Source organism: Microcoleus sp. BROC3 (assembly GCF_036702515.1).
Taxonomy (GTDB): domain Bacteria; phylum Cyanobacteriota; class Cyanobacteriia; order Cyanobacteriales; family Microcoleaceae; genus Microcoleus.
Map to the genome: position 1 here is coordinate 18,879 of NZ_JAUBTQ010000043.1, position 47,744 is coordinate 66,622.

Consider the following 47,744-nt stretch of genomic DNA (forward strand, 5'->3'; position numbering starts at 1 on the left):
CGACGACGATCGATCACCTCCGCTTCGGGAACGCAACAGCAAGGATCTGCTGCGGAGTCCTCGCAGGGTGGGGCGATCGGCTCAAACTCAATTTGCGATCCCAACTTTAAGCGTTTCCCCGGTTTAACCAAAGCCAGCCAGCAGTTGTGCTGCCGTTCTTCCATCAACAATATCTCCACAGCCGGGCCGTTGGGTTTGTGCCCGTAGAGCCTCGCTGGCAGCACGCGGGTGTTGTTGAGTACCAGCAAGTCTCCCGGTTCCAGCAAATCTGGCAAATCCCGGAACATCCGGTGTTGCTGGCTGCTGGGAGAATCTACAGCCAGCAAGCGAGAGCTATCCCTCGGCACTGCGGGATTTTGGGCAATGCGCGAGGGCGAAAGTTCGTAGTCGTAGGCGTCCAAAGACCAGTCCATCTCTGTCATCGAGTGAATTCCTATCAAATCAATCTGTCAACTAGGTAACAAATTGGGTAAAAACCCCCATCCAAAGTCGGGTGCTTTTCCCCTTGTGGTAGCGGGTATAGCCCGCGAGGATAGAGGTGTAGCATCAGCTTTGCTCAAAGGATAGTTATGGAATACCTCTACTACATCGCCAATACTAGCCTCACTCTGAGAGTCGTGGATTACCTGCGCGCGGCTAGTCATGTTCCCTTGCAATTTATCACTGTTATTCACCAAATTGACGGCTGGGTAGTGAAGGTGAAAATGAGCCAATATTTAACTCCAGAAATGCACGGGGATTTTCGGGCTTTTATGAACGAACTCGGGATTCCTTACGATCCTGAAATTCGCTTGCAAATGGCACTTTGGAGTTTGGAAACCGGACAGTCGCCGCTGAGCGTGATGCGCCGCTACCAGGTGGCAGTGGTTTGTCACGGCTGCCCTGACCGCAAAGAAATTGAAGCGTTTCGCCAGCAGTTTGTCAAGGGCCTGGGATATTGCCCGGAAACTCTTGCGTAGACTGCTACTGATGTAAATTAAGTGTTATGACACAGGGGGAGAGGGAGAAAAGGGGAGAGAGGGAGAAGATTGAACGCTTTTTTCACGTCGGTTAAAGATGAAGAGAGAAATGCGCGACTGTCTAGGGAAATTCACAATTAAAAACTACCTAGTGGCATTGCTTTGTGATTTTACCCTCTAATTTTTAATTATATATTTTTAATTGCTAAAAGCCGATCGAATGTATTGTTGCAGGGTAAGGCGGTAGTTTTCTGCAAGGGCGGATTGAGAGTTCGCTGCTGTTAACGGTAATATTTGCTTAGTGTTTGGTCGTGAAGGTTCGCACCTGACCAGGGCGACATCAAAGCGACAAGAATTATGTGCTAAATCTGGACGAGTGCTTAAAAATATTTCGGCTGTTTGCCAAAGTTTGGCTTGTTTTGTGGTACTAACAGCCAGCATTCCACCAGCATCCCAATTTCCCCGGCGGCGAGTTTTTACCTCGACAAATGCTAATGTTGGGGATTGGTGATTCGGAAGAACTCGGTTTTTTGCGCTTTCTTCATCTCTTCCGAGTGCGATGATGTCAATCTCTCCCCACCGACAGTGCCACTGGCGGTGCAAGATTTCCCAACCTTGCTGCTGCAACCACTCGGCGACTAAGTTTTCTCCCAATGTGCCGATATCGCGAGAGTTTGGGGATTGGGCGGAATTGGAGTGGGCCGTGGCGAGCGGCCGATCGCGCTTTCTGGTAGAATTCAATTCTGAACTGTCACGACTGCCCATTAGCTTGAACTTGTATGATGATTTCTCGAATTCGCCAACATCGCAAAAATATTTATACTTTATTGCTGAGTTTTGTTATTTTAGCAGTAATTGCCGCTGGGGCGATCGGCATTAATCCCGCACCTGCTTTCGCCCTAGATCACGACAAAGAAATCCTAGTCGGGGCTGATTTTAGTGGACAAGTTCTGACTGACGACAGTTTTAATAAAGCTAATCTTCGCAACAGCAATTTTACTAATGCAGATTTGCGGGGTGTGAGCTTTTTTGCGGCCAATATGGAAGAGGCAAATTTTGAAGGCGCTAATTTCACGGGTGCTACTTTAGATTTAGCTCGCATGATGAAAGCAAATTTAACTAATGCTATCCTTGAGGGTGCTTTCGCTTACAATACCAGACTCGAAGGAGCTGTCATTGACGGTGCTGATTTTACAGAGACACTGCTGCGAGACGACATGATAGAAAAACTTTGTCAAGTGGCAAAAGGTACTAATCCCGTGACGGGTAGAGATACTCGCGAAACTCTTTTTTGCGATTATTAAAAGGCTAGTTCAACCAAACTTACCCCGCTTGCGGGGTAAGTTCCATGTAAACTCTCTGGCCCTCGGGCAATGGGTTCTATAGGATTGCTCAAAAAAAGTCTAAAATTTTAAAGGAAATATGGTGTATCAGGATACTGCCAATTTGTTCAATACCACTCTGACCAGAGAAGCGGGAGCTTTATTGCACGAAGAGTTTGCTCTCAACTGTTATGTAAAATTGCCGCTGTTTTTCAATGATGATTCATTTGCCATTTTGAAGGCAGAGGTTCTCAGAATATTTGAGCAGCATTCTCGAAGAAGAGATTTCAACATGAAGCATGAGCAAAACACTCCTAGACATCTGAGCACAGTTTCGGGAATTACCGTTGCAGAACACTCACCAATGATTACTGCTCTGTACCGCGATTCTCAACTCATTGAGTTTCTCTGCGGTATTGCGGGAACTCAAGTGTACTTAGTACCCGATCCTTTCGATCGGCATGTCATTCATAGACTTGACAAAGTAGGGGATGTTCATGGAGGACATCTCGATACCTATGCTTTTGCTTTCGCTATTTTTATTGAAACTCCACCTGAAGAGGCTGGAGGATGCCTGGAGTTTGTTCCTCACAGCATGGAAATTAGCGATCTTGATAAACCATTAGCCAAACGGGTTGGGCATCATGTTGGAGATTGCTACTTTATGAAAACCAACAAAGCTGTTCATCGAGTTTTACCTCTTTCCGAAGAAGTCAAACGAACTAACCTAATTTTTACCTACGCTGATGACGAAACAATCAATATTGATATTTCCTACTCTAGTCAACCTCTTTACGGTTAACTAACGGGAATTTAGTTCAATTGCTAATCGATTAGGCAGCTCAATGACTACAGAATTAAATAGTGGTTCTCAAAGATCACCAAACACTCTCCATGCTTGGGGGATAGCTGTGTTGCTTGTCGTCACCCTAATCTGGGGTACGAGCTTTCCGCTCCTCAAGGGAGTCCTCAGCAGTCTTTCTCCTTCTGCAATATTTGCAACCCGCTTCGTAATAGCGGCGTTGCCGTTTACCCCCTATTTACGCTTCCTTAATCTTTCCCTGCTACGGGATGGACTATTCTTGGGATTGGTAATTTTTACTACTCTCAACCTGCAAACATTTGCCCTTGAGACGACTACTGCCGATCGTGCTGCATTCATTGCCAGTTTCAACGTCATCCTAGTTCCTCTGCTGGGGCAACTGATGGGTCGGCAGGTGTTCCTAAAAACTTTCCTCGCCGCAGGAATTGCCATCTTTGGCATTGGAGTGATGTGTTGGGAGAGTGAACAACTCGTGCTTGGCGATTTCTTGATGTTAGGCAACGCCTTCCTCTACTCGATCTACATTCTGAAGCTTGAGTCCATCACGTTGCGGCACCCCACTTTGCCACTCGCCGCGATCCAGCTTTGGGTTATAGCGATAGTGTCTTTAATCTGGGCCGCTCCGGATCTGGTTGCACAACAGGAAGCAATTAGCGCGAACCTTGGTGTTCTCTTATATCTGGGTTTGTTTGATACTGCTGCCACGATTGTGCTCCAAGTAGTGGCTCAACGATGGGTTAATGCTTATGAGACGGCGCTAATGTATACGCTCGAGCCAATTTTTGCCGCGGTTTTCTCGTTTCTACTGTTGGGAGAGAAGCTAGGAGTACGCGGTCTGATTGGCGCAGCTCTTGTACTGGTGGCTATGGTTTTTGGTCAAAGCAACTCTCAGGATGCTGAGCAAAATGGCGAAATCCAGGTTAACGAGTCGATCGACCCAGCGCTGTCAGATTCGGATACTGAGCCAATTAATGTTCCAGTTTCGCTTCCTAGCGCTAACCTCGTGGAATTAGAATTAGATTTGTAATTTGTATTAAGAGTGAGGAAAATGGGTTTCGATATTTTCATCCAGCAAACAGACAAAGGTAGAGGCGTTTTTGCCAGCCGAGGCTTCCGCAAAGGTGAGACTGTGGTGGTGGGACGCCCAGTCGAGATTCTACCAGAAAGAACTACTCACTCTTTTCAGATGGACTTTGACCTGCATATAGAATTAGATGAACCGGGACAATTGATCAATCATTCTTGTAGCCCAAACACAGGGGTGAGGAATAATCAATTCGGAGCCTACGATTTCGTGGCATTGGTTGATATTCCTTCTGGCAGCGAACTTACCTGGGACTACGAGACAACGGAGTATATTTCTATTGCCATTCCAGAATGTTGTTGTGGCTCTCCTGAATGTCGATTGAAGACTCTTGGATTCAAATTTCTGCCTGTCGAAATCCGGAAAAAGTATGGTGAGTTTATCGCCGATTACCTCAAGGTAACTGTGCCTGAAACGGAACTTCCCCCGCGCGATCTTAAAGTTCCTAGTATTGCCCCCATCAGTCGGGCGATCGGGCTTTAGCCCCCGCCGGATACATGACTGGAATGTCAGTGAAACCCCCAGCAAATCGAAGGCTTTATGCTGTAAAGGAGTTGGGGTCGTCAGGTCGAAACTAACTGAAACACCCGTTAGTTTAGGCTGCACTCGATTTTAAAATATTTAAATTTCCTCCTTTTGTCAACCTCTTTACGGTTAACTAACGGAATTTAGTTCTATTGCTAATCGATTAGCCTACTCAATGACTACAGAATTAAATAGTGGTTCTCGAAGATCGCCAAACACTCTCCATGCTTGGGGTATAGCAGTGTTGCTTGTCGTCACCCTAATCTGGGGTACAAGCTATCCGGTTATCAAGGGAGCTCTCAGCAGTCTTTCTCCTTCTGCAATCTTTGCAACCCGCTACGTCATAGCAGCGTTGCCGTTTACCCCCTATTTGCGCTTCCTGAATTTTTCCCTGCTACGGGATGGAGTCTTCTTATCACTGATACTGTTTCCTGCATCAGTCCTCCAAACCGTTGCCCTTGAGACGACTTCTGCCGATCGTGCTGCATTCATTGCCAGTTTCAACGTCATCCTAGTTCCTCTGCTAGGGCAACTGCTAGGTCGGCAGGTGTTTCCAAAAACTTTCCTCGCCGCAGGACTTGCCATCTTTGGCATTGGAGTGATGTGTTGGGAGAGTGAACAGCTCGCGATCGGCGATTTGTTGATCTTGGGCAACGCCTTCCTCTACTCGATCTACACTCTTAAGCTTGAGTCCACCACATTGCGCCACCCCATTTTGCCACTCGCGGCGATCCAGCTTTGGGTGATAACAATATTTTCTTTAATTTGGGCCGCTCCAGATCTGCTTGCACAACATGAGGCAATTGGCGCGAATCTTGGTATTCTTTTATATATTGGCTTATTTGATACTGCTGCTACGATTGTGCTTCAAGTATTAGCTCAACGATGGGTTAACGCTTACCAGACGGCGCTAATTTATACGCTCGATCCGATTTTCGCAGCGGTTTTCTCGTTTCTACTACTCGGAGAGAAACTTGGAATACGCGGTCTGATTGGCGCAGCTCTTGTAGTGGTGGCAATGGTTTTTGGTCAAAGCCAATCTCAGGACGCCGAGCACAATGGCGAAATCCAGGTTAACGAGTCGATTGTCTCCGCGCTGTCAGATTCGGATACTGAGCTAATTAATGTTCCAGTGTCGCTTCAGAGTAACCTCGTGCAATTAGAATTAGATTTGTAATTTGTATTAAGAGTGAGGAAAATGGGTTTCGATATTTTCATCCAGCAAACAGACAAAGGTAGAGGCGTTTTTGCCAGCCGAGGCTTCTGTAAAGGTGAGACTGTGGTGGTTGGACGCCGAGTCGATATCTTGCCCGAAAGAACTACTCACTCGATTCAGATGGACTTTGACCTGCATATAGAAATAGATGAACCGGGATTATTGATCAATCATTCTTGTAGCCCAAACACAGGGGTGAGGAATAATCAATTCGGAGCCTACGATTTCGTGGCATTGGTTGATATTCCTTCTGGCAGCGAAATTACCTGGGATTACTCTACAACAGAGTACGCTTTTATTGACATTCCCAAATGTTGTTGTGGCTCCACCGAATGTCGATCGAAGATCCTTGGATATAAAGTTCTCCCTGACGAAATCAGGAAAAAGTATGGTGAGTTTATCGCCGATTACCTCAGAGTAACCGCACCTGAAACGGAACTTCCCCCGCGCGATCTTAAAGTTCCTAGTATTGCCCCCATCAGTAGGGCGATCGGGCTTTAGCCCCGCCGGATACATGACTGGAATGTCCGCGAAACCCCCAGCAAATCGAAGGCTTTCTGCTGTAAAGGAGTTGGTGTCGTCAGGTCGAAACTAACTCAAACACCCGCTAGTTTAGGCTGCACTCAATTTTTAACGATCGTCGATAAATTAGTCAGGAACGTCCGAAAACTTTGAACGGGAAACTTCTCCAAAGTACGCTTTTTTGAAGCTTTCCGTTTCGCCGGAGTGGCAGACAAAACCTTGACAACCACCGAACCCGACTCAGAAGCATCTAATATCAAATCCGCGCTTCATCATCGGGCGTAAAATCGAGTCAACATTCAACACTCAACCATCATTCAGTTTTTAGACCCCTAGTTAACTCAAATCCGGTTGCATCGGAATCATAAAATTGAGTCAACAGTTAACACTCAACAATCATATTAATTCCGGTGCAACCGGAAACAATATCAAGTCCTAGATTTTTGATTGTTCCTAACAAGGACTAAAGTCCTGAAATTCTAGAAATTTCCCCCCCAAGGTACGGATGTTAAATCGTAAAAATTAACTTGACGCAGCCGCTCTAATTCCTTGAGCCATTCTTGTTCGGCACAGAATAGTTGGTGATATTCTATAGCCTCTTCGCCACTGCTAGCAGCCTTGGCTTTTTCCCACATATTGAGTGCAATCCGGCGACGCTTCATGCTAATTATTTGCTCGATACAGGCGAGGGCAGATCTAATTACTAGAGGGGCGCGATAAACATTTCTTTCGGAGAACTCGTTTAAGTGAAATAAATGAGAAATTTGATGGAGTTGATTGGGATATTCAATGAAGCTATCTTGCAATTTTAATATTAACTCAGAAGGCGCTACTTGTAAAGACATTTTGTGCAATATTTCTGCATTCACAATCTGGTGCCACAAAAATCTGTGGTGAGAAAGGCTAAACTGCACGTCTCTAGCTTCTATTGCTTCTCTGACATCTTGGCGGTGTTCTGGACAGTGCAAGTAAATCTGCAATAATTGCGCTTCTGCTTCTTCTAAAAGACTGCGGGCTACTGCCGACAAGCTTGATTGTGAGCTTTTGTTTTCGCTGCTTGCACGCTGCTTTTTATATTGTTTGTTCGGCTTCAGCTTGTTTCTTATTAACAGGGGCATTGTCAAAGATTCGTCTTGACTCTGCCGCTTTGCCCAATCGCTGCCTACTTGATTTAGCAAGTTTTCGGCGAGCATTTTTGTGAGTCTAAAATCTCCTTTGCTGAGAATTTCGGCGCACTTTTGCAGGTAATGTGCTAGCTGATTGTCGTCAGTGATGTTAGTTAATAAATTAATAATTTTTTTGGTAACTTGCTGGGAAGTATCGGCTTGCTTCAAATCTTGATTTACGAGCATTTGTTGCAGTTGCCAGTCGATCCACAGCGGAGCGTTTTCTAGCAATTCTCGATATTGTTCTGGGGAGTATGTTTTGAGGTATTCGTCGGCATCTTTGCCGTCGGGAATGTTGAGCACCCGCAGTTGGACTTCTCCTTGATAAGCGAGTTTTTCTATTTCTCCAATAGCGCGTTCTGCTGCTTGAGTTCCTGCTTTGTCGGCGTCGAAGTTGAGGATAATTTGTTTGGAGTCAGTGTACCGCAATAACTGCCGCACTTGGTTTAAACTTAAGGCTGTGCCGAGGGAAGCGACGGCGTTGGAGATGCCGGCGGCATGAAGTGCGATCGCATCAAAGTAGCCTTCTACCACCACTGCGCGATCGGCTTTGCTAATGGCTGTTTTTGCTGTATCTAAGGCGAATAAAGTTTTGCCTTTGTCGAACAGTTCTGTTTCGGGAGAATTGAGGTATTTCGGCTGTTCGTCGCCGAGAGCTCTGCCGCCGAAACCGATGACTCTGCCTTGGGTATCGCGTATGGGAATCATAATCCGATTGCGGAAGCGATCGTAATAACCGCTGCCGCCATTTTTTCGGGGTACAATTAATCCAGCTTGTTCGACTAACTGCGCCGGATAGTTTTTCTGTTCTACTAAATAACTGTAAAGTGCTTCCCAACCTTGGGGTGCATAACCTAATTGAAATTGTTGGATAGTTTCTTCGCTGAGCTGGCGCTCTGATTTGAGATATGCTAAGGGTTCTTCTCCTTGGGTTTGTCGCAAAGCGTGTTCGTAAAAGTTGGCTGTTAGTGCTGAGATTTCATATAGTTGTTCACGCAGAGAAATTTGGCGCTGCAATTCTTGTCGGTGTTCCGGTTCGACTGTTTTGACCGGGACTTGATAATTTTTAGCTAATTCTAATACTACTTCGCTGAAAGGGCGTTTCTCCAATTCCATGAGGAACTTAAAAGCATTGCCGCCTGCACCGCAGCCGAAACAATAATACATTTGTTTGCCGGGACTGACAGTAAAGCTGGGAGATTTTTCGTCGTGAAAGGGACACAATCCTACGAATTCTTTGCCGCGTTTTCGCAACACGACGCGGCCGGAAATGACATCTACTATGTCGGCTCTTTGTTTGACTTCTTCGATTGTTTCTGGATGCAGCCGGGGAACTTGCATAGGTCTATTTTAGGCAAATTGAAAGTATGTTTATTTTGAGCGATCGCACATTTTTAGTAAAGCCGAAAACTGACTTTCAGGACTTGCACACAAAAACTCAAGCGTTCCGGATTTTTGTACCAGGGCCGATCGCTGTTAATATGTGTTTTCGTAAAAAAACCGGTTTCTCCGTAAGGCATAACTTTATTGTAAGATATTTACACTAACTGTAAGGAGCATCGAAAATAATGCGAATTTTAATGATGGGCGGTACTCGGTTTATCGGGGTTTATCTTACTAAGATTTTAGCAGCACAAGGACATGAAGTGGTGTTGTTTAACCGGGGCAACAAGCCTGTACCGGTTTCGGGCGTGAAACAGATTCAGGGCGATCGCACAAATGTCGAACAACTGCAAGAAAAGTTATCGACGGTCGAGTTTGACGCCGTTTTTGACAACAACGGCCGCGAACTCAGCGATACACAGCCTTTAGCTGAAATATTTAAAGGGCGGGTGCAGCACTTTGTTTACATGAGCTCTGCGGGGGTTTATTTGAAGTCGGATCAAATGCCTCATATTGAAGGGGACGCTACCGATCCTAAAAGCCGGCATTTGGGTAAATGCGAAACCGAAACGTACTTGGCCGAGTCCGGTTTGCCTTGGACTTCGATTCGCCCGACTTACATTTACGGGCCACAAAATTATAACGATTTAGAGGCTTGGTTTTTCGATCGCATTGCGCGCGATCGACCGATTCCGATTCCCGGTAACGGAATGCACTTCACGCAGTTGGGGCACTGTCAGGATTTGGCTAAAGCAATGGCGGCGGTTTTGGGGAACTCTAGGGCGATCGGGCAAATTTACAACGTTTCGGGCGATCGATTTGTCACCTTTGACGGTTTAGCCCGCGCCTGCATTCAAGCGGCAGGCAAATCCCCTGATGCTATTAAGATTGTACACTACGATCCGAAACAATTTGATTTTGGCAAAAAGAAAGCTTTCCCGATGCGATTGCAGCACTTTTTCGCCTCAGTTAATAAAGCTGTAAACGAACTTAACTGGAAGCCGGAATTTGACTTACTTTCGGGATTGAAAAATTCTTTTCACAATGATTATCTCGTTTCAGGACGTGACAAAGCTGAGATAGATTTTTCTGTCGATGATGAGATTTTGAAATCCGTTTAAAGTAAAATTAAAGTAAGGTGCAGACTACGCACCTTACGAAGGTGAAGGGATAAAAATAGCAAAAATAGCAATGCAATTAATGATTTGAAGTTACAGATATCGATCTAACCGCCCCAACAGATAATGATCGATCGCCAATTGACTAATGACTTCTTTGCCGTTGAGCTTCGTACAAGATGAGGGCTCCGGCGATCGACACATTTAAAGATTCTACGCCACGACTCAGAGGAATTTTGATTTGCCGATCGGCCAAACTTCTCAATTCTTCCGACAACCCAGAACCTTCGTTCCCCAAAACTATCAGAGTCGGCACTCGCAAATCTACTTCCCAATAACTTAAACTGGCCCCGGCGACGGTTGCTAAAATTTGCATTCCTCGATTTTTATAGGCGGAGACTTCGGCGGTTAAATCTGGACTGACTGCCATTGGCAGCTTAAACCAAGCTCCTGCCGAGGCGCGCAGCACTTTGGGATGGTCTAAATCGGCGCTGTCTGCGCTCAGCAGCAAACCGTCGGCATTAGCAGCCGCAGCCGTGCGGACGATCGCCCCCAAGTTGCCGGGATCTTGGATTGTTTCTAGGGCTATTCCTAAAGTTGATAATTTTGCGGGCTCTGTTGCAGTGCGGGGTGCGGTGGCGACAATGCCGTCGGGTTGGACTGTAGTGGCGATCGACTCTAACACTTTTGCACTTACTAATTCTGTGCGATCGGCTAAATTACCAACTTGCTCCCAAAGTTCCCCGTGCCGATCCAGCCATTCGGGAGTGCAGCAAACAGTTGCTAGCGGGTATTTTGCCGCGCAAGCTTCTTCGAGCAAGTGCGTCCCTTCGAGTAAAAATAATTGTTGTTCCCTGCGTCCCTTCGAGCTGTGCAGCTTGCGGATTTCTTTAACTAGGGGGTTTTGAATACTTGTCAGCATTGTTTAATTCAGCAGAGCGAATGGGGTTATTGCCTGTATCGGGTTAACCCCAAACTTCCTTCTGCCTTGGGAATGCGGAACCCGGGACTTGAACCCGGAAGGCTTGCACCACATGAACCTGAATCATGCGCGTCTACCAATTCCGCCAGTTCCGCATCGGTCACGAATTACTACTGTGCCATAAGTTCGCCAGTTTGTCAAGTGTTTTGGGGAATTTCTTTTTTTTATGGGCGGCGACTAATAGGGAGAACTTTAAGATCCCCCCTATCCACCCTGTTTAATTAAGGGGGGGCTAGGGGAGTCTCCAAATTAATATTACACCTTTTTTGCCGCCCTTGTCTTCCACCACAAACCCATTCCAGCAGCCACAAACGTACCAACAGCAGTCATCGGTTCCGGTACAGGTTCATACTCATAAATTGCACTAAATGTAGTGTTAACCGCAACCTTACCGTCGAAACTTCCCCTAACAGGATTCCCGATAACTTGAGTAAAACCATTAGTCATAAAACCTGCGATAAAAGTATCACCATCACATCCACTTAACGCACTCAGAGACTGCTGGGAATCATAACTCTTTGACACAGTACCGGAAGCCGAACCGCTAACACTTCCTGTAGCGCCATTAGCAATCCTCGTTTCCGGCGGACTGGCTAACACACTTAAAGTCAAATTAGGGTCAACTTTTAACAGCGGAATATTCACAGCAATACTTGCATTACTCGCCGCCGTCCCCATAAAATCTCCAGTCAAAGGAGTAATGCTAACAGTGTTATTAACAGTAGATTTAACCGTAACATAAGCCCTTAATAGCGTTCCTAACAGCGAATTAAACTTGGGCAAAACCACATTCGTGCTACTATTTAACGGCTGTGAACCCATATCCACAGTATAAGTTTGCGTGAGAGTAGCAGCTTGTACAGAAAAACATTGACTGACAACTGCCAAACTCAAACTTCCGCCCACAAGTCCCAACTTTTGACAAACATTCATTTCAGTAAACCTACAATAATAAAGTTGCATTTCGTGGCACGGGCGTCCCGCCCGTTAGGTTAATCGTGGCCCGGGCGTCCCTGTGATTAATCTGCGATTAAAAACTCCAAACCTGCATAACCCAATTACCCAGCAAGGACGCTAAATAACTCACAACCCAAACAGTATAAAGTATACTCAAAGGCGCGTAAGCAGCCAAAACCCATTGCGTTTCCGCTGCTTCCTCAATCTCCTCCCTCCGCAACAAATCCCCATAAAAATCAAACGACCTTTGTCGCAGATTGTTAATCCCTGTTGCAGCAACTAACAAATAATAACCGTCAAATCTATTCAACGGATTCAAGTTAATTGCAACTGTCAGCAATGCCGCCACCATCAACAAATAACTACTTTGATGCCAAAGCGGATTGGACTGAGAAAGCAGCCACATCCAAACAGCAAATGCCCAAATTGTTACTTGGATTAATACTCCCGCCGCTACTACTAAAACTCGCTGTTTCCGCCTGACTAAACTGTATTGGTCAGTTGTATCTGTATAGCATCCGGGGATGAGACACATAAACAACAATCCAATTTCTTTAACTATGCCGCCGTAGTGTTTGAGCGTGAAAGCATGACCTAGTTCGTGCAAAGCTATTACTAGCATTGTCAGCAAGACAACTTTGAGCGCATTCTCAATTTTTCCGGCTGTCAATAACTGCTGGTGCGAAGCGGCGACTTCGGCAGAGGAAGCCAACCACACTGCTACGGATGAAGAGATGAAAGCGCACAGAAAAAAGCCAAATTCCCACGTCCAAATCCAGCGGAATTTCTCGATGTGCCGCGATAACCAAACATCGGGATTGACTAGGGGAATTGTGAAGGATAGCAGGTTGAATTTGGCTTTAGGTGGCTTGGTTCCTTCTAGCATTCCTGCTTGTGCTAAGTCTCTCAAGAGATCTTGCACATCTTCTAAATCGAGGTCGTATTCAGCGAGAATATTAGTTACTGGCTGTTGACTTAGTTGCAAAATTACCTGTTTGTCAAAGTCGTCAACTTGAATACAGGTAATGTCTTCGGGATTGCGAAGTATCCAATAACCGTCGGGATGAGGTATCCACTGCACCGCTGATTTTAGTTGCATGGTTTGGCAGAAGGAAGAAGGAAGTTCGGCAACGAGCAATGTACGGGATGTAACACATGGACTGAAGTTGGAAGAAGGAAGAAGTCATCTCCCCTAGCCCCAATTTAGGAATTACGCATTTTAGGCCGAAACTCGATCCCCCCTAGCCCCCCTTAAGAAGGGGGGACAAGAGTTTTCACTCAAAGTGGATGTTTTTATTGAATTGTGTTGAATCGATCGCCCAATTGTCTTTGTATGTTTTCTCCGCTGGGTTTTTGATCTTTTCGAGTCGCCCTAAGTCTTCCTGAAAACGGAAAGTTTCAAGGCTAAGTTTGCTCCTGTTTTAAGGAAGCAGGGAAGTATTTAAGTTGTTTGTGAAGAAGCTTTAGTGATATTTGTTTGGGCTTTAGACTTTAATCCAAATTTCACCTTGGTGTTCATATTATCAGAAATCATAAAAAAAGCAAGTGTAAATTCTAACTATTCTAGGAATTACGCCTTGTCCACTGTCATTGTGTGGGAAACGAGCGTGTAGCGGATGTTTTGCTTGAGGCGGGGATTGCTATCCCAAAAAGTTTACCGAAACTTTACGAACGCAAACAGAATTAGGGTGTATGATAACGGTGTGAAGAAGCAAAAAATCCTATAAATTACGCATTAATAAAGTGTTTGTCCGATCGCCCGCCTGACCGTTAGCTAAGCGCGGCAGATGTAAAGTGTTCGCCTATGCAGAAAATTTGTTAAGTTTGCGTAAATTCTCAAATAAACAGAAATTTTTGACGATTATTGAAAAATCCTTGGCAAGGAAGGGTTTTGGTTGGATGTCTGAAGGCATTTAATTAAGTTCGTGCGATCGAATTCATATTAATCAGGGTGCAAAAGTTATGGGCTGGCTAAATTTTGGTGGCAAAAAACGCAAACAGGCTCAAGGTTTTGGGGATTCCCAGCCCGGGAAAAGGCGGAAACCGCGCCCACGTTTATTAGAAAAAATTGTGACTCCGAGTGTGGGTATTGGGGATTGGCAGCACGAGTTTGACTACTTGCATCAGTTATTGGGTTCTTTGTCGCTGTCTGATTTACATTTCCCTAATTTCTTTGCTGATAGCGGTGTTTGCCCGATCGACCCGAATGGTGCACCAACTAACAATTTACCGCCGCTGATTGATTTTGACCCGCTGGGTCTGTACCATGATGGGATTGCCACTCAAACTCCTTACAATCCGGGCGGTGCGTTTGAGACTTTGCCGATTGCTTTAATTCCTGTCGATCCGCATTCGCCGAATCCTAACAATCCGAATGCAATCCGTCAATTGCTAAATTTTCCGTTGGCGTCTCAGCCGTTGGTGGGGAGTATTGATACTGGTGTGAGTGCGGATAGTCCTTATTTGAATTACGCGAATATCAAGAAGGGCCGCGATTATGTGGGCGGGGATGACAATCCGTTGCTGAAGCCTGGGGAAGGTAGCGAGCACGGTACTTTTATGTTGGGGATTATTGATGCGATTAATAAGACAGCGCCGAAGTGGGTGGGAAGGGCGATCGATTCTGGGAGATGGGCTGATTCTTTGGTAGAGTTTGTGGATGCTGCGAAGGCTTCTGGACAGAAAAATGCGATCGCGAATCTCAGTTTGGATTTGACTCAGAAGAATCCCGACGGGAGTGTGACAACGCGCTATGAGTTGACTCCGCCAGAAAGAAGCGCGATCGAATATGCGCGGCAAAATGGGGTAATGCTGGTAGTGGCGGCGGGTAATGATGGCGGTGTGATGTCGGTTTTGGGTCAAGCTTCTCAGGAATTTGACAATATTTTTACTGTTGGGGCTGGGGATATTAACGGGCGATCGATCTATTCTAGTTATGGTCGGGGTTTGGATATTGTGGCCGATGGCGGCACGACTGAACACCCCGGTTTATCGACTGTGGGAAATGATTTGGGGACGATGGCGGGGACTTCGGTAGCGACTGCAAAAGTTGCGGGGGCGGCTTCTTTGGTTTGGGCGGCCAATCCTGCTTTGAACTATCGTCAAGTGATGGAGATTTTGAAGTCTACGGCGAGGGATTTGGGGCCGTCTGGGTGGGATGATGAGACGGGTTTTGGGTTTTTGAATACGTTGGCGGCGGTGGATTTGGCGAAGAAAACTGTGGCGGAAGTTTATAATCCGACTCCGTGGGTGACGCCGGATACTTGGAGTGGGGAAGGGAAAGTAACGCCGGAGGAACGGGCGGCGCAAGGTGGAAATTCGATCGCGACTGCAACTGTACAAGTATCAACTAATTTCTCGGATATCGATCGGATTGACGCGAATCAGCCTCAAAAATATTATCAGTTTACGGTAAATGAGCCTGGTTATGTAACGTGGAATTTCACCAGTCTCAACCCTGTTTCAGGAGTTCCCGGTCCCCCGAACGTAACTATCATCAAAGCTGACGGTAGTTCTGCGTCTCATCGCTTCCATAAAGGGGCTTCTGTTAGTATGTTTGTAGGAACGGAGGGACAGACTTCTTTTTCAGGCGGCGATTTCTACGATCCGGGGACGTACTATCTCAAGGTCGGCGGCGTTGGGTCTACTTTAAAAGATTACAATATATCAACTCAGTTTACTGCCGATAGAGTTGCGAGTTTTAGTGGGAATATACAGTACAGAACTCAGCCCTATAAGTCGTTTGACGACAGCCAAACTGCGGTGTTCTCAGGGCCGACTGTCTCTGAGTTAAAGAATTTATCAGGTCAGGTCACTTATAACAATACAGATTTCAACAGCCGGGTTGCTAACTATGGGTTTGAAGTGAATGAGTCGGGAAAATTCAGGATAAATTTGAATTCTCCCAACGGTAAAATGGATCTGAACATTAATAAATTTATCGGTTCTGAAGATAGACCAGTACAAATTGGTGGCTTTAGTGGGGTTCCTGCTAATTCCGATGAATGGGTGGAACTCGATCTGAATAAAGGGCGCTATGAGATTGAAGTGAAAACTCCCACGGATTACTGGCAATTTGATGGGAATTCAGCTCAGCAGACGCTGGTACGACCTTATACGCTGAATGCCATTTTTACTCCCAATGCGCCACAACCCGGACAAGGGAAAGTTCCTTCGTCCGCAGGGGTATTTGATAAGACTGTAGTGAGTAATGGGGTTGTTACTCACTATTACGCAAATGGGTATTTGACTGTGCAGCCTTCGGGTCAAGCAAGTTGGTATGGTTATCCCTCTGGAGTTGTATCAGTTTCAGCACAAGTAATTAGCGAACCAGTTCCTCTCACCGATCCTGATGGTAATGATACTGAAGCAAGAGCTAAAGAGCTGATATCTCCGAATTATTCTGGAGGTAGTATTCTCAATTCCCTTGGTGGAAACGATCGGATAGACTATTACAAGTTCACTTTGCAAGAAAAACGCTTCGTCAATTTTTTCGTAGATTATCTTAGTGCTGGTGTAAATTTGCTGGTGCGAGATCCTCAAAAAAATCAGGGTGATTCGATAGATAGTTCAGGTACTAATCCGATAAATTGGAATCGAATTCTCGATCCGGGAACTTACTATGTAGCGGTTTCTTTAAGTCAAGATGCTATAAGTAATGGTCTGAAAACTGACTATGGAATGAACGTCAATCTCAATCGACCTGAAGGGCAATTTTTTCAAGGAAGTAGTAGCGGTTCAGTATACCTGATTCAAAATAATCAACGCCACCAAATTCTCAATCCAGGAGTAGATTTAGCGGCAATGGGCATCAATTGGGATCGGGTTTGGAAAGTTCCCGATCAAGACCTAAATGGAATTCCTTTGGGCGATTCTGATGGCAATTACTCAATCCAGACTGCCAAAGATTTATTTTATTCGGGTGCTGACTTGGGTGATGGCATAGACCACAAGGCGATTGGCAGCAGCATTGGTGGAAATCTCGATCGTGAGGATTATTATCGGTTTACTCTGGATAAAATATCGGATGTTGACATCATTTTGAGCGGAGATAATGCAAGTGCAAAATTCTCTTTAGCTAAAGATGTTAACGGTAATGGAAAAATAGATTATGGTGAGGGTTTACAGTGGGCGAATCAGGATACGAATACCAAAAAGATTTCTCGCTCTTTAGATCCTGGTACTTATTATGTTGTTGTGAATTCAGACGATCGCGTCAATCAGACTAAGTACAATCTTAATGTCGATACTAAGCCGGAAACAGCAGGAAATTCTCCGTCAGAGGCTCAAGATATTGGTCTTTTGAATAGCAGTCAAACTGTCAAAGGATTAGTTGATACCAAAGCCGATGTCTACGATTACTATCGGTTTAAGTTAGACGAAACTAGCAACGTCAGCTTGAAATTAGATAAGTTGATAGCCGAATCATCAAGCCAGACTCAGGGTATAAATCCAATCGTGACTGTCGAATTGATGAGTGCTAACAATGAGATTTTGGCAAGTGCTCGTGGTGATTCATCTTCAGCCGCTTCTATCAACCGACTTTTGGAACCTGGATTTTATTATGTTCGGGTTAATTCTACTGAAACAAGTGGTTACGCGAGTTACGAGTTGACTCTAAATGGTGAACCTGCTTACAAGAAACCAAACGAATCTCCAAGTTTAGACAAAACAGTTGGTTACGACGGTACTAAAACCCATCCAACTTATGTCGATACTTTCAAGCGAAATGGCGACTCATCGGCTTTGGGTTCTCCCACTGGTAATGTGCATCCTTCGGGAACGGAAAATGGCTATGTTCAAGAATTTTCTGGGGGTTCTGAAGGTTCAGGGGCAATCATGAAGTCTGGTGCCAACGATAATTCGTATTGGGTTGGTGGAGGTTTTTGGAGTGCGTACCAGAAGATTATGGAACAGAAAGACCTCGGATATCCGACTTCCGATCGATTTGTGGATCAGAATGGATTGCTAACACAGAACTTTCAAAAGGGCAAAATTGTTCAGGATGGGGATGTATATAAATTCTCTCTTAGCAGCGGTGATTCAGGAGGCAGCAATAGTAAGTTACCCCGCAGTGCTGCCGAAGCTCAAGTATTCTTTAAAAATCAATTTCACAAAGATCCTGGACTTCCTGCTCCTCCAAACAATAATTGTGGGCCAGCCAGCCTTGCAATCGTTTTGAAAGCTTTAGGACTAGAACCCAGTGGAATTGGTGAACAAGCAAGTATCAATCAAGCGGCTGAATTAATGGGGTTAAACCCAACAAATCATCCTGATGCTTCTGATGTAGATATTGAACGGGGCATTCAAAATGCAGGAGGAACTTGGATTAATGTAGGTATTAGCAACAGTACAGAACAGCGTTGGAACGCTCTAAATGAAGCACTAGCTAATCAAAATCCAGTTATTGCCTTTGGCGAGGCAAATTCTGACTGGTGGTCACAGATCGGTTATACAAATCCCGGCTCGGTAAAGCATGTCATCGCTATTCTTGGCAGAACTAGCAATGGGAATTATATAGTGGCTGATCCGCTATCTAGTGGAGTGGTTGAGGTTTCTCAGCCAACGCTTTCAAAATTCTTTAGTATCTATAAAAATGCACCTGCTGGTCGTGCTTTTGTTTTGCCTAAATCTACTGATAAAAGTGGAAACAACTCTTCCCAAACTGCTTTATTTACCACTGACATCGTTTTTCAAATGTTTCCTAATTTAGGCTACGTCAAGACCAATATAGAAACTTATCTTCCTTTAATTCTCAGTGAGCTAGAAAAAGTGGGGTTAGGAGACCGAGATATGGTTCTGATGGCACTGGCAACTATCCGCGCTGAAACAGAAGGTTTTGAGCCAATTGACGAGGGTATCTCTCAATATAACACCTCGCCCGGTGGTCGTCCTTTCAACAAATACGACTTTCGTAGTGATTTAGGTAATAATGGTGTTGGAGAGGGAGACAGGTATAAAGGGCGTGGTTTTATTCAGTTGACTGGTAAATATAATTATCAACAACTTGGTCCACAACTTGGACTTGGGAATCAGCTAGTTAATAATCCAGAATTAGCCAATGATCCAAGGATTGCCGCACAACTTTTAGCCCGCTTTATCAAGAATAAAGAAAATGCTATCAGACAGGCTCTAGTTCCACCTCCTGACTATGCCACAGCAAGACGTTTAGTAAACGGTGGCTCACATGGGTTAGCTCAATTCACAGATGCTTTCACAAAGGGAGCAAGCCTTACAGCATGAGGCTCAAAGAAACACTTGAATAAAGGTTAGGAAAGGGTTCTCACTTTGTTGAGAGTTTTTTGGCAAGATCGATCGCCTTTTATTGTTTTTTCTCAACCAAGGACGATCACTCTTTCTGTTTTCGTCAATAATACAATCCCATTACCTGGCTTTGCATCAGCAACTAGCACAACGACTGAATTATGCCGCCTAATATTTTATCCGATCGCCTCGATCGCATCCAGCCACCCATTCAACTCCCCTCCCTTCATGTCCCCCCCTTCTTAAGGGGGGCTAGGGGTGATCTAGCCTCAAAAATCACCCTCAATCAAACCCAACAACTCCCCACAAACCCCCTCAAAACTCTGCAACACCTCAACATTCGTAAACCTGACAACCTTCAATCCATACCCCTGTAAAATCCCGGTTCTTTCTGCATCATATAGTTTCCCTTCTTCCGTAAAATGACTCTCCCCATCAATCTCAATTACTAACAGTAAAGCCGCACAATAAAAGTCTACGATAAAATTGTCGATCGGTCGCTGTCTCAAAACTCGAAAAGGGAAATTTCTCAGAAAATCCTGCCACAGTTTTTTTTCCGCAGGAGTTGGATTTTTCCGCAGTTGTTTGGCGATGGGGATGAGTTTTCGGTTGTATGGTAGGTGGAAGTTGGAGTCGTTTAGTTTTGGCATGATCCCGGTACGATCCCCCCTAACCCCCCTTAAGAAGGGGGGGACAAGATGTTAATGGAAATTATAGTAGAAGGAGGGATCGCTTGTTTGGGATGGGGAGGGATCTCGCTCTTTTTGGCATGGAAAGGGATCTCGCTCTTTTTGGCATGGAAAGGTTGATCGCTCTTTTTGGCATGGAAAGGGCGATCGCCTTTTAATGCTTTTTCTTGATCGAGGGCTGCATCAGCAACTAGCGCAACGACTGAATTATGCCGCCTAATATTTTATCTGATAACCTCGATCGCATCCAGCAAGCCATTCAACTCTCCTCACTCAAAGTCCCCGTTCTTAAGGGGATTTAGGGGGAGCGAGACTGTGGTTCCTACCCGCACCAAAATACTATTTAGATGCGGGATAGCTTACTTTAAAAAAAATGGGAATCTAATCCGCCAAATCGGGGAAAACCTCGCGCACGGCCGGATGCACCAATCGGTGGTTCTGCACGTTCAATCCCTTCGCCAAACTCGGATTCATTTCCAAAGCTTTAATCCCGCTATTTGCCAACTGCAAAACATAAGGCAAAGTGCTGTTATTCAAAGCTTGAGTCGCAGTCCAAGGCACGGCACCGGGCATATTCGGCACGCCGTAATGCACAACTCCTTCCTCAACATAAGTAGGATTTGTGTGAGAAGTTACCCGCAAAGTTTCCACGCAGCCGCCTTGGTCAACGGCTACGTCAACAATCACAGAACCGGGGTGCATCTTCGCAACAAATTCGCGAGAAACCAGCACCGGAGCTTTTTTACCTAAGACCAAAACCGCACCGATTAACAAATCAGCATCGGGAACAACTGCTTCAATTTGCAAAGGACTGCTGTAGAGGTATTCTACTCGGGAACCGAACAGAGTTTCTAAATAGGCTAGGCGATCGACATTTACGTCTAATATCTGCACTCTCGCGCCCATTCCTACAGCAATTCTGGCTGCTTCTGTGCCGACAATTCCGCCGCCCAAAATCACAACTTTACCCGGTCTTACCCCCGGTACGCCGCCCAAAAGCACTCCTCTGCCACCTTGCTGTCGTTCCAGAAACCGAGCTCCGAACTGCACGGACAAACGCCCTGCAATAATGCTCATCGGCGTCAGCAGTGGCAATTTTCGGTCCGGGAGTTCGACGGTTTCGTAGGCGATGGCCTGGACTCCGCTGCTGATTAAATGCTCGGTTAATTTGCGATCGGCCGCCAAGTGCAAATATGTAAACAGCAACTGCTCTTTTTCAATCAGGGGATACTCAGCAGGCAGCGGTTCTTTAACTTTAACAATTAGTTCGCGCTTCCAGACATCTGAAGCCTTTAAGACAATCTTAGCCCCTGCTTCAACGTAGTCCTCGTCCGCGAAACCGGCCCCAGCGCCTGCATTCGTTTCCACGAAAACTACGTGGCCTTTGTCCGAACAAGCCCGGACACTTGTGGGACTGAGCCCGACTCGAAACTCTAAATCCTTGATTTCCTTGGGGACGCCTATTTCCATCTATAACCTCTAATCTCAGCCTTACCTCGACTCTAGCTTAGAAATAATCCGATCGGCATCATGTTTTACAATACCATTTTAGATGTTAGATTTTGAACCCCCCGTTTACAGCCCCCGACTTTTCCAATAAGTCTGGCTTTTAGAGGAATTTGGAGATACTAGATTTGGAAATTATGCTGTGCGGGCGAACATTTTTTTTATTTTCAGCCACTGCGATCGCACTTTCCCAAATAGGTCATTTCCCATAACGTCGATCGTATTTTTAGCTCGCTCTAATTCTAACATTAGTTGTTGGATCTGAAGCTGCGATATCTCTAATTCTGACAGAGCTTTTTGCAAATGAACCCGCACTTCTTTTTCGCCGGTGTTTTTCACGATCGCAATATCGCGATCGCCGAGAGACTGAAGTGCCAAAAATACTATTTCCCTGTTATTTCCTCAAAATTCATTGACCGATCTCGCCACACCGTAAGGTAAGATTTCGCATAGTGACCAATTCATGCAGTCATTAAAAATCAACACCCCTGCCGCTTGCACTGCGGATGTTTTTCTATATATTTCAGGAGTTGGCTTATATTTTTGAAGGTAAAATTATATTCTAACCTTCAAGCGATCGCACGTCTATTTCTATTTTGCAGAAGTCTAATAGATTTTATTAAAGTAAACTAGCCTCAAGAAAGTCTGCTGTCAATATATTCGATCGGTCATTTATAATTTAACAGCAGCGACCCAGGTCTCTAAAAAAAATGCCACGCACACCTACCTTAACATTCGATCGCGGAACTCTATTGCTGCACCCGCCGCCCAAAGGCAGAGACTGGGTGGACTTTGCCACTTGGGACGATCGCGTGGAAAAATACCGCATTCGGGCGATTCACTACCGCCCGCTGGTAGAATGCCTCCAAGCCGAGTGCATTCATTTCACCGACGAAGCTAGGGGATACGAACTACTCGAACTCGTACCCAGCGTGGAAATGCAGCCTTACCCACATCAAGAACAAGCCCTCGTCGCTTGGCAGGAAGCAGGAAGCCAAGGAGTAGTCGTCCTCCCCACCGCTTCCGGCAAAACTTATCTGGCACAATTAGCCATGCAAGTCACTGGTCGCAGTACATTAATTGTAGTACCAACTCTCGATTTAATGCACCAGTGGTATGCTAATTTAAAAGCAGCTTTTCCCGACATAGAAATCGGGTTGTTGGGCGGAGGTTCGCGGGACAAAACGCCAATTTTAGTGGCAACCTACGACAGTGCAAGTATTCATGCAGAAACCTTGGGCAATAAATACGGCTTGCTGGTTTTTGACGAATGCCACCATTTGCCAACCGACTTTTATCGAGTAATTTCCGAATATGCGATCGCGCCTTTTAAACTCGGACTGACAGCCACACCCGATCGCACCGACGGCCGCCACAGCGATTTGCATTTTCTCATCGGCCCCACAGTATTTAGCAAAAGACCCGAAGATTTGGCAGGCGATGCTTTAGCAGACCATAAAATAGTTCAAATCATGGTAAAACTGTCAAAAGAAGAAGGCGATCGCTACGCCGAATTGATCAACATTCGCAACGACTTCTTAAAACAGTCTAACATCAAAATATCCAGCCTCGATGGTTGGAAACAGTTTATCATGGCAAGCGCGCGATCGCCCCTGGGACGGCGCGCCATGCTAGCCCACCGCCAAGCCAAAGAAATCGCCCTTTGTACCGAAGGAAAACTGCGAATCTTAGCCAAAATACTAGCAGAACACTCTCCCCAGCGCACCCTAATTTTCACGGGTGACAACGCCACAGTTTACCGAATTTCCCAAGAATTTCTCATCCCCACAATTACCCACCAAACCCCAGTCAAAGAACGCCACGAAATCCTCGATCGCTTTCGCAGCGGCGAATACAAAACCCTCGTCGCCTCCCACGTCCTCAACGAAGGAGTGGACGTTCCCGACGCCAGAATTGCTATCATATTATCAGGCACCGGCAGCGAACGCGAATACATCCAGCGATTGGGTCGAGTTCTCCGCAAAAGCAGCGATGTAAATAAGTTAGCAATTCTCTACGAAGTCGTCACGGAAGACACCAGCGAAGAAAGAACTTCTCAACGCCGCCGAGGAGGAATGCAGCCTCACAAACCCCAACCACAAACACAAATAGAACCGCCCAAGCCAGAATATCAGAAATTAGAAACTGTCAAACCGACACCCATTTACGGAGTCAACCGAGAGACAACCAAAAAAGCAGCAGAATCACCCGCAAAATGGGGAGAAGACAATGATGAAATTCCCTGGTAGCAAGCCTAAACTAAGCTGTCGCGCAGTTAAATTGCATATTCAGGGCGGGCGGGACACCCCACAAGAGTTGGATTGTTTTTTGATAGACAATTTAAATGCAGAACAGCTTATTTCTGAACACTCTCTTTCTTTCTTTCTTTCTTTCTTTTTTTCTTTTTTTCTCTCTCTTCCCTTCGCGTTCTTCGCGGCCTCGCGGTTCGTTAAAAATAAAAAACTATTAACAAATGCTACCCACTGATTTATTAAGTCACCGCCAAAACGGGGAATCAATCATCCCGCTACGCCTCAAGATAGATGCTAAAAACTTAGAAGCAGCTACTGAAACGATCGACTGCTTCCAAGAGTCGATCGGCAAAACCCAAGGCGAACTCGACGGACGCTTGCTAGAATTAGAAGGCGACAGCCCGGATTATCGGCTGAAACGGGGATTAGCGCACCTGCTGAAAGGCGGTTTCTCCACCTTGGAAGTCATCAGTCCCCTAGAACCCTCAGAGTTGAGACAGCGGGTTTTTGCATTGTCCGCGCGATCGACTCCCAGCCCTCAATCCACCCAATTAACCCTGGAAAAAGTAGCAAGTGAACTCAGCCAAGACTTAAACAGAGAAGTTTTGCCTCACGAAATCACTACAGGTTTATACGCCGATTTAAACGAAAACAAAATCCTCACTGAGTTTAATGCACCAACTCCGGAAAACTTGCTTCACAAATACAATCTTTCTCAAGTTCAAGGCATATTTTACCGTGCAAGTCAAGTCCAATTAACCGCCCACCGCAACGATCCGGGAGAATACAAACTCTTATTTCGCTATCTGAAGCTATTTCAATTAATGACTTACATTGAAGGCGATGCAGACCACGGTTTTACACTGACAATAGACGGGCCTACAAGCTTATTCAAACCCAGCACCCGCTACGGCTTAGCCCTGGCGAAAATGCTGCCCGCACTGCTGCACGTCACCAAATGGAGTATGCACTCGACACTGCACACAAAAGACCCTTTTAGCGGCGTTTTGAAAACAGGTAAATTTACCCTAAATTCCGACTGCGGTTTAGTCAGCCACTATCCCCCTGGCAAGCCTTATGATAGTATGTTAGAAGCCGCATTTGCTGAAAGATGGAATTCCACAAAAACCGAGTGGCAACTAGAGCGAGAAGTTGATTTAATTCCGATTCCAGGTAGCGTGATGATTCCCGACTTTCGGTTAGTGCATCCCGACGGGCGAGTATTTTTATTAGAAATAGTTGGTTATTGGCGGCCGGAGTATTTGCAAAAGAAATTTGCACAAGTACAGAAGTCTGAATGCGATAACTTGATATTAGCTATTTCCGAACGGCTGAATTTGGAGAAGGCTGGGGTGAATGTAAATGACGTGCCGGCAAAAGTAGTCTGGTTTAAAGATAAATTGCTGCCTAAATCAGTCCTGGAAGTCCTCGAATAGTATACCAATCCGCCCATGAGTTGCGAACTTATTTCTCTCTCTGCGCCCTCTGCGCCCTCTGCGGTTCAAAAAAATCCTCCTCAAAAAATATCGCACATTCCCAGCTATACTAAAATGGGATTTTACCCAAATCCTTGCCACCGCGTAGTCTCACCCTAAAACCGATTGAAAAATGGCAGACACAAGTATTGTCGAAAGAATCAAAAAGCTGTTAGCCCTCGCCACCTCATCCAATGAAAACGAATCGACTGCGGCGGCCGAAAAAGCTTCCCTTTTACTGGCACAATACAATCTCAGCCTCGCGGATTTAGGGCCAAATCACCAAGAAGAGATTGACGAAGACTCAGTTGAAACAACATCGAAATTTGTTACTTGGAAAATGATGCTGCTTTCGGGAATTGCCGACGCTAACGGTTGCAGTGCCATGCGAAACACTTATAATGGCAGTATGTTTTTGGTGGGAACTTCTACAAACCTGATTGTTTGCAAACATCTGTACGAGTATTTGAGTTCTGCAATTGAAAAAAGGGCTAAATACCGCAAAGGAAACGGGAGGGGGTTGGCGTATCTGAATGCTTTTCGGGTTGGATGCGCGACAAGGTTAAGACAAAGATTGTTGGAACAAAAACAGGAGATGGAAAAGTCGGGGATTCCGGGTTCGGGCGATGCGGCGGCGACTCCAGCGATTGTAGTGCGATCGATGTTTGAGAAAAATCAACAGGCGATCGCCGATTATCTAGAGGGCCGAGGGGTTAAAATTAGAACGAGAACAGATTCTCAAGTCAGCAGCGAGGCGGGTTTTAATTCGGGGTATGAAGTGGGCGACAAAATTAGTTTGCACAAGCAAGTGCAGCCGCAAGGGGATATGAAGCAACTTAATGAATGTCTGTGAGTTCTCGATAGTAATTGATGGATAATCAAAACTGGGATAAAATTAAAGCAAATTACAAATTAGGTCAATCTGTGCACTAAAAAGTTGCGTATCATCCACCTTTATCCTGACTATTCTTAATACTTTGGAAAACTTGCCACAAGATAAATGTAACCATTACGCTAAGGAAAAGTGCAGCCAATCCCAAAATTATCACTGATAAAATAACAGAAAATATTCCTATTAAGGCTAAGGCAAATAATAATCCAGTAAATATTGGTATAACCAACCAATGTTTAAATGCCAGTCGAATTAAAGATTTAAATAACTGGGAGTATCTTTGCTGTTCTAAATACAAAAAAACCAATTTAATATGTATTGCTATCTCTCGTTCATATTCCCCAAGTTCCTTGGCAATTGGCAATGTCTGCTCGTATAACTCAATAGCTTGTGGTTTGTATCCTAGTTTTAAATTGGTAGAGCCTAAACGAGCCAATGCTACCATTTCCATGTCACGAGTGCCTGTTGTTTGTGCCAATAATATAATCTGCTCGTAACAACTTTTTGCTTTTATGTAATCTTTTTGCTGAGAGTAAATACCTGCCACACTAACCAGAGCAAAAATTTCTGCTTCACTGTTATTGACTTCACTTAGAAGAATTAATATTAGCTGATAATACTCTATAGCTTTAGGATAGCTTTTTAGTTCCTTATAAGCTTCTGCAATACCCAATAATACAGCTATTTCTCCCTGGTTGCCCATCTGTCGCACAATTGGTAAAGCCTGCTGATAGCACTCAATTGCTTTGACATAATCTTTTGAAGCTACATAAGTTGTTCCCAGACCAAACAAGACCAAAAACTCTCCTTCAATGTCGCTTTTTATTTGTCGCACAATGCTCAAACTTGCCTGGTAAAAATTAATTGCTCGATCGTAATCCTCTTGTAGGTAATAAATCCATCCCAAATCTTCTAGTGCCCGTCTCTGACCCAAGGGATCTTGTATTTCTTTTGCTAGTGATAAATGCTGCTCGTGACACTCAACCGCATTGGTATAATCTTTAAGACGGCGGTAAACTGCACCCACATCTCTGAAAGATTTTTCCACACCTTTACTGTATTGAATCTCTTGCATAAGATTCAAGCTCTTCTGCTGGTATTGCATAGCTTTAACATAATCTTTACGACAGCGGTAAACCACACCTAAACTTCCTAATGCTGCTCCTTCAATTTGGCGGTCTGAAATTTCTTTTGCAATGAGTAAGCCTTCCTTTAAATACTTTATTGCTTGAGTATAGTTACCCTGGATATGGTAAAAACCGCCCAAATTTGTTAATGCCGTGCCTTCCATGCGACGGTCTGGGATTTGCCGTGCAATAGCTAAACTATCCTGATAGCACTTCATTGTTTTAGAAAACTTTCTTTGAGATAAATAAGTATTTCCTAGATTTCCCAAAACTATCCCTTCTAGACTGCGGTCTTGAGTTTCCTGTGCAATAATCAAGACTTTCTCATGGTATTCAATCGCTATTTCATACTTTCCTAAAGCTTGATTCGCATTCCCCAAACCATTTAAAAAACTAGAAGTGCGTGTCGCGACTTTATGTAAAATGCGGCTATAAATTTCAATTTGTTCTAAATAGTATCCCCAATGACCCAGTTGATTGTGTAAAGCTTGATTTGTTGGTGTTTTTAAATGAGTAAAAAGGATTTGACTTGCTCTTTCCCAGTCTTCCACTTCGCAGAGATGGTGAAATGCTTCCAAGTATCCCCGGACTTTCTCAAGATTGGAAGCATCCGGCTTCACTTTGTACCTCGTCAGCCAATTTTTAACCGCTCTGTACTGAGCGCGTTTACAAGGGGACAGTTCCCTAAACTCCGGTGCTGCTAGATCGATTCCCAGATTAGCCAGCATCCACTCTCCCGGTGGCGTGATGCCAACATCCAAACCATTTTGACTTTTAAAATCAAATTCAGCAAAATTACTGTTCATATTGTCCACTACCTCGCTGTCAAATTTTTCAAATGCTCTAATGCTACGCTGCGAATTAAATTGTGCTGTCGCAAGTGTACCTCATCGTCAATTAATTCTTCTTCTACCAAAAAGCGATCGCGCAACGCATCCAACGCTAACTCTTGCTTCTCCTCATCGCAATCCCAATCTTCCAAATGACTTAGCCAAAACTCCTCCCGTACTCTACAGCGATACACCGAAGCTTCGCAAAGCAATCGATAGGCATTCAAAACATCTTTTTTCAATCTTTCAAACGTCTTTTCCAGCCGGACTCGCACATTTTTTCGCAGTTCGCGAGTATATCGATCCAGTCGCCAGTCGTCATCGGCTGATGCCGTTATTCCTTTGGTCTTAGCTTCCTCAATTGCCTTCTCAACTTCTTCAATTTCCTGCCCGTATTTATTCCAATAACCCGCCACGTTACCATAAAAAGGCTGACTGCCAATTTCCCCAGCAATCACCCGCAAAGCCAATGGATGCCCTTCATAAGCAGCCCCGATTCGTTCTAAATAAGGTTTATTTGGTGAATCTATTTCAACCTCTAGTCCTGTTTGATCGAACAAGTCTAACTGTTCTGATGCTGTCAGTCCCTTCAATTCTTGACAATACCAAAAATTTTTATAACGGGCCGGAATTTGCTCTGGCAAATCCTGCGATGTTACGATGATACGACTTTGGCAAGATTCTACTGCCAAAAAAGTTTCCAAAAATTTTGCCCACAACTCATCCTGAAAACCATTCCAACCTGCTTCTTCATTTCCTTTTAAAATCAGTTCCAGAGAATCTATCACCACCAAATACCGATTTTCTCGCAATCGCTCGACTAATCGATTCAGCAACCGCTGTGTATCTTTGCGGTCATCTGGCGTAATGCGTTCTCCCCACTTTTCCAACCATCGAATCGCCACACTAGCAAAATCAGAAGCTTGCTGTTCATTTTCAAAATTTTCCTGATGAAACTTACGACCGTCGTCTTGTAACTCCACCGCCAATCTTTCAGCTAAAGCCGTTTTACCAATTCCCGCAATGCCAAGAAGAATTAACAGGCGACATGAACCCTGAACTTTCTCTGCGAGTTGAGTAATCAGGTCTTTTCGACCAACCCAAGCATCGTCACAAGCAAAAAACTCTGCTCTCGAATCTGTCTGAGACAAGGGACTATCATCAACAATATCTTCCCAGTTATCCACTTCTACAGCCTTGCAAATATTGACAAAAGCTGGTTGCTCAATAGGAATCCCCCGCCAAAACCGCTTTAAAACTGATACTGAAGTTAGGGCATCTCCGCACCAGCGAGGAGCGTGTTTGTTCAAGCCTTTCTTTCTCCTGGCCAGATCGACAATTTTTAACCCAGATTCCGATGCTCTCAGAGTAGCTGCCATGCTGATTTTTTAACCTTCAGTAACCATATTTAACTTATAACATCAGCCAATTTGTGGCGCGGCTCAATTTTGGCTCACTTTTGGATACAGCGCCAGATTTGCGTTGAAATAGAGCCGTCAAACCTTTGCTGTTCAAGGAATATAGAGATGGGAAGCAAGTTAGCCGATCGATCGCTCATTTCCCAGTTAAAACAATCATTTCTTCATCATGAGTAAGACTATGCAAGCACAAAATTTCGTTCAACTGGAACTACCAGGCGTTTTACCTCAAAAAAACGACACCCTCAAACAAATAGAAGAAGCAATGCAAGGAATACTAGACCTAACATGGAAAACTGTGCTACTTCAGATATCACCACGCAGCACTAAAGAACTGATGCGACAGCACGGAAAACTGATGGCTCTCAATGATAGAGAAGCAAGAATTAAAGTTTCCTCAACACCACTTTTGCTAATGGCAATTCAAAAACTTCCCGATGTTGAATCAGCATTCAGAAAAGCTTTTGGAACAACAATTAAAATCCATCTCGAAGTGTAAGTGATATCATTTCCGGTGACAGCGTATTATTCAATGCTTTGCCCGCGTGCGGTGCGTGACAGTCAATAGTCCCACCGCCGCGAGTTAAAGTTTTCCCTTTGTCACGCACCCTACGACTGATATCTTGCACAGAGTACGATCGCCCTCAATTAATCAATCAATCAATTCGGCTTCTTCAAAAATCAGTCTAGTCGTCAACTCCAAACCAGGCAGCAACTCATCCACAATCGGTGTATTATCGGTATAAACTTGAGTCAAACCATCCGTCAAAAAACTTCTAATTAAAATACCCTCTGGATCGATCGCCCAAACTCGCGGAACACCCGCAGCCAAATAATCTTTCGCCTTCTCTTCAAATTCCTTCATACTTTGATCCGGCGATATAATCTCAATCACCAGTTCAGGAATTGCAGGACAAGGTTCATTTTGCCGCCAACTTTTCGGCAGACTTTCATAAGAAATGTACGTTAAATCGGGAACAGGTGCCCAATCTTTATCCTGACGTTTTAACAAAATTGCCCATTCTGGAAGCACTCGCCCGCGTCCTTTACACCATACACGAATCAGGCGACACAAAGCTCCCTGTAAACTGGAATGAAAAAATTTTGGAGACACTTTAGGAACTGCTTCACCATCTACAAACTCACAATATATATCTCCGTCGGGCAAAGCTAGAAATTCTGCTAAAGTGAGTTTGGTTCCTATGCCTACCATGACTCCCAGCCCTCTTGCTAATTAGTTGATATAAGTATTGTATAAAATTTTCCAAATTCCTTAGAAGTGCGATCGCCCTTCTCCCTCTCTCCCAAAAGTGGAACAGGCGTCCCGCCTGTGAATTTCTGTGAATTTCTGAGCCTCAAAAATCCAAATCCCAATTCCCCAAAAACAATAGCGGGGCCGGCCATCCAGCCCGCCCCACATTCTCCAAAAGCCCGACCGAAAACCATTCACTTCAACCAGGCAGGATGAGCCATCAAAGCTGCAAAAGGCTGCACTCCCCGCAACTGATTCGACAGCGGCAAATGACCCCTAGGCGCGCTCAAATCCCAAATAAACTCTTGCGGATACCGCGTCCAATTATTCCCCTTCTTCCAGCCAATTAGCGGCCACAACTTATCCCAATTCTTCCCCGAACCGAGCCAAATTTCCCGCTGCACCGAAAAGCCAAATTTGCCTTCGGAATGAACTTTCCACAGCGTATTAATTGTTTGCAAATCCGTTACCGGCAAATTTTCAACTTGCGTAAAATACAGCCACTTTCTCTGCGGGGTAGTTCCCCCCGCCAATTCACAAAGCTTGTCTAAAGTCAAGCGATCGGCTTCTTGAAATTCCTGTAACGCCAATAATTGTTGCAGCGGAGTGTAATCAACGTTAGAGTCCGATCGCAGCGGCACAAGCCCAGTCGGAAAATTCGCTTGCAAAAACTCCGTCGCTCTCGGAGAATTAGCACTGTAAAGAATTTGGTAAGCCTTACCCATTACCGCAGTCGGTGCATCTGACTTGCGCTCTAATAAAAATTCCATCAATACATCCCAACCGGAATCTGCTATTTGTTGTTGCAGCAGTTGCAGTTGAGCTTTTTCCGAACCCGACCTCAACTGAGAGCGGAGTTCGGCTGTATCGGCCGCCGAGTCTAGAGGAGAAGTAGAAATCGAGTCAGTCATGAGAAACTATCAGCTATCAGCTATCAGCTATCAGCGATTAGCTGAAGCCCTGGTTTTCCCCCATTGTACAATGGTACTGACTCCGATTCACTTCTCTGTACTCGGAGGCCTGCGCGCCACGCCGCCTGGTTTAGCCGATCGCCCCCACCCTCTTCGCCAATGGCAGCAATAGCAAATAAGTCTACCATTTGAATTTTACGATCGATGCCATGTCAAAGAGTTTTTCTTGAACCTAGTCGTCCACGATGGAAACCCATGCAGAGAACGAAGGCGGAAAAAAGTTTATGTCATATTCCGAGTCTTCCCACTCTTTGACCCAAAGCGGCACGGCGCCGGGGCTAGGAGTTGCAGAAAAGGTGCGTTCTTTGACTTCGATAGTGTGAAATAGCTGTTTCAAGGTATCTCCCCGATCCAAAGCTTCGCTGAGGATGTCATCCAACTCAGGATCGACCCGTTTGACGCGGTTTTTGTCCTCCTCAAGCCACAGAAGTTTTAAAGACTTCAGATCCCTCGGACTGAGGATGCTCTTGTAGTAAACGCGCTTGAGAGTCGCTACGGGCTCTAAAGAGCGTTCGATCCGGCGAATTTGCTGAACTCGCAGGTAGTGCCATTCCGCTAAACGCTTGCGTTCCGAAGGCGGGATAACTCCCTTCCCCGCTGCGTGTTTGTAGTCGTAGTTCACCAAACTGCAAGCCATATTCGCCAGCAGGTGAATCAACTGTTTTTCTTTCGGTGTTGCCTGACGCCGTTCCTGGGTTCTTGTCAATACCCGCTGTCTGCGAGTAGTTTCGAGAATATTTTCCATTGGGTTTTTACGAGATGAAATACGATTGTGCCCGATCCAAATCCCGAACATCAGAAGGTAAGGAAGTTGAGAGGGGGGGAAACTCCACCGACAGACTCGCCTTACCTGTTTATTTTCCCATTTACCGTTCTTTGAAACTGACTCCAACCCCCGGGATTAGGTAGAGTGATTTTAGGATCGAGTTTTAATCGCCTCGATGAAAGGCGGTTACGACAACAAACACAACCACTGACAGCGCCAATTATTTCCTACCTTTACCCGTTTTTACCTCTTCTTGCTCCCCATCTTCATTCGTTCCAGTGTAGTTAAAGTCGGGACGACTCTCCCAAGCCGTCAAACTCCTGGCTGATGAAGGTTGTGGGACGATCGCAGAAGCGCTGGCACTACCTGCATAGAAAAAGCCGATGCCAGCCGAGGCAATTACCCCTAATACTAAGATGCTGTTTTTCATGTTCGATGACCCTGATTTGCGTAGATTGACTCTTTTTGGCAAACCCGATCTGTCAGAAGTGGGTTGATGCAATAGCCCACTTGTCTTCTGAGAAATCTGCCTGCCATAATCAATTTAGACAGGCACACCCGCTTGCGATCGGAAACGCCGGAAGTGACGTGTTACTAACGTCCACGATCATCCACCAACCAGAATTTTTTGGGTAGTGGAGCGAAAGCCATCAGGGCGTCGATCCATCAGGGAGTTATGCCATCAGGGTGCTAATCCATCGGGTAGTTAAGCCATCAGGGCGCATCTTCTACAATTAGCCACAGACTTAACTTTTATAATAGTTGAGCCAGTGGTTAGCCCGGTACTGACAATGCCTTTAAGAATTAAATTTTTTGTGGATTTATCCCGAAAAATTTGTCCTTAAGAATCCCCGCGCTTGCGGAAGTCCGGGGAGTGTCAGCAGCATGGAATTCCATGCAATCTAAGTCAACTAAAAAAACGCAGATTAACGATATCTCCCACTCAAGCAGTCCTCAGCAAAACGCTGGGGTTTTTTATTGACAGCCATTGCTGAGCCTTTTCCTCCGGCAGAAGGCAGCCGGATCTCCAGGCAGGAGTTTGACGACACTGCGGTTATGAGTTTCCCTGGCAACATCATACCATCGGGTGAATTTTAAAGTAAAATTGTAAAAAATTGTGAATTAAATGGCATTTTGGCGTTGGTAATCAGAGCGAGTGAAAATTAACATACTTATCTAAACGAATGTGAATAACAAGGGGTGTGGGGTACGGTCGCTCGCTCGCAGGATATGGCGGGAAAGGTTGCAAAGATACGGTAAAGATTGAGAAAGAGAAAAGTGAATTAGTGGACAATAAAGAAAGACGAACAAAAATTTTCAACCATAGTAAGCTGGCAATAATTGCAATTTATAACCTTTCGATCGCACACCAGAGGGGCGCAGCATCTTGATGAATTCGCAGATGACAGCAGAAGTCAACTCAAGCTACCAATATCAAGTCGGAGGATATTTGCCTGCCGGTGCCCCCACCTATGTCAGGCGATCGGCCGACAGCGAACTCTACGAAGGACTCAAAGCCGGACAATTCTGCTACGTGTTGAGTTCGCCGCAAATGGGAAAGTCCAGCCTGCTAGTGCAAACTGCCAAAAGATTGCAAGCAGAAGGTACAGTTTTTGCCGCCATCAACTTGAGAAGCATCAGCAGCCCAGATATCTCCCCTCACAAGTGGTACGCCGCCATCATGTACCGCATGGCAAGCAGTTTGCACCTCACAAACAGATTTGATGCCATCAAGTGGTGGAACGATCGCGAACTGCTGTCGCCAGTGCAGCGATTAGAGATATTTATCGAAAAAGTTCTGGTCAAGTCAATTCGGCAAAACCTGGTAATTTTCATAGATGACATTGACAGCACCAGCCGTCTAAATTTCAGTACCAGCGATTTTTTTGCGTTGATCCGGGCTTGTTACTCCAAGCGGGCAGAGCAGCCGGAATACGATCGCCTGACTTTTGCTGTTCTGGGAGTAGCAGCCCCCTCAGAATCGATCCGAGATCAAAGCTGCAACCCTTTTAATATTGGACGGCCGATTAATCTAAGTCGATTTCAACTAGATGAAAGTTGGCCGCTAGCAAAAGGATTGGCACTCAAAGCGTTTCGCCCCCAAAAAGTGCTCCAAGAAATATTAACTTGGACGGGCGGTCAACCGTTTCTGACTCAAAAGGTTTGCCACTTGGTACTTGAATACGGGCCTTTCATTGGCAGAAATTCCGAAGCCCAGCAAGTTGAAAAACTGCTGAAACACAGAATTATTAAAAATTGGGAAGAACGGGACGCAACCCAACATTTGACAGCAATTCGCGATCGCATTTTCCACAGCCACTGCGACCTCACCCGGCTGTTAACGCTTTACCAGCAAATTTTGCAACCGCCCGACCCGAAAAAAACGGAAGCGCCGGGAGTACCTGCCAATTACTCTCCCGAACAAATCGAATTGCAACAGTCAGGACTGGTTGTTAAATATCAGGGAAAATTAATAGTTAGCAACCTAATTTATCAGTCAGTTTTTAATCAGTTCTGGGTGGAAAAAGAGCTGGGAAAATTGGCTCCGTACCGCTCCGCGCTAGCAGCATGGCTGGCTTCCGACCGCGAAGATGAATCGCTGTTATTGACTGGGGAAAGTTTGCAGTCAGCTTTGGATTGGGCGGCGAACAAAAAATTAAGCCAAGAACACTATTGGTTCTTGAATCCCGATCGAACTTTTCGGGAAAAACCGACAGTCGTTGTCGCACAAGTTGCAGAAAGCAGCGCAGACACCGGCGCAGAAAGCAGCATTCTCACCCCGCCCTCAGAGACGGTTCCAACTGGCAGCAGCGAACAGAGATTGTACGACCACATCGTCTCCTGCGTAGAAACAGAATCGCCCGCACAGGTGATCGAGCGGTTCCGAAAGCTATTTATCGACGGCATGGGCTATCCCGATCGAGAGATTGAAGCAACTTTGTACAGTATAGTCTCCGTCAAGCGATCGGATCAGCACTTTAAATATATCCTCCACCGCTGCTGCTACATCCCGATCAACCGCTGGCAATTGCATTCACAAAACCAATTCGCGATCGCAAAGTTGGTAGCTTTATTTAAGCAGACTTCTCCCCGATTTGGGATAGAATTTTACATAGTCAAGCGCTTGCAAGAACAAATAGCCTTTTTTACTAAAAGTGAAGAATTCCAGACCATAGAGCGCTTAGTCAAAGCCTTAGATAGAGAGGCGGAACCGCAGCAACAAGATAGTGATTCTCCTTTGGGCGAATTGATATGTCGGTATCCTTATTTGTACGGCCATTCTTTGCTGAGCAAGGACAGCATTGAGGAAGACCAACAAACTATCAAAAAACTGGCATTTCAAAGACAGCGACAATTTGAAACACATTTGTCTCAATATTTAAATTATTTGGTTGAGCCGAGAAATACAGAAATAGGAATTGTGCAGCGGGCGGCTAATCCCACACTTTTGAACGATGCAGAACTGCACTTAGCGGTCAGGGAATTTGCCGGAAAAGTAACGGGCGAGCGCAGCTACAAAGAAGCGGCTCAATTTTTCCTGAGAGATGCCAGACAAACTCCATCTTACGGCTCATTTAAAGTGGATTTATATGAATATTTAATATCCTCGGTCGAACCAGAATACGGCGGGCGTCAATTTAATGACCGTTTGTACAAACAAATCAAAAATACATTGCGAGAAAATGACGCGGTGAAATTCAATAATCTATTGTTAGTTCGGACTTGCCACCAGTTGTTCAACTTCTTAGTAGTGGAAAATTCTCAACATCCCAGCCACTACGTTTTTTACGACTTGGTGTACAACCTCGGTGCCAGCAGGACAATGGGTTTATTGCTGAAACTTGTACTGCTTTCGGGCAAAGTTAAACCAGAGTTGGAAAAGCGGTTTTCTATTTTGTTTAATCACTATGAAGGTAAAGCTTCTAATGAAATTATGTGGTTTGTCAAATCGTTGGAAAATTTCAATGTGGCTTTGGTTGTGAATTTTGGCAAGACGGATTTGTCTTTGGTTAAACAGCAGCTTATTTTGAATTGACAACAACAAAATTGCTCGGGCTGCCTTATATAATGATAGTATTAACTCAAAAAAATAAAGGCAAAATACATGAAAGCATTTGAAGTCACAGGAACGATCGACGAAAAAGGTCAATTAATTCTCGATCGACCTTTAACACTAGACACTCCGGGCCCCGTGCGAATCATCGTCCTCTTTCAGGAACCTACGGATGAAGGTGAAGACGACCCCGACGATACTCTAGTTGAAGAAGTAAAAGCCAGTCTCAGAAGAGCGTTGCAGCAAGCCAAAGCCGGACAAACCAGACCAATCTCTGAACTGTGGGAGAGAATCGATGCCGAAAAAGGTCAATTATTGCTCGATCGACCTTTAACACTCGGTATTTCCGCTCTTCTACGCATTATTCTCCTTTCCGAACCTATATATGAAGCTGAAGAAGATCCAGACGATACTCCAGTTGCAGAAGTGAAAGCCAGTCTCAAAAGGGCATTCCAGGAAGCTAAAACCCGACAGCGAATACCTCTTTCTCAAATGTGGGAGGGCATCGATGTCGAATGAATCCGATCATCTAGTTCAAATCGATTTAACGCCTGAGTGTAAGCGAAATTTGCGTGAATTATCCAAAAAGTATCGACAAATCCGGCTAGATACTCAGCCCGTAATTGAACAAATACAGGCTGGCAATTTTATTGGCGATCGCATTCCCGGAATGGGCGAAGATTATATCATCTTAAAAGTCCGGGTGAAAAACAGCAACATCCAAAAAGGAAAAAGTGCAGGCTATCGCATGATCGATCAAGTCGAATCGCCGTCGATCGTACTTTTGTTAACCATTTACTCAAAATCCGTGAAGCGAAGCTATCCCGAAGGGAATCGCGCAGATATCAGTCTCAACGAAATCCGCAGCATCATAACCGAGTTTGATGAAAGCCAATAGCGGTGTATTATTATTAATTTTATGATTAGCTATCTCAAAGGCACAGTCGCCGATATCGCCAAAGGCAGCAACCGCGTCATATTGACTCTGGAAGTCAATCAAATCGGCTATGAAATCCAAATTTTGCCCCGCGTGACCGGTCAATTGCCAGCATCCGGCGAAGTCGCCCAAATATTTACCCACCAGCAAGTTAAGGAAGACCAAATCGTATTGTACGGTTTTGGCAGCGCGGCCGAACGCGATTTGTTTCGGCAGTTGACGAGTGTCAGCGGTGTCGGTGCTCAACTGGCGATCGCACTTCTCGATACTTTAGGATTGCAAGATTTAGTCCAGGCGATCGTCGGCGGTAACACCCGCATCCTCGCCAAAACTCCGGGCGTGGGAACAAAAACCGCAGAACGTCTCGCCCTCGAACTCAAAAGCAAACTCTCGGAATGGCGACAGCAAGCAGGTTTGACAACTTCAGTTGCCGCCGGAGTCTCCCCAGCTATTCAAGAAGAAGTCGAGATGATCCTGCTGGCGATGGGATACACTGGGGCTGAAGTCTTGCAAGCGCTGCAAACCCTCAGTCAAGACAGCACTTTGTCCGCCAAAGGTAATGCCGATGATTGGATACGTGAGGCGATCGCCTATTTGAGCCGATAGCAACTCTGGACACGGCAATGCCGTTTCCCTACTTGAAACAAGCTTCTGTTGATGTATACGAGACTTTGAGTCGATCGCAAGTCGCAATTCACTTTTCCCCGCAAGGGGATTGAAACTCTTTTTAAATTATTGAATTTTAAAAACGGACTAGCAATGTCGCAATTCACTTTTCCCCGCAAGGGGATTGAAACATGAAAATACAAGTAGTCTCTGACATCTAGAGTCGGAATTCACTTTTCCCCGCAAGGGAATTGAAACTCTTTAATTGAAGTGAAGGAAGGGGGCGTGGCTGATTATTGCGCGGGGCGCTTAAAGCTCACCACAAAACTTCTCCCTCCGCTCTTGTCTTTGCCTCTTGGCAGCACGCAGTGTTGCCAACTCCAGCGGATTGGACCAGCGATTAAATAGGCGTCTCCTGCATGTTGTTCGAGTTCAAAGACGGGGCTATTGGCATCTTTGCGAAAGCCAATGACGCGGTTGTTGGAGAGGCTGATGGCGAGGATTCTCTCTCCGTGTCGGTGGTTGTCGATGTGCCATTTGAACTGGGCCGAAAGGCTGCCGAACCAATCCGTGACGCGGTATTGATTGGGCATCTCATCGAAGAACCCACGGTCTTGTAAGGTCTTCCCCCAAGCGAGCATCCAGGGGCTTGGTGGCGGGGTTTCTTTGCCGGGGGCTCCGCGACGGATGGGCGCGTCGGCCTCTGGGGGTGTGGTTGGCTCGGGGGTGTTGTGTCCGAAGTCTCCGTAGTAGCGAAAGAGTACATCGCCTGGGTTCTTGGTGTACTCGTCATTTGCCACAATGAGGTCTACCTCTTTTTGAGACAGTAACTTGGGGAAGGTCTTTAGACCGGGTGGCTTTGCCATTTTGTTCCGGGGTTTTTCTTATTGTGCGTTTGCTGTGTCGATCGCGCCAGCGGCCACCCACCACAGCGGCCAGAATTTTATTACGTTTGGTGGGTGCCGTAAAAAGCATTTATGCAGGGTACTGGGCCTTTATCCACCAACCATTATAGAAATATCTTTCGACATTATTATAGGGGTCATCGCAACTCTCGGGGTTGTTTGCCGGGGTCAGACAGAGAGTGTGCGCGCCGTTGCTGGCGCTAAAGAATGTGGTACTGTTGGCGATCGCTGGTTTCAAAGTCGCCATTCTCTTTTCCCCGCAAGGGGATTAAAACTCGCCATGCGAACTCTTGCAGCAAAAATTTTATCTCGCACCCTGCACCCTTGTTCATTGGCTGTGGTACAATTGCAGATTGTGACATCGTACAAAAAAAACTAAAATCCATTCATGCCACTTACACAACAGCGCAAACAAGAAATCATGGGCGACTACCAAACCCATGAAACCGATACCGGTTCAGCAGATGTCCAAGTCGCGATGCTGACCGATCGCATCACCAAACTCAGCGCCCACCTGAAAATCAACCAAAAAGACTTCGCCTCCCGGCGCGGTTTGATGATGATGATCAGCCGCCGCAAGCGCCTGCTGGCATACATCCAAAAGCAAAATGTCGATCGCTACAAAGCATTGATTGCCCGTCTAGGCATTCGCGGCTAAACACCAAAGCCAAAATTTGCGACAATATTCTTTAATCTTGGACAAACACCAAGACTTATTGAAAAATGTTCGAGATTTCAGGTGAGAGATAAAATATGTCCTCCGAACCACCCCGCCAGCGCTTGCCTTTTGAACCGGCAACAAATCGTAAAAAAACGCCTAAAAAGCCCCCAGAACCCCAAGCAAACGCAGCCTTAGAGTCTGATTCTGCCGACAAGCAGCCCAAAGCTAACAAAACCGGAAAACAGGCGCAATCCATCCCAGAAGCAGTCAGCAAACGCATGATATCCCGCATAGCGGTATTCTGCGGCATACCGACAATCATGGGAATTTCCACATTTTTTATAAGCTATTTGGTAGTCAGCAACGGCTTGTTCGATCTGCCCAACACAGCAGTATTACTCGTAAGCATGGGCTGTTTTGGTCTAGGGGTTCTGGGATTGAGTTACGGAGTCCTCTCGGCTTCCTGGGATGAAGAAATTTCAGGAAGCACTCTGGGGTGGGAAGAATTTAATACCAACTTTGGACGGATGCGAGAAGCGTGGCGCGCCGCCAAGCCCAAAAGTTAGTCATTAGTCATTAGTAATTAGTCATTAGCTAACAACTAAGGTGTTAACCATCTAGAGTTTGTCCTTGGAGAGGGAACAAGAACCCGCCCCACAACAATGCTAATAATACTGATATAAATAGATTCTCGATCGCCCATTGCATCTATTTTTCTCAGTGCATCAGTGTCACGATCCGTTTCTAGCCCAACTGAAAAGGCAAAAAAAATATGATTATTGTAATGAAAGCCGGCACTCCAGAAGCCGAGATCGATCGACTAGACGAAGAGCTCCGCAGTACCTGGGGTTTGATCCCAGAAAAAATCGTCGGCCGTTACAAAGTTGTCATGGGTTTGGTAGGCGAAACCGCCGAGCTCGAACCTCTGCAACTGCGCGAAATGAGCACCTGGATTGAAGAAGTGCTGCGCGTGGAAAAACCCTACAAGCGCGCTTCTCTGGAGTACCGCCAAGGAGAACCCAGCGCAGTAAAAGTTGCTACTCCTTTAGGAACTGTGACGATCGGCCTAAATCACCCGATCGCGATCGTAGCAGGCCCTTGCTCGGTCGAAAACGAAGAAATGATTGTCGAAACGGCAATGCGCGTCAAAGCTGCTGGAGCTCATTTTCTCCGTGGTGGCGCGTACAAACCGAGAACTTCCCCCTACGCCTTCCAAGGCCACGGCGAGAGTGCTTTGGGATTGCTAGCTGCGGCCCGGGAAGCTAGCGGTTTGGGAATTATTACGGAAGTTATGGATGCGGCCGATTTAAGTGCGATCGTGGAAGTAGCGGACGTGATCCAAGTCGGGGCGAGAAATATGCAGAATTTCTCACTGTTGAAGAAAGTCGGAGCTCAAGACAAACCTGTTTTGCTGAAGCGTGGCATTTCCGCCACCATTGAAGAATGGTTGATGGCTGCTGAGTATATCATGGCTTCTGGCAATCCGAACGTGATTTTGTGCGAGCGCGGAATTCGCGGGTATGACAGGCAGTATACGCGCAATACGCTAGATTTGTCGGCAGTACCAGTATTGCGGACTCTGACTCACTTACCGGTGATGGTTGACCCCAGTCACGGCACCGGTTGGGCGCAGTTTGTACCGTCAATGGCGTTTGCTTCGATCGCCTCTGGTACAGATTCGCTGATGATTGAAGTGCACCCGAATCCGAAAAAAGCTTTGTCTGACGGGCCGCAATCTTTAACACCGGATCAGTTCGACAAGTTGATGGAAGAATTGGCGGTAATTGGTAAAGTCATGGGACGTTGGCCGCAGCCCGTGCCAGTTTTGGCATAGAAACACCAGTAATAAGTAGGTCATTGCCAAAAAAACCATAGTATTCACAAGGTACTATGGTTTTTTTGCGCTTACCTTTTATATCAAATCCGGTAGCATCGCAATTAATATTACCCACACTCAGGAGACGGCATTGCCGTGTCCCTACAATTAATCGGGGTAGGGAAACGGCACTGCCGTGTCCTCCGTATCATGTCTCATTGAATTAGCGATCGCTTTGATTTAAGATTGTTTCAATTTGACTCTGTACTTGTTCTAGTTCCCGACGTTTGTCAGCCAGCCAAACCTTTTCGGCTTCGCATTCTGCTTGATTTTGGCGATCGCGATTTTCCTGCTGTTCTAATAAATTCTCCCACAGCGAGATAGCTTTTGACATCACACCATTACTCGCCTCAATTCGCTTCTCGAATAATGCAATAATTCTTTGTTGTATCTTATCAAAAATAGACTGTGAAGATTCATCGAAATTCTCAAACCCTAACTCACAAACTTTTTCCTTGATTTGAGCTTTAACGGCGTCGCCATCTAAGAAACTCAAGCCCAAACCTCCACCAGCACCCGCAGCTAAGCCACCCAAAATAACTCCAATAAAACCAAGCCCTGTAAAAAACAGCAACGCAGCACCGACGGCGGCACCAATCCCTAAACCGCCCATGAATCCGCCATCTTCTATCTCACCAATTGATTCAGCAATCCCGCTTCCACTTGTACCCATCCCGCCCAAATTACCTGCCATCGCCAAATTATTAAATTGACTGACAAGGTTACTACTCAGTTGCTTATCGAACTTTTGAAACTCCTGCCGAATTGCATAAATGTCTTCATCAACTTGACTATTTAAAGCTCCCATATTCTGTTGAAAAATAGACTGTACTTTTTGAGTAGCCCAATCTTCTATTTCTTGGGTGATATCTCCCACAAATTGATCTGAATAATCTTTAGTCAACTCTTTTTGACTCCACATATGCGAATGCTCGGAAGTCCAGCGATCGCTTTTTTCAATCAGGCGTTGTCCCAATCCTTCCACCCATTCATTCCAAGATTCAATAGCTTCTTGTACAGATTGCTCCATCAATTCATCCGCTAAAAGTTTGATTTTCACATCGCGGCCGCTTACTTCCGCTATTTGTTCAAAAATCTTCGCCTTATCTCCTTCAGAAACTGTCAACTTTCCTTCTAGCATTTCCCTATATTGAGTCAATTCATCGCAGCCAGTATTAATAATTTGCTTCATTCCAGATGCCGACTGCTGAAGTGCGATCGCCCCCCGTTCAACTGTCAAAAAATGCTCAACCGACTTTGTAAAACCCTGAAAAGCTTTGAGGTAATCGTCATTTTCATTTCCTGCTAAAATCGCATCCAATGCTGATTGAGCAGAAATAAAATGACTGCGGTTTTCCCCGGCAATAATTGGATTGGCCGCATTAACAATCGTTTCTACCCTTTTTATTACCTGAGTTCTACTCTCTTCTCGGCGCAGCAAATCGAAAAAGTTAACTACAATAAAAATATTACTTGCGCCTTGATCGTTCCCATAATCCAGTTCTTTTTTTAAGTAGAAAAGCAGTTCCCGCTCTTTCTCCGTTAAAGCATTTTGAGCATGAGTCAAGAAAATCACTGCATCAGCAGTTTTTAGAACTTGCTGAGTTACCGCTGTGCGTTCCGCTTGTTCGTTTAATCCGGGAGAATCAATAATTTCTACCCCATTGCGGCACAACTCTAATTCGGGATGCTCGAAAACAATTTCTTTAATTTCCGAATTGATTATCTCATCTTCGCAAGAACCCAAAGCCGCCTCTTCCGAAATTGAAGCTTTCTCTTGATATTGTGCCGGTGGAATTTCTTCCTCCCGTCCATCTTTGTAGCGACAAATAACCCGGCGCTGCGAACCATATTTCAAAATAGTCACACTTCCGCTACAGGGAATATCCCGCACCGGTTGGATTTCTTCGCCGAGTAACGCATTGAGTAAAGTTGATTTGCCTTTACTAAACTCGCCCACAACAGCCACGCGGAAACGCTGAGATTGCAAGTTGCGAGATATTTTTGTTAATTCTTCTGTTAAAGTACGAGAAAAGACGCTGCGCTCGCTTCCATCTAGCAGAGTTAAATGTAGTGTGCCACAAACTGTATCCAGTTGTTTTCGATACTCCTGAAATTTTTTCAACTCCTGATAGGACGAAACAGAATGCTTTTGATTGGTTTGTTGTTTGGGTTTTTCTGGTAAATATTCGATCGTGTGACTAGCAGCACGGACAAACAAAGAATCGAGAGATTGAAATCGTGCGGGATCTAGTAACGAGTGGACTTCTGCTAAAGCTGCTGTATCGCTTATTGCTTGACTGCTAAAACTCGCTTCCAAAACTGCCAAGTATCGAGAGTCAATTTCCAGTGTGTTACCGATAAGTATCAAATACTCTTTTTCGCGATCGTCCATTGTCCCATCTGCCGCCGACATCTGATATCCAAAACTAATTAACAGCAGTTTTTCCTCCTCGGAAAAGCACGATGTCAGGGCCAGCAATTCGTGCATTTTTTTGTAAATTTCCTGATATCGCACGGCCTTAACCATCGGCTTTACCAATTGGCGCAAACTGTTGTTAGCGGGGATGAGTGCCGTCATAGTTGTACTCAGTCGCTGCGTTTCCTCAGCGCCAACCGTACCGTCGGCATAGATAACTCCCACCAACACCGTCACCAGCCCCGCCAGGAAAAGCATCGGCGGAGAAATATCTTCTTTTCGGAGTTTTTGCCGTGTCAGCAGCGAAATAAGCTCAACGGTTTGGGGACTAATTAACGAAGTATTCATTTGTAGCGCCTAATAATATTTCTTTTATTAAATGGATCATAATAGATCAGTTGTTCTGTGAGATGCTAGCAGGGTAAAAATTTATGATGAACTTTGTATTTCCCGCAGCGGTGCAGGCTGCGATCGAGGCTGGCAAGTACGTACAAGTTTTTACATCTGCCGGAGTGCCGATCGGCATGGCGAGGGATGCAGCAACGGGACAGTTTGCGGCCCATGCCGTTGGCGCGGTGGTCAACAACAGCCCCCTATCGCCGTTAGTGTCTCCCGTGCAGCTTGCAATGGGAGGCTTGCAGATGTACCAAAACCACATGGGCTTTCAAGCCGTCCAAGCCAGTTTGGGCGTGCTGCAAGCGACAACAGCCGTCATTGGTGTGGGAGTTGCGGCTGGGGTAGCTTTGTCTGCGGTGAATTTGCACCAGACATTGCAACTAAAAAAAGCGGTTGCGAGGCTGGAAGTTAAAGTAGAAAATGGTTTCATCAATTTAGAACAACTTTTGAAAGGTCAAGGCGCGGAAATTAAGCAATTAATTTCCGAAGTGGCTGCAGATATAAAATTTGAGAACCATCGCCTAGTCTTAGTGCGGGCTTACGGGTTATTTAATCAAGCGATTCAACGAATGCGATCGGCTTTGCAAGTTCAAGATATCAACCGCCGCAATGCTGAAATTGATGCAGCGCGTGGGATGTTGTTTGAGGCTTTAGCAGATTACAGAAATCCGCATTTATTAGAAGAAACTTGTGCGGCGGGACAGTTGCGTCGGTTAGAGTGCAGTTGGGCGATCGAGCAAAGTATTATCGGCACGTATCAGGTGCAAAATGAATTTGGTGCTGCGGGCGATCGGCTTTCTCAACTTCAACAACAAATCCGTCAAGATGGCTTAACAGTAATTGCTGGCTGCGATTCTGACGACGAACTCGATTTTCTATTCCCAGAAATCACGCGAATTCACAATCACGATTTAGCTGCCTTAGACATTTGGCTTAATCAGATTGAATGGACTAAAGCTTTGCCCGAAAGTGAGCTAAAACAGTTACAGAGTAAAGATTTTACTAATGCAAACTTTTCATCAAGCGGTGATCGAAAATCAGCAACAACAGCTTCAGCAATACCGGATGAACAGTTATTTTATGAAAATTTGCGGCCTAAGTCTCATTTTTATTCTCTTCGGACTCAACTGGAATTAATGCTCGCTCCGCAGCAGCGTCAAGAGTACGAAGATTATATCCTTGAGCAAGGGCAAATAGCTGGTCATAAAAGTTTAGTATCGTCGAACTTGGAAAAAGCGTCTGATTTTGCTGTTGCTAATCTGTTTTACTATTTCAGAGTCCGAGATAAATCGGAATAGAAATCAGAATTAGATTCTGATAAAACTACAACTGATACCACCACTCCTACCGTTTTTGCAGAATATTCCCCAATTGGTAAGGTTAAGCAGCAAATATATGAAAAAGTCAAAGCGATTGTTGCCACTCAGCTAGAAGTTGATGCAAGTGAAGTTACACTCAATACTAAGTTTACCGAGGGGTAAAACAATCATATTATAACGCTAACCCTGGTAATTCTTGGTGGTCAATATTGTCAAATGGTTGTAGTAGTGGTGGTTATGGTGGTGGATTAGACGTGGATAAAGTAGAGGTAATCATGGCGATCGAGGAGGAATTTGATATTGAAATTCTAGATAAAGCTGCGGAGAACATAGAAACAGTTCAACAGGCTGTTGATTACATTTACAAAAAAGTTGCTGTTTAAAAGCAAAGACAGTAACGGGGTAATAACTATTAGACAACAAAAGTGCGATCGATCTTATATTCATCAAATACAAGAGAGCGATCGCCCATTCTCTAATTTTTCCTAATCTTACTCTGTGGTTTTTTTCTCAGCGCCTCTGCGATGAATTCATTGATTTATATCAGGTTGAACCGCTAACTTAATCCCACCAATACACCACAACAGGCGGCGGATTTTCATATCCCCCATAACCAATAAAAACAGAGGCACGATCGCGATCCATCACTTGCACATCATCCGCCATCCAAGTTTTCCCAAAATCCACCAGCGGGTAAACACAATCATCATCCCTACTCCAAATATAAAGCGTATCAGCGTGCCAGCGATCCTCCAAATCTCGAAGCAGTAAACCCAAATTACTATAAAGCCTACCGCTATTTTCATTCTCCGCAATCAGCGGCAGCATCATAAAATTCAGCCACAAATCTCTGTTGAGATATAAATCTGTTAATATCGGTTCCGGGTCGAAATTATTCCAGCGTCCCCCTTGCAGCATCAGCGCTTCCATCAACTGCTGAGGCGTGCATTCTGCGACAGGTAGCGACCAATCTAACCGGGGTGCAGGTGCATTTTGTCGAAGTTTCTCACCTCTACCGGGTCGTCTTTCTTGAAGAGTTTTGCGACGTTGATTGCGCGGTTGAGCTTCAAAAATCCAAACCCCCCGCGAGTAACTTTTGGGAGCACCAACAGCCGGCAAAGGTTCGGGAATTTCATTAAATCCTGCCAGCAAACGCTGATATCCGTCTACTTCATCAAATGTCACCCAGTGCGATCGCCAGACGCACTCCAAAACAAAACCAATTGTAACGCTAGGAGTGCGATCGCCATCCATCAGGGCGATCGACCAATCATCGCTATCCTCAAACCGAGACAGCCAGTGCGAGGCTGCCTCCCATTTAGCCAGCAAGTCTCCTTCTGGAGATTTCCGCATTTCCTTCATAAGTCGCACTCTCTCTGACGGAGTGAACATTTTAGGTTAGCCACGAATTTAAATAGTTAATTTGTAGCACAATTATTTCACTACCGACTCGCTGCTGTCGCAAACTAATCTCCGATCGGCTCAGTGAAAGCAGATTCGTGGGCGATCGCTTTACTTTTTCTCAAAGATGAATTTTTCCAAGCCCGAGTCTTGAGTAAAATAATTGTCAAATTAGCTGTCTTGGGAAGTGCGATCGAGCCTTACAAATAGCTTCAAATCTTTCTCATCAGTTGCTGAAAGCTCAAACATTTACTAAGATCCCCGGAGAGTAGATCAAAGCCCAAGAAATGGATAGAGCATCTCAAATTTTCCACGGAAGCATTGAGCTACTCAACCAGATTTAATCAGCTTACTTATTTGCACCCAAAGACCAACTCAAACCATCAGAATAAAAACCAGAAAGCCCCGGTCTGGCGAGCAGAAAGAGGCTTTGTTTTGGAGAATAGAATCCCAGGCATCGAGCTATTTTCTCAGGCAGTGACCCACCAAATATCTTCGCCACCGCAGCGTTTAACAACCGAGTTCGGGATGGGTTCGGAGTGGTGCCACTGCGTCATAGACACCTAGAAAAGCTGTAAGGGAGAAAAACCCTGAAGACTGCACAGAATTAAGTCATCAATCACCATCGGTCAATAGAGGTCAAGCCCTCGGTCTATTAGTACGCCTCAGCTT

The 47,744-nt window shown here is 45.3% G+C and carries 43 protein-coding genes, 1 tRNA gene and 1 rRNA gene; 24 read left to right on the forward strand and 21 right to left on the reverse strand.

Annotated features, from left to right (window positions below; genetic code table 11):
* A partial coding sequence (locus QUB30_RS23905) for an S-adenosylmethionine:tRNA ribosyltransferase-isomerase (protein ID WP_333338446.1) occupies nt 1–422 on the reverse strand: 422 nt, incomplete at its 3' end.
* Between the two features lie 147 nt (nt 423–569).
* On the opposite strand from QUB30_RS23905, the gene QUB30_RS23910 reads away from it, so the two are divergent.
* A complete protein-coding gene (locus QUB30_RS23910) occupies nt 570–959 on the forward strand; it encodes a hypothetical protein (RefSeq protein ID WP_333338449.1) in 390 nt (129 codons plus the stop codon).
* Nucleotides 960–1,157: 198 nt separating this feature from the next.
* Here QUB30_RS23910 and QUB30_RS23915 read toward each other — a convergent pair whose 3' ends face one another.
* A complete protein-coding gene (locus QUB30_RS23915; RefSeq protein WP_333338453.1) occupies nt 1,158–1,724 on the reverse strand; it encodes a YraN family protein in 567 nt (188 codons plus the stop codon).
* 14 nt (nt 1,725–1,738) lie between these two features.
* Here QUB30_RS23915 and QUB30_RS23920 point away from each other — a divergent pair, with 14 nt between their 5' ends.
* The 6 genes from QUB30_RS23920 (at nt 1,739) to QUB30_RS23945 (ending at nt 6,430) form a co-directional block, all read left to right on the forward strand.
* The gene (locus QUB30_RS23920; protein ID WP_333338456.1) at nt 1,739–2,263 is read left to right on the forward strand and encodes a pentapeptide repeat-containing protein; all 525 of its coding nucleotides are present in this window, start codon (nt 1,739–1,741) and stop codon (nt 2,261–2,263) included.
* Between the two features lie 118 nt (nt 2,264–2,381).
* Entirely contained in the window at nt 2,382–3,083 is a 702-nt protein-coding gene (locus QUB30_RS23925) for a HalD/BesD family halogenase (protein WP_333338459.1), read from the forward strand.
* Nucleotides 3,084–3,126: 43 nt separating this feature from the next.
* The gene (locus QUB30_RS23930; RefSeq protein WP_333338462.1) at nt 3,127–4,131 is read left to right on the forward strand and encodes a DMT family transporter; all 1,005 of its coding nucleotides are present in this window, start codon (nt 3,127–3,129) and stop codon (nt 4,129–4,131) included.
* A 21-nt stretch (nt 4,132–4,152) separates the two neighbouring features.
* Nucleotides 4,153–4,671, forward strand: coding sequence for an SET domain-containing methyltransferase (locus QUB30_RS23935; RefSeq protein ID WP_333338465.1), 519 nt, complete (start codon nt 4,153–4,155; stop codon nt 4,669–4,671).
* Nucleotides 4,672–4,888: 217 nt separating this feature from the next.
* Complete coding sequence (locus QUB30_RS23940) at nt 4,889–5,890, forward strand: DMT family transporter (RefSeq protein WP_333338468.1); 1,002 nt, start codon at nt 4,889–4,891, stop codon at nt 5,888–5,890.
* Between the two features lie 21 nt (nt 5,891–5,911).
* On the forward strand, nt 5,912–6,430 hold the full coding sequence (locus QUB30_RS23945; protein ID WP_333338473.1) for an SET domain-containing protein-lysine N-methyltransferase: 519 nt from the start codon (nt 5,912–5,914) through the stop codon (nt 6,428–6,430).
* Between the two features lie 500 nt (nt 6,431–6,930).
* Here the strand turns inward: QUB30_RS23945 and dnaG are convergent, their stop codons facing one another.
* Nucleotides 6,931–8,958 (reverse strand): DNA primase, encoded by a 2,028-nt coding sequence (dnaG, locus tag QUB30_RS23950; RefSeq protein ID WP_333338476.1) that lies wholly within the window; start codon nt 8,956–8,958, stop codon nt 6,931–6,933.
* Between the two features lie 227 nt (nt 8,959–9,185).
* On the opposite strand from dnaG, the gene QUB30_RS23955 reads away from it, so the two are divergent.
* Entirely contained in the window at nt 9,186–10,121 is a 936-nt protein-coding gene (locus QUB30_RS23955; protein WP_333338479.1) for an NAD-dependent epimerase/dehydratase family protein, read from the forward strand.
* A gap of 142 nt (nt 10,122–10,263) precedes the next feature.
* On the opposite strand, the gene QUB30_RS23960 is transcribed toward QUB30_RS23955, so the two are convergent.
* The 4 genes from QUB30_RS23960 to QUB30_RS23975 all read right to left on the reverse strand — a co-directional run bounded on the left by QUB30_RS23960 (nt 10,264) and on the right by QUB30_RS23975 (nt 13,156).
* On the reverse strand, nt 10,264–11,040 hold the full coding sequence (locus tag QUB30_RS23960; RefSeq protein WP_333338482.1) for an RNA methyltransferase: 777 nt from the start codon (nt 11,038–11,040) through the stop codon (nt 10,264–10,266).
* 73 nt (nt 11,041–11,113) lie between these two features.
* A tRNA-Leu gene (locus QUB30_RS23965) sits at nt 11,114–11,195 on the reverse strand.
* A gap of 160 nt (nt 11,196–11,355) precedes the next feature.
* A complete protein-coding gene (locus QUB30_RS23970) occupies nt 11,356–12,033 on the reverse strand; it encodes a hypothetical protein (RefSeq protein WP_333338485.1) in 678 nt (225 codons plus the stop codon).
* A 97-nt stretch (nt 12,034–12,130) separates the two neighbouring features.
* Nucleotides 12,131–13,156, reverse strand: a complete 1,026-nt coding sequence (locus tag QUB30_RS23975) for a site-2 protease family protein (RefSeq protein ID WP_333338488.1) — start codon at nt 13,154–13,156, stop codon at nt 12,131–12,133.
* Between the two features lie 863 nt (nt 13,157–14,019).
* On the opposite strand from QUB30_RS23975, the gene QUB30_RS23980 reads away from it, so the two are divergent.
* The gene (locus tag QUB30_RS23980) at nt 14,020–19,299 is read left to right on the forward strand and encodes a S8 family serine peptidase (RefSeq protein WP_333338491.1); all 5,280 of its coding nucleotides are present in this window, start codon (nt 14,020–14,022) and stop codon (nt 19,297–19,299) included.
* A 290-nt stretch (nt 19,300–19,589) separates the two neighbouring features.
* Here QUB30_RS23980 and QUB30_RS23985 read toward each other — a convergent pair whose 3' ends face one another.
* The 3 genes from QUB30_RS23985 to QUB30_RS23995 form a co-directional block, all read right to left on the reverse strand.
* On the reverse strand, nt 19,590–19,970 hold the full coding sequence (locus QUB30_RS23985; protein WP_333338494.1) for an endonuclease domain-containing protein: 381 nt from the start codon (nt 19,968–19,970) through the stop codon (nt 19,590–19,592).
* A 420-nt stretch (nt 19,971–20,390) separates the two neighbouring features.
* Nucleotides 20,391–21,479 (reverse strand): alanine dehydrogenase, encoded by a 1,089-nt coding sequence (gene ald / locus QUB30_RS23990; protein ID WP_333338497.1) that lies wholly within the window; start codon nt 21,477–21,479, stop codon nt 20,391–20,393.
* A gap of 171 nt (nt 21,480–21,650) precedes the next feature.
* Nucleotides 21,651–21,893, reverse strand: coding sequence for a hypothetical protein (locus QUB30_RS23995; protein WP_333338500.1), 243 nt, complete (start codon nt 21,891–21,893; stop codon nt 21,651–21,653).
* Nucleotides 21,894–22,225: 332 nt separating this feature from the next.
* Here QUB30_RS23995 and QUB30_RS24000 point away from each other — a divergent pair, with 332 nt between their 5' ends.
* The 3 genes from QUB30_RS24000 to QUB30_RS24010 all read left to right on the forward strand — a co-directional run bounded on the left by QUB30_RS24000 (nt 22,226) and on the right by QUB30_RS24010 (nt 26,095).
* Entirely contained in the window at nt 22,226–23,764 is a 1,539-nt protein-coding gene (locus QUB30_RS24000; RefSeq protein ID WP_333338504.1) for a DEAD/DEAH box helicase family protein, read from the forward strand.
* 224 nt (nt 23,765–23,988) lie between these two features.
* On the forward strand, nt 23,989–25,203 hold the full coding sequence (locus QUB30_RS24005; protein WP_333338506.1) for a DUF790 family protein: 1,215 nt from the start codon (nt 23,989–23,991) through the stop codon (nt 25,201–25,203).
* A 172-nt stretch (nt 25,204–25,375) separates the two neighbouring features.
* Nucleotides 25,376–26,095 (forward strand): DUF2786 domain-containing protein, encoded by a 720-nt coding sequence (locus QUB30_RS24010; protein WP_333338509.1) that lies wholly within the window; start codon nt 25,376–25,378, stop codon nt 26,093–26,095.
* 91 nt (nt 26,096–26,186) lie between these two features.
* Here QUB30_RS24010 and QUB30_RS24015 read toward each other — a convergent pair whose 3' ends face one another.
* Together QUB30_RS24015 and QUB30_RS24020 are read right to left on the reverse strand one after the other, a co-directional pair.
* Nucleotides 26,187–28,067 (reverse strand): tetratricopeptide repeat protein, encoded by a 1,881-nt coding sequence (locus QUB30_RS24015; RefSeq protein ID WP_333338511.1) that lies wholly within the window; start codon nt 28,065–28,067, stop codon nt 26,187–26,189.
* A gap of 8 nt (nt 28,068–28,075) precedes the next feature.
* Nucleotides 28,076–29,470, reverse strand: coding sequence for an ATP-binding protein (locus tag QUB30_RS24020; protein ID WP_333338514.1), 1,395 nt, complete (start codon nt 29,468–29,470; stop codon nt 28,076–28,078).
* A gap of 220 nt (nt 29,471–29,690) precedes the next feature.
* On the opposite strand from QUB30_RS24020, the gene QUB30_RS24025 reads away from it, so the two are divergent.
* The gene (locus QUB30_RS24025) at nt 29,691–30,008 is read left to right on the forward strand and encodes a hypothetical protein (RefSeq protein ID WP_333338517.1); all 318 of its coding nucleotides are present in this window, start codon (nt 29,691–29,693) and stop codon (nt 30,006–30,008) included.
* A 153-nt stretch (nt 30,009–30,161) separates the two neighbouring features.
* Here the strand turns inward: QUB30_RS24025 and QUB30_RS24030 are convergent, their stop codons facing one another.
* Together QUB30_RS24030 and QUB30_RS24035 are read right to left on the reverse strand one after the other, a co-directional pair.
* Nucleotides 30,162–30,722 (reverse strand): Uma2 family endonuclease, encoded by a 561-nt coding sequence (locus QUB30_RS24030; protein ID WP_333338520.1) that lies wholly within the window; start codon nt 30,720–30,722, stop codon nt 30,162–30,164.
* A 233-nt stretch (nt 30,723–30,955) separates the two neighbouring features.
* Complete coding sequence (locus QUB30_RS24035) at nt 30,956–31,672, reverse strand: GUN4 N-terminal ARM-like repeat domain-containing protein (RefSeq protein ID WP_333338523.1); 717 nt, start codon at nt 31,670–31,672, stop codon at nt 30,956–30,958.
* On the opposite strand from QUB30_RS24035, the gene QUB30_RS24040 reads away from it, so the two are divergent.
* Complete coding sequence (locus QUB30_RS24040; protein WP_333037637.1) at nt 31,671–31,844, forward strand: hypothetical protein; 174 nt, start codon at nt 31,671–31,673, stop codon at nt 31,842–31,844. The two genes, QUB30_RS24035 and QUB30_RS24040, sit on opposite strands and share 2 nt — an antisense overlap.
* A 60-nt stretch (nt 31,845–31,904) precedes the next feature.
* Here QUB30_RS24040 and QUB30_RS24045 read toward each other — a convergent pair whose 3' ends face one another.
* A complete protein-coding gene (locus tag QUB30_RS24045) occupies nt 31,905–32,477 on the reverse strand; it encodes a hypothetical protein (RefSeq protein WP_333338526.1) in 573 nt (190 codons plus the stop codon).
* A 241-nt stretch (nt 32,478–32,718) separates the two neighbouring features.
* The gene (locus QUB30_RS24050) at nt 32,719–32,928 is read right to left on the reverse strand and encodes a hypothetical protein (protein ID WP_333242925.1); all 210 of its coding nucleotides are present in this window, start codon (nt 32,926–32,928) and stop codon (nt 32,719–32,721) included.
* Between the two features lie 972 nt (nt 32,929–33,900).
* Between QUB30_RS24050 and QUB30_RS24055 the strand changes: the two genes are divergently transcribed.
* The 4 genes from QUB30_RS24055 to ruvA all read left to right on the forward strand — a co-directional run bounded on the left by QUB30_RS24055 (nt 33,901) and on the right by ruvA (nt 38,095).
* Entirely contained in the window at nt 33,901–36,534 is a 2,634-nt protein-coding gene (locus QUB30_RS24055) for an AAA-like domain-containing protein (RefSeq protein ID WP_333338528.1), read from the forward strand.
* Between the two features lie 69 nt (nt 36,535–36,603).
* On the forward strand, nt 36,604–37,071 hold the full coding sequence (locus QUB30_RS33960; protein ID WP_445300539.1) for a type II toxin-antitoxin system RelN family antitoxin: 468 nt from the start codon (nt 36,604–36,606) through the stop codon (nt 37,069–37,071).
* Nucleotides 37,061–37,450, forward strand: a complete 390-nt coding sequence (locus tag QUB30_RS24065; RefSeq protein WP_333338531.1) for a type II toxin-antitoxin system RelE/ParE family toxin — start codon at nt 37,061–37,063, stop codon at nt 37,448–37,450. The genes QUB30_RS33960 and QUB30_RS24065 overlap by 11 nt, the downstream gene beginning before the upstream one ends.
* A gap of 21 nt (nt 37,451–37,471) precedes the next feature.
* A complete protein-coding gene (gene ruvA, locus QUB30_RS24070) occupies nt 37,472–38,095 on the forward strand; it encodes a Holliday junction branch migration protein RuvA (RefSeq protein WP_333338534.1) in 624 nt (207 codons plus the stop codon).
* A 293-nt stretch (nt 38,096–38,388) separates the two neighbouring features.
* On the opposite strand, the gene QUB30_RS24075 is transcribed toward ruvA, so the two are convergent.
* Together QUB30_RS24075 and QUB30_RS24080 are read right to left on the reverse strand one after the other, a co-directional pair.
* On the reverse strand, nt 38,389–38,961 hold the full coding sequence (locus QUB30_RS24075; RefSeq protein WP_333338536.1) for a hypothetical protein: 573 nt from the start codon (nt 38,959–38,961) through the stop codon (nt 38,389–38,391).
* A gap of 239 nt (nt 38,962–39,200) precedes the next feature.
* On the reverse strand, nt 39,201–39,332 hold the full coding sequence (locus QUB30_RS24080; RefSeq protein WP_333338539.1) for a hypothetical protein: 132 nt from the start codon (nt 39,330–39,332) through the stop codon (nt 39,201–39,203).
* A gap of 56 nt (nt 39,333–39,388) precedes the next feature.
* Between QUB30_RS24080 and rpsO the strand changes: the two genes are divergently transcribed.
* The 3 genes from rpsO (at nt 39,389) to aroF (ending at nt 41,495) form a co-directional block, all read left to right on the forward strand.
* A complete protein-coding gene (gene rpsO / locus QUB30_RS24085) occupies nt 39,389–39,658 on the forward strand; it encodes a 30S ribosomal protein S15 (protein ID WP_333338543.1) in 270 nt (89 codons plus the stop codon).
* 95 nt (nt 39,659–39,753) lie between these two features.
* On the forward strand, nt 39,754–40,227 hold the full coding sequence (locus tag QUB30_RS24090; protein ID WP_333338545.1) for a PAM68 family protein: 474 nt from the start codon (nt 39,754–39,756) through the stop codon (nt 40,225–40,227).
* Between the two features lie 206 nt (nt 40,228–40,433).
* A complete protein-coding gene (gene aroF, locus QUB30_RS24095; protein ID WP_333338548.1) occupies nt 40,434–41,495 on the forward strand; it encodes a 3-deoxy-7-phosphoheptulonate synthase in 1,062 nt (353 codons plus the stop codon).
* Between the two features lie 205 nt (nt 41,496–41,700).
* On the opposite strand, the gene QUB30_RS24100 is transcribed toward aroF, so the two are convergent.
* Nucleotides 41,701–44,304 carry a dynamin family protein gene (locus QUB30_RS24100; protein ID WP_333338551.1) on the reverse strand — a complete coding sequence of 868 codons (2,604 nt, stop codon included), beginning with the start codon at nt 44,302–44,304 and terminating at the stop codon, nt 41,701–41,703.
* Nucleotides 44,305–44,387: 83 nt separating this feature from the next.
* On the opposite strand from QUB30_RS24100, the gene QUB30_RS24105 reads away from it, so the two are divergent.
* The gene (locus QUB30_RS24105) at nt 44,388–45,650 is read left to right on the forward strand and encodes a hypothetical protein (RefSeq protein WP_333338553.1); all 1,263 of its coding nucleotides are present in this window, start codon (nt 44,388–44,390) and stop codon (nt 45,648–45,650) included.
* A 275-nt stretch (nt 45,651–45,925) separates the two neighbouring features.
* Nucleotides 45,926–46,054, forward strand: coding sequence for a hypothetical protein (locus QUB30_RS24110; protein WP_445300540.1), 129 nt, complete (start codon nt 45,926–45,928; stop codon nt 46,052–46,054).
* A 178-nt stretch (nt 46,055–46,232) separates the two neighbouring features.
* Here QUB30_RS24110 and QUB30_RS24115 read toward each other — a convergent pair whose 3' ends face one another.
* Nucleotides 46,233–47,033, reverse strand: a complete 801-nt coding sequence (locus QUB30_RS24115; RefSeq protein ID WP_333338556.1) for a hypothetical protein — start codon at nt 47,031–47,033, stop codon at nt 46,233–46,235.
* Between the two features lie 123 nt (nt 47,034–47,156).
* Here QUB30_RS24115 and QUB30_RS24120 point away from each other — a divergent pair, with 123 nt between their 5' ends.
* Nucleotides 47,157–47,282 carry a hypothetical protein gene (locus QUB30_RS24120; protein ID WP_333338559.1) on the forward strand — a complete coding sequence of 42 codons (126 nt, stop codon included), beginning with the start codon at nt 47,157–47,159 and terminating at the stop codon, nt 47,280–47,282.
* Nucleotides 47,283–47,521: 239 nt separating this feature from the next.
* Here the strand turns inward: QUB30_RS24120 and rrf are convergent.
* Nucleotides 47,522–47,639 (reverse strand): 5S ribosomal RNA (rrf, locus tag QUB30_RS24125).
* Nucleotides 47,640–47,744: the final 105 nt, after the last annotated feature.

Excerpts from the sequence above, each read along its gene's own strand:
- QUB30_RS24115 (WP_333338556.1), bottom strand. The coding sequence starts at position 47,033 with ATGAAGGAAATGCGGAAATCTCCAGAAGGAGACTTGCTGGCTAAATGG.
- ruvA (WP_333338534.1), top strand. The coding sequence starts at position 37,472 with ATGATTAGCTATCTCAAAGGCACAGTCGCCGATATCGCCAAAGGCAGC.
- QUB30_RS23945 (WP_333338473.1), top strand. The coding sequence starts at position 5,912 with ATGGGTTTCGATATTTTCATCCAGCAAACAGACAAAGGTAGAGGCGTT.
- QUB30_RS24080 (WP_333338539.1), bottom strand. The coding sequence starts at position 39,332 with ATGAACAAGGGTGCAGGGTGCGAGATAAAATTTTTGCTGCAAGAGTTC.
- QUB30_RS24035 (WP_333338523.1), bottom strand. The coding sequence starts at position 31,672 with ATGACTGACTCGATTTCTACTTCTCCTCTAGACTCGGCGGCCGATACA.
- QUB30_RS23940 (WP_333338468.1), top strand. The coding sequence starts at position 4,889 with ATGACTACAGAATTAAATAGTGGTTCTCGAAGATCGCCAAACACTCTC.
- QUB30_RS23975 (WP_333338488.1), bottom strand. The coding sequence starts at position 13,156 with ATGCAACTAAAATCAGCGGTGCAGTGGATACCTCATCCCGACGGTTAT.
- QUB30_RS24025 (WP_333338517.1), top strand. The coding sequence starts at position 29,691 with ATGCAAGCACAAAATTTCGTTCAACTGGAACTACCAGGCGTTTTACCT.
- QUB30_RS24045 (WP_333338526.1), bottom strand. The coding sequence starts at position 32,477 with ATGGAAAATATTCTCGAAACTACTCGCAGACAGCGGGTATTGACAAGA.
- dnaG (WP_333338476.1), bottom strand. The coding sequence starts at position 8,958 with ATGCAAGTTCCCCGGCTGCATCCAGAAACAATCGAAGAAGTCAAACAA.
- ald (WP_333338497.1), bottom strand. The coding sequence starts at position 21,479 with ATGGAAATAGGCGTCCCCAAGGAAATCAAGGATTTAGAGTTTCGAGTC.
- QUB30_RS24050 (WP_333242925.1), bottom strand. The coding sequence starts at position 32,928 with ATGAAAAACAGCATCTTAGTATTAGGGGTAATTGCCTCGGCTGGCATC.
- QUB30_RS23925 (WP_333338459.1), top strand. The coding sequence starts at position 2,382 with ATGGTGTATCAGGATACTGCCAATTTGTTCAATACCACTCTGACCAGA.
- QUB30_RS23935 (WP_333338465.1), top strand. The coding sequence starts at position 4,153 with ATGGGTTTCGATATTTTCATCCAGCAAACAGACAAAGGTAGAGGCGTT.
- rpsO (WP_333338543.1), top strand. The coding sequence starts at position 39,389 with ATGCCACTTACACAACAGCGCAAACAAGAAATCATGGGCGACTACCAA.
- QUB30_RS23910 (WP_333338449.1), top strand. The coding sequence starts at position 570 with ATGGAATACCTCTACTACATCGCCAATACTAGCCTCACTCTGAGAGTC.
- QUB30_RS24075 (WP_333338536.1), bottom strand. The coding sequence starts at position 38,961 with ATGGCAAAGCCACCCGGTCTAAAGACCTTCCCCAAGTTACTGTCTCAA.
- QUB30_RS24055 (WP_333338528.1), top strand. The coding sequence starts at position 33,901 with ATGACAGCAGAAGTCAACTCAAGCTACCAATATCAAGTCGGAGGATAT.
- QUB30_RS23960 (WP_333338482.1), bottom strand. The coding sequence starts at position 11,040 with ATGCTGACAAGTATTCAAAACCCCCTAGTTAAAGAAATCCGCAAGCTG.
- QUB30_RS24020 (WP_333338514.1), bottom strand. The coding sequence starts at position 29,470 with ATGGCAGCTACTCTGAGAGCATCGGAATCTGGGTTAAAAATTGTCGAT.
- QUB30_RS33960 (WP_445300539.1), top strand. The coding sequence starts at position 36,604 with ATGAAAGCATTTGAAGTCACAGGAACGATCGACGAAAAAGGTCAATTA.
- QUB30_RS24105 (WP_333338553.1), top strand. The coding sequence starts at position 44,388 with ATGATGAACTTTGTATTTCCCGCAGCGGTGCAGGCTGCGATCGAGGCT.
- QUB30_RS23930 (WP_333338462.1), top strand. The coding sequence starts at position 3,127 with ATGACTACAGAATTAAATAGTGGTTCTCAAAGATCACCAAACACTCTC.
- QUB30_RS24005 (WP_333338506.1), top strand. The coding sequence starts at position 23,989 with ATGCTACCCACTGATTTATTAAGTCACCGCCAAAACGGGGAATCAATC.
- QUB30_RS23980 (WP_333338491.1), top strand. The coding sequence starts at position 14,020 with ATGGGCTGGCTAAATTTTGGTGGCAAAAAACGCAAACAGGCTCAAGGT.
- QUB30_RS23985 (WP_333338494.1), bottom strand. The coding sequence starts at position 19,970 with ATGCCAAAACTAAACGACTCCAACTTCCACCTACCATACAACCGAAAA.
- QUB30_RS24010 (WP_333338509.1), top strand. The coding sequence starts at position 25,376 with ATGGCAGACACAAGTATTGTCGAAAGAATCAAAAAGCTGTTAGCCCTC.
- QUB30_RS23955 (WP_333338479.1), top strand. The coding sequence starts at position 9,186 with ATGCGAATTTTAATGATGGGCGGTACTCGGTTTATCGGGGTTTATCTT.
- QUB30_RS24030 (WP_333338520.1), bottom strand. The coding sequence starts at position 30,722 with ATGGTAGGCATAGGAACCAAACTCACTTTAGCAGAATTTCTAGCTTTG.
- QUB30_RS24015 (WP_333338511.1), bottom strand. The coding sequence starts at position 28,067 with ATGAACAGTAATTTTGCTGAATTTGATTTTAAAAGTCAAAATGGTTTG.
- QUB30_RS24090 (WP_333338545.1), top strand. The coding sequence starts at position 39,754 with ATGTCCTCCGAACCACCCCGCCAGCGCTTGCCTTTTGAACCGGCAACA.
- QUB30_RS23970 (WP_333338485.1), bottom strand. The coding sequence starts at position 12,033 with ATGAATGTTTGTCAAAAGTTGGGACTTGTGGGCGGAAGTTTGAGTTTG.
- aroF (WP_333338548.1), top strand. The coding sequence starts at position 40,434 with ATGATTATTGTAATGAAAGCCGGCACTCCAGAAGCCGAGATCGATCGA.
- QUB30_RS23920 (WP_333338456.1), top strand. The coding sequence starts at position 1,739 with ATGATGATTTCTCGAATTCGCCAACATCGCAAAAATATTTATACTTTA.
- QUB30_RS24100 (WP_333338551.1), bottom strand. The coding sequence starts at position 44,304 with ATGAATACTTCGTTAATTAGTCCCCAAACCGTTGAGCTTATTTCGCTG.
- QUB30_RS24065 (WP_333338531.1), top strand. The coding sequence starts at position 37,061 with ATGTCGAATGAATCCGATCATCTAGTTCAAATCGATTTAACGCCTGAG.
- QUB30_RS24000 (WP_333338504.1), top strand. The coding sequence starts at position 22,226 with ATGCCACGCACACCTACCTTAACATTCGATCGCGGAACTCTATTGCTG.
- QUB30_RS23915 (WP_333338453.1), bottom strand. The coding sequence starts at position 1,724 with ATGGGCAGTCGTGACAGTTCAGAATTGAATTCTACCAGAAAGCGCGAT.
- QUB30_RS24040 (WP_333037637.1), top strand. The coding sequence starts at position 31,671 with ATGAGAAACTATCAGCTATCAGCTATCAGCTATCAGCGATTAGCTGAA.